Annotated in this window: 61 protein-coding genes, 1 pseudogene and 1 other annotated feature (1 of these 63 cut by a window edge); of the genes and pseudogenes, 41 read left to right on the forward strand and 21 right to left on the reverse strand. The window is 57.7% G+C overall.

Translation table 11 applies throughout. The annotated features are described in order from the left end of the window. Together KORM41_RS07100 and KORM41_RS21540 are read left to right on the forward strand one after the other, a co-directional pair. A pseudogene (locus tag KORM41_RS07100) lies at positions 1–1,028 on the forward strand (IS3 family transposase); the annotation flags it as partial. Further along, positions 81–197: a sequence feature (AL1L pseudoknot), on the forward strand. It overlaps the preceding pseudogene by 117 nt. A 103-nt stretch (positions 1,029–1,131) precedes the next feature. Continuing rightward, a complete protein-coding gene (locus KORM41_RS21540) occupies positions 1,132–1,302 on the forward strand; it encodes a DUF2312 domain-containing protein (RefSeq protein WP_269448966.1) in 171 nt (56 codons plus the stop codon). Between the two features lie 64 nt (positions 1,303–1,366). Here the strand turns inward: KORM41_RS21540 and KORM41_RS07105 are convergent, their stop codons facing one another. Next, positions 1,367–2,185 (reverse strand): arylamine N-acetyltransferase family protein, encoded by an 819-nt coding sequence (locus tag KORM41_RS07105; protein WP_068146736.1) that lies wholly within the window; start codon positions 2,183–2,185, stop codon positions 1,367–1,369. Between the two features lie 99 nt (positions 2,186–2,284). Between KORM41_RS07105 and KORM41_RS07110 the strand changes: the two genes are divergently transcribed. Both KORM41_RS07110 and KORM41_RS07115 read left to right on the forward strand, forming a co-directional pair. Further along, entirely contained in the window at positions 2,285–2,836 is a 552-nt protein-coding gene (locus KORM41_RS07110; RefSeq protein ID WP_068146738.1) for a PAS domain-containing protein, read from the forward strand. 30 nt (positions 2,837–2,866) lie between these two features. Next, entirely contained in the window at positions 2,867–3,508 is a 642-nt protein-coding gene (locus tag KORM41_RS07115) for a phosphoribosyltransferase (protein ID WP_068146740.1), read from the forward strand. Here the strand turns inward: KORM41_RS07115 and KORM41_RS07120 are convergent. Continuing rightward, positions 3,505–4,341 carry a glutamate racemase gene (locus KORM41_RS07120; RefSeq protein ID WP_068146742.1) on the reverse strand — a complete coding sequence of 279 codons (837 nt, stop codon included), beginning with the start codon at positions 4,339–4,341 and terminating at the stop codon, positions 3,505–3,507. The two genes, KORM41_RS07115 and KORM41_RS07120, sit on opposite strands and share 4 nt — an antisense overlap. Positions 4,342–4,360: 19 nt before the next feature. After that, on the reverse strand, positions 4,361–5,830 hold the full coding sequence (locus tag KORM41_RS07125) for a sigma-54-dependent transcriptional regulator (protein WP_068146745.1): 1,470 nt from the start codon (positions 5,828–5,830) through the stop codon (positions 4,361–4,363). A gap of 250 nt (positions 5,831–6,080) precedes the next feature. On the opposite strand from KORM41_RS07125, the gene KORM41_RS07130 reads away from it, so the two are divergent. The 6 genes from KORM41_RS07130 (at position 6,081) to KORM41_RS07155 (ending at position 12,524) form a co-directional block, all read left to right on the forward strand. Beyond that, complete coding sequence (locus KORM41_RS07130) at positions 6,081–7,211, forward strand: Re/Si-specific NAD(P)(+) transhydrogenase subunit alpha (protein ID WP_068146748.1); 1,131 nt, start codon at positions 6,081–6,083, stop codon at positions 7,209–7,211. Position 7,212: 1 nt separating this feature from the next. Next, entirely contained in the window at positions 7,213–7,509 is a 297-nt protein-coding gene (locus KORM41_RS07135; protein ID WP_068146751.1) for an NAD(P) transhydrogenase subunit alpha, read from the forward strand. A gap of 12 nt (positions 7,510–7,521) precedes the next feature. Further along, positions 7,522–8,940 (forward strand): NAD(P)(+) transhydrogenase (Re/Si-specific) subunit beta, encoded by a 1,419-nt coding sequence (locus KORM41_RS07140; RefSeq protein WP_197421019.1) that lies wholly within the window; start codon positions 7,522–7,524, stop codon positions 8,938–8,940. Positions 8,941–9,058: 118 nt separating this feature from the next. Next, positions 9,059–9,715 carry a hypothetical protein gene (locus KORM41_RS07145; protein WP_068146753.1) on the forward strand — a complete coding sequence of 219 codons (657 nt, stop codon included), beginning with the start codon at positions 9,059–9,061 and terminating at the stop codon, positions 9,713–9,715. A gap of 401 nt (positions 9,716–10,116) precedes the next feature. Continuing rightward, positions 10,117–11,664, forward strand: a complete 1,548-nt coding sequence (locus KORM41_RS07150; RefSeq protein ID WP_068146755.1) for a sensor histidine kinase — start codon at positions 10,117–10,119, stop codon at positions 11,662–11,664. Between the two features lie 92 nt (positions 11,665–11,756). Further along, positions 11,757–12,524 carry a substrate-binding periplasmic protein gene (locus KORM41_RS07155; RefSeq protein WP_068146758.1) on the forward strand — a complete coding sequence of 256 codons (768 nt, stop codon included), beginning with the start codon at positions 11,757–11,759 and terminating at the stop codon, positions 12,522–12,524. A gap of 6 nt (positions 12,525–12,530) precedes the next feature. Here KORM41_RS07155 and KORM41_RS07160 read toward each other — a convergent pair whose 3' ends face one another. Further along, positions 12,531–13,295, reverse strand: coding sequence for a DUF1295 domain-containing protein (locus KORM41_RS07160; RefSeq protein WP_068146761.1), 765 nt, complete (start codon positions 13,293–13,295; stop codon positions 12,531–12,533). A 108-nt stretch (positions 13,296–13,403) separates the two neighbouring features. Between KORM41_RS07160 and KORM41_RS07165 the strand changes: the two genes are divergently transcribed. From KORM41_RS07165 to KORM41_RS07205, 9 genes are all read left to right on the forward strand, one after another. Further along, entirely contained in the window at positions 13,404–13,940 is a 537-nt protein-coding gene (locus KORM41_RS07165; protein WP_068146764.1) for a hypothetical protein, read from the forward strand. Positions 13,941–14,020: 80 nt separating this feature from the next. Next, a complete protein-coding gene (locus tag KORM41_RS07170; RefSeq protein ID WP_068146767.1) occupies positions 14,021–14,461 on the forward strand; it encodes a hypothetical protein in 441 nt (146 codons plus the stop codon). Positions 14,462–14,644: 183 nt separating this feature from the next. Beyond that, positions 14,645–17,749, forward strand: a complete 3,105-nt coding sequence (locus tag KORM41_RS07175) for an efflux RND transporter permease subunit (protein WP_068146771.1) — start codon at positions 14,645–14,647, stop codon at positions 17,747–17,749. Positions 17,750–17,785: 36 nt separating this feature from the next. Next, positions 17,786–18,877: an efflux RND transporter periplasmic adaptor subunit gene (locus KORM41_RS07180; protein WP_231727197.1), complete on the forward strand. Its 1,092-nt coding sequence runs from the start codon at positions 17,786–17,788 to the stop codon at positions 18,875–18,877. Between the two features lie 216 nt (positions 18,878–19,093). Next, the gene (locus tag KORM41_RS07185; RefSeq protein ID WP_197421020.1) at positions 19,094–20,164 is read left to right on the forward strand and encodes a sensor histidine kinase; all 1,071 of its coding nucleotides are present in this window, start codon (positions 19,094–19,096) and stop codon (positions 20,162–20,164) included. Positions 20,165–20,227: 63 nt separating this feature from the next. Beyond that, entirely contained in the window at positions 20,228–21,040 is an 813-nt protein-coding gene (locus KORM41_RS07190) for a LytR/AlgR family response regulator transcription factor (protein ID WP_068146778.1), read from the forward strand. Between the two features lie 16 nt (positions 21,041–21,056). Beyond that, complete coding sequence (locus tag KORM41_RS07195) at positions 21,057–21,566, forward strand: hypothetical protein (RefSeq protein ID WP_156431928.1); 510 nt, start codon at positions 21,057–21,059, stop codon at positions 21,564–21,566. Next, positions 21,567–22,136: a hypothetical protein gene (locus tag KORM41_RS07200; protein ID WP_068146786.1), complete on the forward strand. Its 570-nt coding sequence runs from the start codon at positions 21,567–21,569 to the stop codon at positions 22,134–22,136. A gap of 102 nt (positions 22,137–22,238) precedes the next feature. Beyond that, positions 22,239–23,000, forward strand: a complete 762-nt coding sequence (locus KORM41_RS07205; protein WP_068146788.1) for an MOSC domain-containing protein — start codon at positions 22,239–22,241, stop codon at positions 22,998–23,000. A gap of 120 nt (positions 23,001–23,120) precedes the next feature. Here KORM41_RS07205 and KORM41_RS07210 read toward each other — a convergent pair whose 3' ends face one another. The 6 genes from KORM41_RS07210 to KORM41_RS07235 all read right to left on the reverse strand — a co-directional run bounded on the left by KORM41_RS07210 (position 23,121) and on the right by KORM41_RS07235 (position 26,852). Then, on the reverse strand, positions 23,121–23,756 hold the full coding sequence (locus tag KORM41_RS07210; RefSeq protein WP_068146792.1) for a GNAT family N-acetyltransferase: 636 nt from the start codon (positions 23,754–23,756) through the stop codon (positions 23,121–23,123). 82 nt (positions 23,757–23,838) lie between these two features. Then, positions 23,839–24,285, reverse strand: coding sequence for a hypothetical protein (locus KORM41_RS07215; protein ID WP_068146795.1), 447 nt, complete (start codon positions 24,283–24,285; stop codon positions 23,839–23,841). Between the two features lie 84 nt (positions 24,286–24,369). Beyond that, positions 24,370–25,185, reverse strand: a complete 816-nt coding sequence (locus tag KORM41_RS07220; protein ID WP_068146797.1) for a TIGR00282 family metallophosphoesterase — start codon at positions 25,183–25,185, stop codon at positions 24,370–24,372. A 49-nt stretch (positions 25,186–25,234) separates the two neighbouring features. After that, on the reverse strand, positions 25,235–25,816 hold the full coding sequence (locus KORM41_RS07225; RefSeq protein WP_068146798.1) for a 5-formyltetrahydrofolate cyclo-ligase: 582 nt from the start codon (positions 25,814–25,816) through the stop codon (positions 25,235–25,237). A gap of 197 nt (positions 25,817–26,013) precedes the next feature. Further along, positions 26,014–26,331 (reverse strand): cell division protein ZapA, encoded by a 318-nt coding sequence (gene zapA, locus KORM41_RS07230; protein WP_068146799.1) that lies wholly within the window; start codon positions 26,329–26,331, stop codon positions 26,014–26,016. Continuing rightward, positions 26,331–26,852, reverse strand: coding sequence for a hypothetical protein (locus KORM41_RS07235; RefSeq protein ID WP_068146801.1), 522 nt, complete (start codon positions 26,850–26,852; stop codon positions 26,331–26,333). Before KORM41_RS07235 ends, zapA begins: the two co-directional genes overlap by 1 nt. A 284-nt stretch (positions 26,853–27,136) precedes the next feature. Between KORM41_RS07235 and tkt the strand changes: the two genes are divergently transcribed. From tkt to thiE, 5 genes are all read left to right on the forward strand, one after another. Further along, the gene (gene tkt, locus KORM41_RS07240; protein WP_068146967.1) at positions 27,137–29,125 is read left to right on the forward strand and encodes a transketolase; all 1,989 of its coding nucleotides are present in this window, start codon (positions 27,137–27,139) and stop codon (positions 29,123–29,125) included. A gap of 55 nt (positions 29,126–29,180) precedes the next feature. Beyond that, the gene (gap, locus tag KORM41_RS07245; RefSeq protein WP_068146804.1) at positions 29,181–30,188 is read left to right on the forward strand and encodes a type I glyceraldehyde-3-phosphate dehydrogenase; all 1,008 of its coding nucleotides are present in this window, start codon (positions 29,181–29,183) and stop codon (positions 30,186–30,188) included. Between the two features lie 85 nt (positions 30,189–30,273). Next, complete coding sequence (locus KORM41_RS07250; RefSeq protein WP_068146806.1) at positions 30,274–31,437, forward strand: phosphoglycerate kinase; 1,164 nt, start codon at positions 30,274–30,276, stop codon at positions 31,435–31,437. A 279-nt stretch (positions 31,438–31,716) separates the two neighbouring features. Continuing rightward, on the forward strand, positions 31,717–32,781 hold the full coding sequence (gene fbaA / locus KORM41_RS07255) for a class II fructose-bisphosphate aldolase (RefSeq protein ID WP_068146809.1): 1,065 nt from the start codon (positions 31,717–31,719) through the stop codon (positions 32,779–32,781). A gap of 134 nt (positions 32,782–32,915) precedes the next feature. Further along, entirely contained in the window at positions 32,916–33,551 is a 636-nt protein-coding gene (gene thiE, locus KORM41_RS07260; protein ID WP_068146811.1) for a thiamine phosphate synthase, read from the forward strand. Between the two features lie 41 nt (positions 33,552–33,592). On the opposite strand, the gene KORM41_RS07265 is transcribed toward thiE, so the two are convergent. After that, positions 33,593–34,069: a DoxX family protein gene (locus tag KORM41_RS07265; RefSeq protein WP_068146814.1), complete on the reverse strand. Its 477-nt coding sequence runs from the start codon at positions 34,067–34,069 to the stop codon at positions 33,593–33,595. A 130-nt stretch (positions 34,070–34,199) separates the two neighbouring features. Continuing rightward, positions 34,200–34,799, reverse strand: coding sequence for a hypothetical protein (locus KORM41_RS07270; RefSeq protein WP_068146818.1), 600 nt, complete (start codon positions 34,797–34,799; stop codon positions 34,200–34,202). Between the two features lie 188 nt (positions 34,800–34,987). On the opposite strand from KORM41_RS07270, the gene efp reads away from it, so the two are divergent. The 8 genes from efp (at position 34,988) to KORM41_RS07310 (ending at position 41,818) form a co-directional block, all read left to right on the forward strand. Further along, complete coding sequence (efp, locus tag KORM41_RS07275; RefSeq protein WP_068146821.1) at positions 34,988–35,551, forward strand: elongation factor P; 564 nt, start codon at positions 34,988–34,990, stop codon at positions 35,549–35,551. A 70-nt stretch (positions 35,552–35,621) separates the two neighbouring features. Continuing rightward, positions 35,622–36,443, forward strand: a complete 822-nt coding sequence (locus tag KORM41_RS07280; protein ID WP_068146822.1) for an inositol monophosphatase family protein — start codon at positions 35,622–35,624, stop codon at positions 36,441–36,443. Positions 36,444–36,622: 179 nt separating this feature from the next. Further along, positions 36,623–37,321 carry a glutathione S-transferase family protein gene (locus tag KORM41_RS07285; RefSeq protein WP_197421022.1) on the forward strand — a complete coding sequence of 233 codons (699 nt, stop codon included), beginning with the start codon at positions 36,623–36,625 and terminating at the stop codon, positions 37,319–37,321. Between the two features lie 227 nt (positions 37,322–37,548). Continuing rightward, entirely contained in the window at positions 37,549–38,763 is a 1,215-nt protein-coding gene (locus tag KORM41_RS07290; protein ID WP_068146830.1) for a hypothetical protein, read from the forward strand. Continuing rightward, the gene (locus KORM41_RS07295) at positions 38,763–39,857 is read left to right on the forward strand and encodes a peptidoglycan -binding protein (protein ID WP_068146833.1); all 1,095 of its coding nucleotides are present in this window, start codon (positions 38,763–38,765) and stop codon (positions 39,855–39,857) included. The genes KORM41_RS07290 and KORM41_RS07295 overlap by 1 nt, the downstream gene beginning before the upstream one ends. A 68-nt stretch (positions 39,858–39,925) precedes the next feature. Beyond that, positions 39,926–40,282, forward strand: coding sequence for a hypothetical protein (locus KORM41_RS07300; RefSeq protein ID WP_156431929.1), 357 nt, complete (start codon positions 39,926–39,928; stop codon positions 40,280–40,282). Positions 40,283–40,346: 64 nt separating this feature from the next. Then, positions 40,347–40,718 carry a hypothetical protein gene (locus tag KORM41_RS07305; protein ID WP_068146838.1) on the forward strand — a complete coding sequence of 124 codons (372 nt, stop codon included), beginning with the start codon at positions 40,347–40,349 and terminating at the stop codon, positions 40,716–40,718. A gap of 98 nt (positions 40,719–40,816) precedes the next feature. Beyond that, on the forward strand, positions 40,817–41,818 hold the full coding sequence (locus tag KORM41_RS07310) for a serine hydrolase domain-containing protein (protein ID WP_068146841.1): 1,002 nt from the start codon (positions 40,817–40,819) through the stop codon (positions 41,816–41,818). Here KORM41_RS07310 and KORM41_RS07315 read toward each other — a convergent pair. Next, positions 41,815–43,599, reverse strand: coding sequence for an ABC transporter transmembrane domain-containing protein (locus KORM41_RS07315; RefSeq protein ID WP_068146845.1), 1,785 nt, complete (start codon positions 43,597–43,599; stop codon positions 41,815–41,817). The two genes, KORM41_RS07310 and KORM41_RS07315, sit on opposite strands and share 4 nt — an antisense overlap. A 233-nt stretch (positions 43,600–43,832) precedes the next feature. Here KORM41_RS07315 and rpmE point away from each other — a divergent pair, with 233 nt between their 5' ends. Together rpmE and KORM41_RS07325 are read left to right on the forward strand one after the other, a co-directional pair. Next, entirely contained in the window at positions 43,833–44,057 is a 225-nt protein-coding gene (gene rpmE, locus KORM41_RS07320) for a 50S ribosomal protein L31 (RefSeq protein WP_068146850.1), read from the forward strand. A gap of 191 nt (positions 44,058–44,248) precedes the next feature. Next, positions 44,249–44,707, forward strand: a complete 459-nt coding sequence (locus KORM41_RS07325; protein ID WP_068146853.1) for an Hsp20 family protein — start codon at positions 44,249–44,251, stop codon at positions 44,705–44,707. A gap of 379 nt (positions 44,708–45,086) precedes the next feature. Here KORM41_RS07325 and KORM41_RS07330 read toward each other — a convergent pair whose 3' ends face one another. After that, positions 45,087–45,281: a DUF1192 domain-containing protein gene (locus KORM41_RS07330; RefSeq protein ID WP_068146856.1), complete on the reverse strand. Its 195-nt coding sequence runs from the start codon at positions 45,279–45,281 to the stop codon at positions 45,087–45,089. Between the two features lie 88 nt (positions 45,282–45,369). Between KORM41_RS07330 and KORM41_RS07335 the strand changes: the two genes are divergently transcribed. Together KORM41_RS07335 and KORM41_RS07340 are read left to right on the forward strand one after the other, a co-directional pair. After that, the gene (locus tag KORM41_RS07335) at positions 45,370–46,350 is read left to right on the forward strand and encodes an NAD(P)H-quinone oxidoreductase (protein WP_068146859.1); all 981 of its coding nucleotides are present in this window, start codon (positions 45,370–45,372) and stop codon (positions 46,348–46,350) included. A gap of 212 nt (positions 46,351–46,562) precedes the next feature. After that, positions 46,563–47,240 (forward strand): DUF1013 domain-containing protein, encoded by a 678-nt coding sequence (locus tag KORM41_RS07340; RefSeq protein ID WP_068146862.1) that lies wholly within the window; start codon positions 46,563–46,565, stop codon positions 47,238–47,240. 85 nt (positions 47,241–47,325) lie between these two features. Here the strand turns inward: KORM41_RS07340 and KORM41_RS21545 are convergent, their stop codons facing one another. Beyond that, a complete protein-coding gene (locus KORM41_RS21545; protein ID WP_074519394.1) occupies positions 47,326–47,493 on the reverse strand; it encodes a YdcH family protein in 168 nt (55 codons plus the stop codon). 156 nt (positions 47,494–47,649) lie between these two features. Between KORM41_RS21545 and KORM41_RS07345 the strand changes: the two genes are divergently transcribed. Next, on the forward strand, positions 47,650–48,222 hold the full coding sequence (locus KORM41_RS07345; RefSeq protein ID WP_068146865.1) for a UbiX family flavin prenyltransferase: 573 nt from the start codon (positions 47,650–47,652) through the stop codon (positions 48,220–48,222). A gap of 6 nt (positions 48,223–48,228) precedes the next feature. On the opposite strand, the gene KORM41_RS07350 is transcribed toward KORM41_RS07345, so the two are convergent. Further along, positions 48,229–48,702, reverse strand: a complete 474-nt coding sequence (locus tag KORM41_RS07350) for a TIGR02444 family protein (RefSeq protein WP_068146868.1) — start codon at positions 48,700–48,702, stop codon at positions 48,229–48,231. A gap of 41 nt (positions 48,703–48,743) precedes the next feature. Between KORM41_RS07350 and KORM41_RS07355 the strand changes: the two genes are divergently transcribed. Then, positions 48,744–48,941 carry a YdcH family protein gene (locus tag KORM41_RS07355; RefSeq protein ID WP_068146871.1) on the forward strand — a complete coding sequence of 66 codons (198 nt, stop codon included), beginning with the start codon at positions 48,744–48,746 and terminating at the stop codon, positions 48,939–48,941. 67 nt (positions 48,942–49,008) lie between these two features. Here KORM41_RS07355 and KORM41_RS07360 read toward each other — a convergent pair whose 3' ends face one another. Next, complete coding sequence (locus KORM41_RS07360; RefSeq protein WP_068146969.1) at positions 49,009–49,749, reverse strand: GGDEF domain-containing protein; 741 nt, start codon at positions 49,747–49,749, stop codon at positions 49,009–49,011. Between the two features lie 226 nt (positions 49,750–49,975). Between KORM41_RS07360 and purE the strand changes: the two genes are divergently transcribed. Together purE and KORM41_RS07370 are read left to right on the forward strand one after the other, a co-directional pair. Beyond that, positions 49,976–50,473, forward strand: coding sequence for a 5-(carboxyamino)imidazole ribonucleotide mutase (purE, locus tag KORM41_RS07365; RefSeq protein WP_068146972.1), 498 nt, complete (start codon positions 49,976–49,978; stop codon positions 50,471–50,473). A gap of 27 nt (positions 50,474–50,500) precedes the next feature. Continuing rightward, a complete protein-coding gene (locus tag KORM41_RS07370; protein ID WP_068146873.1) occupies positions 50,501–51,577 on the forward strand; it encodes a 5-(carboxyamino)imidazole ribonucleotide synthase in 1,077 nt (358 codons plus the stop codon). Between the two features lie 56 nt (positions 51,578–51,633). Here the strand turns inward: KORM41_RS07370 and KORM41_RS07375 are convergent, their stop codons facing one another. Further along, positions 51,634–51,891 (reverse strand): YjhX family toxin, encoded by a 258-nt coding sequence (locus tag KORM41_RS07375; protein WP_068146876.1) that lies wholly within the window; start codon positions 51,889–51,891, stop codon positions 51,634–51,636. Between the two features lie 233 nt (positions 51,892–52,124). Here KORM41_RS07375 and KORM41_RS07380 point away from each other — a divergent pair, with 233 nt between their 5' ends. Continuing rightward, entirely contained in the window at positions 52,125–52,592 is a 468-nt protein-coding gene (locus KORM41_RS07380; RefSeq protein WP_068146881.1) for a hypothetical protein, read from the forward strand. Between the two features lie 6 nt (positions 52,593–52,598). Here the strand turns inward: KORM41_RS07380 and KORM41_RS07385 are convergent, their stop codons facing one another. The 3 genes from KORM41_RS07385 to KORM41_RS07395 form a co-directional block, all read right to left on the reverse strand. Further along, a complete protein-coding gene (locus tag KORM41_RS07385; RefSeq protein WP_068146884.1) occupies positions 52,599–53,258 on the reverse strand; it encodes a hypothetical protein in 660 nt (219 codons plus the stop codon). Between the two features lie 57 nt (positions 53,259–53,315). Then, positions 53,316–53,969 (reverse strand): fructose-6-phosphate aldolase, encoded by a 654-nt coding sequence (gene fsa, locus KORM41_RS07390; RefSeq protein WP_068146888.1) that lies wholly within the window; start codon positions 53,967–53,969, stop codon positions 53,316–53,318. Between the two features lie 182 nt (positions 53,970–54,151). Next, positions 54,152–54,610 carry the final stretch of a DHA2 family efflux MFS transporter permease subunit gene (locus KORM41_RS07395; RefSeq protein WP_068146889.1) on the reverse strand. 1,092 nt of this gene lie beyond the right edge of the window, so the window shows 459 of its 1,551 coding nt (coding positions 1,093–1,551); its start codon lies beyond the right edge, outside the window; its stop codon occupies positions 54,152–54,154.

The raw sequence follows: 54,610 nt of genomic DNA on the forward strand, positions 1-54,610 counted from the left end.
GAGGTTGCCGACAAGCTGAAGGCCCTTGAACGGGAGAACCGGGAACTGAGGCAAGCCAACGAGATCTTGCGCAAGGCATCGGCTTATTTTGCCCAGGCGGAGCTCGACCGCCCACTGAGACGTTGATCAGTTTTATCGACGAGCACCGGGACCTGTATGGGGTCGAGCCGATCTGTCGTTTGCTGCAGATCGCCCCATCCACATACCACCACCATCTGGCCTGTCGCCGTGACCCGTCACTTCTGTCTGCACGGGCACAGCGCGATATGGCACTGAAGCCGGAGATTGCCCGTGTCTTTGAGGAGAACTTTCTGGTCTACGGTGTCCGCAAAATATGGCGTCAACTCGGCCGTGAAGGCTTTCATGTGGCCCGCTGCACAGTCGAGCGTCTGATGCGCGAGATGGGGCTACAAGGCGCCATTCGAGGCAAGCCTGTTCGCACCACCTTTAGCGACAAGTCAGCCCCTTGTCCACTTGACCAAGTGAACCGCGAGTTCCATGCCCCGGCACCCAACATGTTGTGGGTGTCTGACTTCACTTATGTCGCCACATGGCAGGGCTTTGTTTATGTAGCTTTTGTCATTGATGTGTTTGCCAGGCGCATCGTTGGCTGGCGGGTCAGCAGGACGGCACATACGGGCTTTGTGCTGGACGCACTTGAACAGGCTCTGCATGACCGCAGGCCAGCAAGAAAAGGCGGGCTTATCCATCACAGTGACCGGGGCAGCCAGTATGTCTCGATCCGATACACCGAACGCTTGGCAGAAGATGGTATCGAACCATCGGTTGGCAGCGTCGGGGACAGTTACGACAACGCACTCGCCGAGACGATCAACGGGCTCTACAAGGCCGAAGTCATCCATCGGCGAGGGCCGTGGCGGTCATTTGAGATGGTTGAATTTGCGACGCTTGAATGGGTCGACTGGTTCAATCATCGACGCCTGCTGGAGCCAATCGGCAACATTCCACCTGCCGAGGCTGAGAGAAATTACTACGCCATGCTGGACGAACGCCCCATGGCCGCTTAACTTAAACCAACCTGCCTCCGACAATCCCGGGGCGGTTCAGCATGGCCCCTTCCAAAATAGCAATGGGCTGACTGCTAAATAATGATACAAAAAGATACAGTATATATTAGGCTTCGACACCAAGGTGATGCGCAAGGTTATCGCCATCCGCAAGATGGATCAGGCAGACCGGCAGGAGCAGGAAGCGCTTCTGGACGTTTACCTGCACGCCATTGAAGGCGGCCAGATGCCGGAAGCCGCACCAGCCGCACCAGGCGAAGGCGACGACGAATAGGCTTTGGCTTTATTGCTGAAGTGTTGAGAAGGCGCTGGTTTCAGCGCCTTTTTTCATGGCCGGGTTATCCCTGGCGGGCTTCAGCAGTCAGTTCCGCGTCGCGCGCCAGCACCTTCTGCCAGATAGGGTCGAGGCCTTCGATCTCAAGCCCGAACAGCGCCTTCAGCGTCTCCCGGTAATCATCAAGGTCCGCGATCGTGCGTTTGTGGCTTTCGTCCGCGCGGATGGTTTTCAGTACCCGCCCCCGCATGATCTCAAGCCGGTCCGGGAAGTGCCGCTGGCACACAGCGTTCAGCACGAATACTGACTCTGGCGAGCTCTGGAGGTGCTGACACTTTCTGGCGAGCAGATCGGCGTCGGCCTGTTCTTCGGTGAAATCGAACGATGGGGCCGCGCCGTCCGGGTGGTTATGCAGCCGCCACCAGCGGTCGTCCAGCTTTTCAAGGGCGAACCGCCACTGCCGCTGCTTGAAAGGGCCCTCCTTGAGCGGCGCTGGCTCGACCATGCCGTCCCCAAAGCCGACGTCGGCCAGATAGCGCACGCCTTCAAGGTCCACCAGAAGCGCAAGGTGATTGCCGACCATCTCGTCCCCCAGAAGCGCGCGCCTGACACCTGCGGCCACGCGTGTGACGGAAAAGCCAATCTGGCCCAGGGCCCAGCCCATCAGGCCGTTCATTTCATAGCACCAGCCGCCGCGCCCGCGCCCGACGATCTTTTCGAACGCATCAGGCACGTCGATCCCGATGGGCACACCGGCCTGCACATCCAGATTCTCATACGCGATGGCGTCACTGTGCAGGCGGTGGATGCGCTGGAATGTCTCAAGATCAACCTGTGGTATTCCATTGAATCCAATACGTTTTAGATAGGCATCCAGTTGCATGGGGGCATTCTCACATTGTTTGCCTTTGTGCCAAAAACGGCATGGACACGGGCCCCATAGATTGGCAATCTGAATCCTGATGGGGCAACAACTTATAAAGTGACCACCCTTATTGTGTCTCTTCCTCCGGCTCATGAAAAGCTGTTAAAATATTATCGCGGCCTGATGCAGGATGCAGGCGGCGCCATTCCGCAACGCTCGGCTGTTCATCCATCCGATATCAAGCCGATGTTGCCCTGGATTGCGATGGCGGAACGGCAGGGGCCGCGGCATCTGGTGCCTACCATTATCGGCAGCGCGGTAGACGAGGTTTTGCAGGCCAGCTTCACCGGCATAAATCTGTTCGAATATTGGGACGAAGACATGTTCGATCCCATGGACACTTTTTATTCCAACATCACCGATGTGCCCTGCGGCGGCTACAATGTTCGAACGCTGGTGGGGCAAAACGGCCTTCAGCGCCTTTATCAAAGCTCCATGTATCCGCTTAAAGGGCGCAGTGGCAAGATCGACCGGTTGATCGGCATTATCTCGGTTGCGAAATCGGAACCGCTGCTCTCACGGTTTGGCAAACCCAAAGATATTAAAACGCTGGATGTGGCCCATATCGATTATATCGACATCGGTTTCGGCGTGCCTGAGGGTATTTGAACCATCCGCTGATCCGCGGTAAAATGCGCCATGTTTCATGACAGGACAGAGGCTGGAAAACTGCTCGCCGAACGCCTTCAGGCGTTTGAAGGGCAGGATGCGCTGGTAATCGGGCTGCCGCGTGGCGGTGTGCCTGTGGCCTATGAGGTAGCACATGCGCTCAACGCGCCGCTTGATATCCTGCAGGTGCGAAAATTGGGCGCGCCGGGCCAGCCGGAATTGGCCGCCGCCGCGGTGGCGGAAGGAAATCCGCCGCACTTGGTGCGCAACCAGAAGGTCGTCACCTTCTTCAATATCTCTGACGCTTATCTGGAAAGCACGGCCGCCGACATGCTGCGGGCCATGGCAAAACGGCGGCTTGAGATGGGCGCGGGCGACGGCCCTTTGAATGTACGTGACCGCGTGGTGATTTTGGTGGATGACGGCATCGCCACAGGCGCCACCGTCAAGGCGGCGATTGAAGCCATCCGCGCGGGCGGTGCGAAACGCATTTGTCTGGCGGTTCCCGTTGCGCCGCCTGAGGTCGTGCTTGAGATGCGCCGCCTTGTGGATGATGTCATTTGCCTTGAAACGCCTGAATATTTCCGCGCCGTTGGGGCGCACTACCGGATTTTTGATCAGGTCAGCACGGCAGAGGTCGCCGACATCCTGGCCAGTTACCGCGCGAATTAGACGCTGGTGTGATCCTCAAAGTGCCGGAGTTTTTCTGGCAGGTAGGCATCCGCCATAGTGACATCCTCTGGCCTGCCGGTTGTCAAAAGCCGAACATGGCCTGATCCGCTTTTCTGGAATTCCGGATGCCGCGCCAGATAGTCCTTCAGCGATTTCGCGACGATGTCGGGCTGGGACAGAAGCTCTGTCGATGCGGGCAGGGCGTCACGGAAATAGTCCCGTACCAGCGGGAAATGGGTACAGCCCAGCACGGCAGCATCTGGCGCAGGCACTTCTGCCAGCACTTCGCCCACAAAACCGTCAATCAGGCCGCGCATGGGCGCTTGCCCGGCACCGCCTTCAATCGCGTCCACTAGGCCAGGACAGGCCTTCTGTACCAGGGCTACATGCGGGGCACGCTTGTTCACTTCATCAAGATATGAGCCGCTCTCCACCGTTTTCCGCGTGGCGAACAGAAGGATCGAACGGTCCTTTGGCTTGCCCCCGTTCGGATGCTCCTGGCTCCAGGGCACACCGGTCAGCGCCTCCACCATCGGCACAAGAACGCCAAGGATACGCTTGTTTGGGTGAGCTTGCGGCAGCCAATCCTGCTGCAGGGTCCTGAGGGCGATGGCGGCTGCCGTGTTGCAGGCCAGAATGACAAGGTCGCAGCCCGCATCAAAAAGGGTTTCGATGCAGTCCCGCGTCATGTCCACGATCTGCTCGTTCGACCGGTGCCCGTATGGCGCGTTGGCATGGTCGCCCAGATACAGGAAATCCTGGTTTGGCATGGCTTCATGCAGGGCTTCAAGGATGGTGAGCCCGCCCGAGCCGGAATCAAAAACGCCAATCATCAGCGCGTGCGCCCTTTGCTTAAGTGTCGAGACCGTATTCAGCTACTTTTCGATACAGCGTTGACCGGCCAATGCCAAGCCTTCGTGCGACTTCGGCCATCTTACCGTCGTACCTTTCAAGCGCCTTGCGGATAATCTCCGCTTCCAGCTCATCGAACCGCTTGATATGGCCGTCACCGCTTTCGAGCGCCAGCAGCATGCCATCTGCCTGTGGCGCTTGTGTGGCAGGGCCGGGCCCAGGAGCAGAACCAGGCACAGTAGCGGGCTGGGAATGAGGAAGGGTGGGCACAGCGCCTGCGTTGGGCTGCAGATGCGGGAAATCGGCTGGCGTCAGGATGTCGCTGTCCGAAAGGATCACCGCGCGGAACAGGGCATTCTGAAGTTGGCGGATGTTGCCCGGCCAATCGTAGCTTTCAAGAAGCCTCAGCGTGTCCGTTGAGACCTGCTTGCGCGCCATGTCTTCCATGGCGGCGATCTGGTCCAGGAAATGTTCGGTCAGCGCCGGGACGTCGCTTTTGCGTTCACGAAGCGGCGGCAGGTGAATGGGGTAAACATTCAGCCGGTAATAAAGGTCTTCGCGGAAGGCACCAGTGGCGACGCGCTCTGCCAGGTTTCGATTCGTTGCCGAAATAATTCTGATATCGACTTTGATCGACTGCCGCCCGCCAACGGGATCGATTTCTTTCTCCTGGATCGCGCGCAACAGCTTCACCTGCACATCCAGCGGCAGCTCGCCCACCTCATCAAGGAACAGGGTGCCGCCGTCGGCTTCCTGGAATTTACCGATGCGTTTTTCCGTGGCGCCTGTGAAAGCGCCCTTCTCATGGCCGAACAGGATGCTTTCCACCAGGTTTTCCGGGATGGCGCCACAGTTTACGGCCACAAAAGGCGTGCCCGAACGGTCGCTGGCGTCATGGATGGCGTTTGCGAACACTTCCTTACCCACGCCGCTTTCGCCTTCGATCAATACTGGAATGGCGGCCTTGGCTGCTTTTTTGGCCAGGCCCACCGCGCGCTGCATGCTCTCAGATGTGCCCACAAGGGACTGGAAACCGACGCCGGTGGCGTGCCCAGCCATCTGATCGCGCATGGGGCCGATTTCTCCCACGAGCGAGCTGGTCTTCAGCGCTGCCTCTATCGCTGTGCGGATACGTTCGGCGCTTGCGGGCTTCACGATAAAATCATTGGCGCCGGCGCGCATGGCGTCCACCACTGTGGTGATGGAGCTGTGCGCTGTCAGCATGACAACCGGGAGGGCGGGGAACTTGGGGCGGATGGCATTGAGAACCTCAATACCGTCCATGCCGGGCATGACCAAATCCAAGAGCACGACATCGACCTTAGGGGCAGCGCGGTCCATCAGCCGGTCTATGGCTTCCTGACCGCTCATGCATTTTTCAGCGCCAAAACCTGCCCGCGTCACAATGCCTTCCAGGAGTGTGATCTGGGTGATTTCGTCTTCGACTATGAGAACGCGTTCGCTTGCCACTTTATGCCCCTGCCACCGAATCAAACTGTATCATTTCAGGACACTTGTTAACAAAGTGGTAATCATAAAATTTTACCAATCACTTTCTCTTCACATCATCATCACAAGAAATAATGTTGCTCATACGCGCAATTGCGCTACCCTTCCGTTTCAAGGCTCTGGCAGCTCGAGAGGGGCAAACCAGAAATATAAGTTTCAAGTGCTGAAGTGCCTGTTTTGTTGTCTTTAAAAAGTTCAGGGAGAACTGCTTATGAAACTGGCGGTCCTTCGGGAGCGGCGAGACGCGGAAAAGCGCGTTGCGGCCAGCCCCGAAACAGTCAAGAAACTGATCGGCCTCGGGTTCGAGGTCATCATCGAGGCAGGCGCCGGAGAAGGCGCCTCCATTCCAGACAAACAGTTTGAAGAGGCTGGCGCTTCCATCGCCAAGGACCTCAAGGCTGCAGTGAAGGATGCCGACGTCATCTTTTCCGTGCAGGGGCTTGAGGCGGCGGATGCCAAGCACGTGAAAAAAGGCGCGGCCCAGCTTGCTGTGTTGAACCCGTTCGTGGAGCGCGACCGGCTTGACGCCTACGCCAAGGCGGGCCTGATGGCCTTCGCTATGGAGTTCGTGCCGCGGATCACGCGGGCACAGTCTATGGATGTGCTGTCATCCCAATCGAACCTTGCCGGCTATAAGGCCGTGCTGGACGGTGCGGCTGAATTCGGCCGGGCCTTCCCGATGATGATGACCGCCGCCGGCACGGTGCCACCCGCACGCGTTATGGTTATGGGCGCGGGTGTTGCTGGCCTTCAGGCCATTGCGACGGCCAAGCGACTGGGGGCAATCGTCAGCGCCACAGATGTGCGTCCTGCAGCCAAGGAACAGGTTGAAAGCCTGGGCGGCAAGTTCGTGATGGTGGAGGACGAAGAGACCGCAGCGGCTGAAACCGCCGGTGGCTACGCCAAGGAAATGTCTGACGAATACAAGGCCAAGCAGGCGGCGCTGATTGCTGAAACGCTGGCCAAGCAGGACATGGCCATCACAACGGCCCTGATCCCGGGCCGTCCGGCGCCGAAGCTGATCACCGAAGAGATGGTGAAAAGCATGAAGCCCGGCAGCGTGATCGTTGACCTGGCGGTCGAGATGGGCGGCAACTGCGAACTTTCTAAACCCGGTGAAGTGGTTGAAGCGCATGGTGTCAAGATCGTGGGGCACAGGAATGTGCCGTCACGCCTGGCGGCGGATGCTTCCGCACTTTATGCCCGCAACCTGGTTCATTTCATTACACCCATGGTGAAAGAAGGCGAACTTGCGTTCGACTTCGAGGATGAGATCATCCGCGAGTCGCTTGTCACCAAGGACGGTGCCGTTGTGAACGAGCGCCTCAAGGGGGAGAAATAAGATGCATGACATCATCGTAAATCCATTTATCCAGCAGTTCTCTGTTTTCCTGCTGGCGATCTTCGTTGGCTATTATGTGGTGTGGTCTGTTACGCCCGCCCTGCACACGCCGCTGATGAGCGTTACCAACGCCATCTCAAGCGTGATCATCGTGGGTGCACTCATTGCCGCTGGACCGGAAGCCATGTCGATCTCCAAGATCCTTGGGGCCATCGCCATCGGGCTTGCTGCTGTCAATATCTTTGGCGGCTTCGCGGTTACGGCGCGAATGCTGTCCATGTACAAGAAAAAGAAATAGGGGGCCTGGCATATGACACAAATGCATGTGGACCTCACAGCCGTTGCCTACCTGGTGGCAGCTGTTCTTTTTATCCTTTCCCTTCGAGGGCTGTCGTCTCCTGAAACCAGCCGCCAGGGTAATATCTTCGGCATAATCGGCATGGTAATCGCGGTGGTGACGACCATCATGAACCCCGAGATCGTCTCCTATGACTGGATCATCGGTGCGATTGTTATTGGTGGGGCCATCGGCTTCGTGATCGCGCGCAAGATCGCCATGACTCAGATGCCCCAGCTTGTGGCAGCGTTCCACAGCCTTGTGGGCCTCGCGGCCGTTCTGGTGGCGGCCAGCGCCTTCCTGCACCCCACATCCTTCGGGATCGCGGATGCCATGGGTCATATCCACACAGCCTCCAAGATTGAGATGAGCCTGGGCATTGCCATTGGCGCCATCACTTTCTCGGGCTCTGTGATCGCCTTTGCCAAGCTGAACGGCAATATGTCCGGCGCGCCGATCATGCTGCCCGCGCGGCATATCATCAACATCCTGCTGGGTGCTGGCATTGTGGGCGGTATCGCCATGTTCGTGGTGGACCAAGACCTTGAGATCGCAGGCGTGCACATCTTCTGGATCGTCACAGCCCTCAGCTTCATCATCGGCTTCCTCTTGATCATCCCGATCGGCGGCGCGGACATGCCAGTGGTGGTTTCCATGCTGAACAGCTATTCTGGCTGGGCGGCTGCGGGCATCGGCTTCACGCTGGCGAACACGGCGCTGATTGTTACCGGCGCGCTTGTGGGGTCATCCGGTGCCATCCTTTCCTACATCATGTGTAAAGGCATGAACCGGTCCTTCATCAGCGTGATCCTTGGCGGCTTCGGCGGTGACGGTGGCCTGGCTGTGGCGGGTGCTGCGGAAACGCGGCCTGTCAAGCAGGGCAGCGCGGACGACGCGGCCTTCATCATGAAGAACGCTTCCAAAGTGATCATTGTGCCGGGGTACGGCATGGCGGTGGCGCAGGCGCAGCACGCGCTCAAGGAAATGGGCGACATGCTGAAGGACGAAGGCGTTGAAGTGAAATATGCCATCCACCCTGTGGCAGGCCGGATGCCGGGGCATATGAACGTGCTTCTGGCGGAAGCCAATGTGCCGTACGACGAAGTGTTTGAGCTTGAAGACATCAACAGCGAGTTCGCGCAGGCTGATGTGGCGTTCGTGATTGGCGCAAACGATGTGACGAACCCGGCTGCCAAGACGGACCCTCAAAGCCCGATCTTCGGCATGCCTATCCTGGACGTGGAAAAGGCCAAGACGGTCCTCTTCATCAAGCGCTCCATGGGCAGTGGCTATGCCGGCGTGGAGAATGAGCTCTTCTTCCGCGATAACACCATGATGCTGTTTGCGGACGCCAAGAAGATGGTAGAAGAAATCGTCAAGGGCTTCCATTAGAGGCCACTAACGCGTTAGAAAAGAGGCCGCCCCTGGAAATGGGCGGCCTTTGTTGTTCAGGCACGGTTCAGCGATGGCGTCATAAGGTTTTGGCAAGGACAAGACGAAAGGGTTTAGCATGAAAAATCTGATGATGACGGTAGCGACAGCCGCAGCCCTGTTGATGCCCGGCTCAGCAGCGCTGGCTGACGTGGAGGTAACCTTCTCTGACCGCTTGCAAGCCAAGATGGACCGTATCAATGATATCGACACCAGGCGCGAGGAAGCCTTCCGCGAATTTCGCACGGAAGGAACGCGCGGCGGCCTGCCACCGAATGCCAAACTGAACGTCAGCCTTTATGCCGGCACCGAATGGGGCAACGAGCGCCTGTTCCCGGATATTAAGGACTATAACGTGCCTGCGCTGTTTCAGGCGATGATGGAGCGCGGTATCAAGGAAGCCGACCCGGCTTTTGACGGCACGGTGAAGGTCAGGATCAAGAAACTTCAGATTCAGTCGTTTTCGCTGGCGGCGCTTCGGTCCAGGAACACGCAGGCAGGCGGTGATGTGACCGTGCTGGACAAGGACGGCAATGTGGTGGCTGAACATTATATCTGGGTCTCACCAGTGCCCGAATATACCGCCAGTCGCAGCTATACGGGGCCGGACTATGCTTACCGCAAGGCGGCGGTGACCACGCGGGTTGGCCCCATTGCGGCTGAATTTACCGAAAAGGCGCTGAAGAAGCTGTACCCGGACTATGACGCACCTGGCCTGGTGATCGTTGACCGCTAGGCAGCAGGCCAGATCGCTTCCGATAGTAATGAGAGAGCCGCCCCGGGGCTGGGGCGGCTTTTTCGTGACTGGTCAGAAGAAAGTCTCTCGGGAAGTTAGGGGCGGGCAGCCGCAGGAGAAGTTAGGGCCAATCATGGGCCGCCCGCCAAGGAAAGCGCCGCTGTCAGGACCGACGCAGACAAGGCGGGGCATCCGGTTCCGCCTTGCTGATGATCTTATCCCATAAATAATATTAATAATCAATTGCAAAAATGAAATAATGCAGCATATGGCCGACATGGGGTGTTGCCGCAGTTTCATTGAAAAAACTCTTAATGGTTGTGTATTGCAAACCCAAACGTTGATATCCATGACGCAGCTTCTGCGCTATCCTTAAAGATGGGGGCAGAAGGGAAGCATTCATGGATGTTCGGCAATTCGTTCGGCCGATCTTCATTGCCATGTTCTTATGTATGTCGGGGTATGTCGCACTCGCCGGCTTCCTTGCCTATCAACAGGACAAGACCTCCATTGCTGGTGAACGCCAGAAATTTCATTCCGTTATGAACCAATATCTCCGTCGGCTGGAGCTGCTCGCAGAAGATAATGCCTGGTGGGACGATGCCGTTCAAAATGTCGTTCTGGAATACGACGAGAGATGGGTGAAGGAGTCCATCGCAGAAACCACCTATACCTACAGCTTTGTGGTTGGTGTTCTTGTTATGGCGCCTGACGGATCGGTCATCTTCAGCCAGGTCCAGAACGGGCTCCCGCCCGCTGGCGAGCTGCTGGGGGCCGGGCTTGCGGATGCCGTCCGGTCACTGGAGCTTCCTGAAATTGATACACCTGCCAGCGTTAGTGGCTTTGTCGTTGCGAATGAACGCCTGTTCGCTTTCGGGGCCAGCATGGTTACCACCGGCCTTGGATTCCGGTCTGACGTTGGTAAGGACTTCTTCGAAGAGGCTCGACCGTCGCTTGTTTTCGTTTCCGAGATAACGCCAAACATTATAGCCGAGCTAGAGAGCGAATATTCCCTCAAGGGAATCGAGTTCCATACCGAACAGCCGACCGACAAGGAATTTATCCCACTGGCTTTGGCCTCCTCTGAAGGGCAGGCTGCTTACCTTTCGTGGGCCGCCACGCACGCCGGGCGCAACATGCTGATCACCCTGGTTTGGCCCACGCTGTTGATGCTGGCCATTGTCGCAGTCCTGGTGCGCATTTTCCTCAGGCGCGTGCGTATTGTCGTGGAGCGTGTGGCGGCGGCGGACAAAGCCAAGTCGGATTTTCTGGCTTCCACCAGCCATGAAATCCGCACACCCCTGAATGCCATTATCGGCTTTGCCGAAATGCTGCAGCTGGAGATTTTTGGCAAGGTGGAGGGTGAGAAGAACAAGCAATATGTTCAATTGATCCGGGAAAGCGGCGCGCACCTTCTTGCCGTCATCAATGACATCCTTGATATGTCGAAGCTTGAAGCAGGCAAGTATGACATCTTCATGGAAGATGTTGATATCCGAGACCTTGTGAATACCAGCTGTGAACTGGTGCGCGCGCTGGCGGATGAAAAAGACATCAAGGTCAATTGCGATGTCCCTGAAATCAATGTCTATACAGACAAGCGGATCGCCCGCCAGGTGCTTTTGAATGTCCTTTCGAACGCCGTGAAGTTTTCCCCTGAAGGCAGTGTGGTTGAGCTCTCAAGCTCGTCGAACGGGGACTGGTGTGCTCTCACGGTGAAGGATAACGGCATTGGTATGACGGAAGACCAACTGACGAAGGCGCTGGAGCTCTTCGGGCAAGTGCGCGGCGGCGTCCACACCAAACACGCGGGCACTGGCCTTGGCTTGCCGCTTGTGGTGCGTTTTATGGCGCTGGTTGGTGGTGGTTTTGATATTGCGTCGGAAAAAGGTGTGGGTACGGAAATCACGCTAACCTTTCCCACGCACTCTGTCTCCGTGCCGGACTGACGGGCTTTCTGGGCTCCCTGGAGGCTATAAACCTTTTGGCAAGAACCGGGACTTAGACTGATGTGGGGTCCTGATTTGGGTGGGAATGAATATTGGATTTTCTTACCAGACTGTTTGCACCGGCTGTCCTGCTGTGTGCTGTGACGCTAAATGCTGGCACTGCGCATGCCGGGGATAACAAGCTGACTCTTCTTTATGCCGACCTAGCACCCTATGTGACAGCCTCATCCGATGGGGCGCAGGGCTATCTGGCTGATCACCTTGAAGCGGTGGCGAAGGGCGCTGATGTCGAATTGGAATGGAGCTATATGCCCTGGTATAACCAGATGGCGCTTCTGAAGCGTGCGCCTGGCAATGTCTGTGCAGCGGCTTTGTTCGCCACCGAGGCCCGGCGCGAATTTCTTGTATTCACCGAAGCCATCGGCAAGGATTATGGCATGGTCGTGGTGGTCAGGAAATCCGATAAAAGGATCGGGGGCCACCGGTCTCTTGTGAGCCTTCTGGATGATGCCCGCCTTAAGGGAATCGTGCAGGTGGATACATCCTACGGGCCTTATGTTGATCCGCTTCTCAAAGGCCGGGACCTTATGGTCGCCTCCACTTCCACGCCGCGGACTCTCAGGAATCTCGCTGCCGGTGTTGGTGATTTTTTGATCGTGACCAAGCCGACTGTTGAACATCTGATCGTGCAATATAACCTTGGGGATCAGCTCGCTATCATCGCGGACCTTACGGATATGCAGGACGATATCTTTTTCTATATCGGGTGCACCAAGTCAACGGATGGGGAAGCCCTGGCCCGCCTGAACCGGGAACTATTGCGCATGGGGCCGGTCTGCCCCGACGGGCCTTGCCGCTGACGCCTGTCAGCCTTTAGGCGGCTTTGGAAAAAAGGCGCTGGTGCGCTTGATGTAATCCGCGTAATCGGGCCGGCGCTTCTTCAGCGATTTTTCCAGAAGCGGTACGCCCGACCATTTCATCAGGAGGAAGGTCATAAGCGCAGGCGTGAACACTAGCGTCAGGTCATGGCCGATCAGCCATAGGCCCCACCAGACGCAGGCATCGCCGAAATAGTTCGGGTGCCGCGTCCAGGCCCAAAGGCCAGTGTCCAGCACCTTGCCTTCACTCAAAGGGTCTGCCTTGAAGCGTGAAAGCTGCCAGTCGCCCACCCATTCAAAGAAGGCACCGAGGGCCCAAAGAGCCGCTCCCGCGTAGGCCCAGCCGTCAAGGCCGCGCGCGGGTTCTGCCAATAGCCCTATAACCGGTGCTGCGATGACCAGAATAAGCGCGCCCTGCATGCCGAAGACAAACCAGGCCGTGAATATATGGCGGCTGACGCCTGTGCGGGCGCCGATGATTTTCACATAGCGCGGGTCTTCGCCATGGGCCAGATAGCGCCTGAACAGATAGACGGAAAGCCGCACAGACCAGGCCGCCAGCAGAGCTAGTACCAGCGTTTGCGCGGGGCCAAGGGCGGGAAGTGTTGTCGCGCCCGCGCCCGCTGCGATCAGGAATCCCGTACCCCAGAAGGCATCGATGAAGCTCACGTGCCCGCGCAAGATGCTGATGATCCAAAGGGCCAGAAGGCTGGCGGCAAGAGCGGTTGCGCCTGTTAAATAGATGTCGGTCATTCGTGCTCCCCAGGGTGTGTTCGGACAGTGTACGAAATTCTATGTCAAATCGATCAAAAATCCGAAGTTTGTTGGCGCGGGCGGCTGCACCATGTATAGGAAAACGGGTTGGAACAAGGATCAGATGTGACAGAACAGGCAACCATTATCGATTTTTTGGGTGCCAGCCTACGGGGGCTGGAAGCCTCCGGCCGTGCTATTTTGAGCCCCAACCAGCAGAAGCTGGCGGATGATATTGCAGACGCGCTTGATCGCGAGCTCGAGGACATGGTCAGCCAGCTTGAAGCTGTCGCCTCCTGCCAGCAGGAAGAAGACCTGGAAGACGATACGCCGGAAGAAGAGCTGCCCCCTTTCGCTGCTTTCTGTGCTGGTCTTCGCCGTATTGGCACCACGCTTCTGCCGCATCTAGTGCATGAATTTGTGAGGTTATGCGAAAGTCGCGATGTCCCAACCGGGCCATTCCGCTGGATTATCCAGGCACGCGCCGACGCCTTTGTTGCCTACTTGCTGCAACTGGCGCAGGTGCATGGTCTGGCGTTTGATGACACGCTCACAAAGGTGGGGCGGACAGAGCAGATCGCGCTTGCAAATCTGGGGGCGGACCTTCGGGTGGCCATGCAGAGAGAGCTTGAAGGGCTTGACTAAAGCCCTAAAAATTGTTCAGCAATTGTTCAGACAGCCCTTGGTAGGGTAGCCGTGAAATGAGACGAAAGGTGAGACAGAAAATGAAACAAAAATCCCTGTTCTCCGCGGCATTAGTAGCAGTACTCGCGATTTCTTTCGGCACGACGTCTGCGGACGATGACGGTGAAAAAGAAAAGACGCGGGGCGAAAAACGCCTTGAGCGCATTCTTGAAAAATATGAGCCAACGGGCGAAACGCGTCACTGCGTGCCGCTCCGGTACCTGCGGGATTCGCAGATTATCGACGATCAGACCATCTTTTTCCATGGGCTCGGCAAAAAGGCCTATATGAACAGGATGCCGCATCGCTGCATCAGTCTGGCGCGGGAAGAGCGCTTTATGTACAGCACCTCGATTTCCCAACTGTGTAAGTCGGAGATCATCACAGTACTCGACAGTTTTGGGCGTCAGTGGGGCAGCTGTGGTCTTGGCGAGTTCGAGGAATGGCAGAAGAAACCAAAGTCGGACAAGAATGACGAGTAACTGAGTCTCTCATCCAGTGCTTATTTAAGCGAAAGTTTAGGAAATCCGGGGGCTTCAGGCCCCCTTTTTGCGTTTTGTCGCAGGCGAATGGCGTCCCGTCGCATTCACATTCCGCATTATAATATAACAGGTCATACCGTGTCGTAACGATATAAATGGATACGACGCGAGGAAACCCGTTCCATGAAACTTACAGAAAAAAGCCTGAAGAATCCGGCGGCTGTCATCGTGGTGGCTGCCATGGCGCTTGTACTGGGTGCCGTGATGCTGACCAAACTGCCTGTGCAGCTGTTCCCGGCAATTGAGCGCCCGCAATTGGCCGTGCAAGTGTTCTGGCGCGGCGCCAGCCCGTCTGAGATCGAATCAGAGATCATCGAGCCCGTTGAAGAGGTGATGCAAGGCATCCCGGGCCTTGAGGAGATGCGCACCTTCTCGAACAACAGCTTCGGCTTTGTATCGCTGGAGTTCGCGCTTGAATCAGACATGGACCGCACGCTGATCGACGTGATCAGCCGTATCAACCGCTTGCCGCCCCTACCGGCAGATGCGGATCGGCCACGTATCCTGATGAACGGCGGCAACCCGACGGGTGAGACGCTGATCTATCTGTTCACACAGTTCCGCGACGGCAGCTCGCTGCCGCAGGACCAGTATGTCAATTTCATCCAGGACGAGGTGGTGCCACAGCTTGAAAGCGTTGAAGGCGTGGCCGATATTTCCGTGGAAGCAGGCGCGGGGTTTGGCGAAGAACTGCGCATCGAATTTGATGCCATCCGGGCTGCCGAACTGGGCATTAATGTTAATGCCATCGCGCGTCTTGTGGGCCGCACGGTCGACAGCTCAGGCGGCTTTCTTGAGGTGGGCCGTCGGCGCTATATGCTGAATTTCCAGGGCCGGTACGAGCCCGAGGAACTGCGCGCCCAGATCCTGGATTGGCGCGATGGGCGTCCGATCACCCTTGGCGATATCGCCACCGTTGAAGTGGCGCCACCAGACGCGCGCCAAGTGGTGTACCAGAACGGCAACCCGGCCGTGGGTATGCGCGTGATCCGCGAAAGTGGCGCCAACGTGCTTGCCACCATTGATCGCCTGACCGAAAAGCTGGATGAGATGAACAGCGGCATGCTGGCCGAAAAAGGCATCGCGATTGAAAAATCCTTCGATCCGTCGGTCTTTATCAAGCGTGCGATCAACCTGCTGTCCACCAACCTGGTGATCGGCATCCTGCTGGCGGTGGGTGTGCTGTGGTGGTTCTTGCGCCAGATGCGCGCCACGCTTCTGATCGCACTTACGATCCCTGTGTGCCTTTTGACCACAATCATCGTGCTGGCAATGTTCGGGCGCACGGTGAATGTGATCTCGCTTGCGGGCCTCGCCTTTGCTACAGGGATGGTGCTTGATGCTGCCATCGTGGTTCTGGAGAACATCGTGCGACTTCGCGAGCGCGGCGAAAAACCACGCATCGCATCCCTGCTGGGGGCCGGGCAGGTGTGGGGTGCGCTTTTGGCTTCCACCACCACAACCGTGGCTATCTTTGTGCCGATCCTGTTCCTGAAGGACGTGGAAGGCCAGCTGTTCGCCGACTTGGCACTGACGATCGCCATTGGTGTTGGCCTGTCGCTCATCGTGGCGGTTACTGTGCTGCCTGTGGCGGCAGAAGCCTGGCTCAAGAAGCTTCCGGCCAACGAGGCCGCTGGCGCGCGAGCCAAGCGTTTCTCGGGCAAGCTGATGCGTCTCACGGGCACACCCATGCGCCGCGTGGGTCTGATCGTGGGCCTGATGGCGGGTGCGGTTGGCCTCAGCTACAGCCTGTTGCCCAACATGAACTATCTGCCGCCGGTGAAACGGGACGCAGTTGACGCCTTCGTCTCCTTCCCGTCTGGCGCCAACACAGAAACCATCGAACGCGAGATTGTCAGCGTCATCGTTGACCGGTTGAAGCCCTATATGTCGGGTGAAAAGGAACCGGCGCTGAGGAACTATTATTTCATCACCTTCCCGAATGGACAGGGTGGGTCACTGGGCATTCGCGCGAAGGACCAGAACAAGGTCAAAGAGCTTGAGAAGCTGGTGAATGAGGAAATCCTCGTGGGCTTCCCGGATGTGTTTGCTTTCGGCCAGCAGGGCAACCTGTTCGGCGGCTTCGGTGGCAATGGCTCTGTGCAGCTGCACCTGCAGTCGCGTGATCTGGACGGCCTCAGGGACGCGACCATGACAGCCATGCAGCTGGTGCAGGAAAACCTGCCGGGTGCCCGCGCACAACCGAACCCGGATCCGAATGTGGTGTCGCCTGAGCTGAAAGTGGTGCCCAACGACCGCCGCCTGGCTGAAGTCGGCTATACCCGTGGTGACGTTGCGCGCATCATCCGGGCGCTTGGTGACGGCCTGTGGCTTGGCGAACATTTCGACGGCGAACGCCGTGTGGACATGATCCTGAAGTCGCAGGACTGGGCGGAGCCCGAAGCGCTTGAAAGTGTGCCTTTGGCCACGCCGCGTGGTGGCACGGTGCTGCTGGGTGACCTTGTATCGATCGAACGCAGCGTGGGCCCAAGCTTTGTCCAGCGCGTGGACCGCAAGCGGACCGTGACGCTCAATATCAACCAACCCGAAGGCATGGCGCTTGAAGACATGATCGCAGTGCTGAAGGACAAGGTTGAGCCTGAGCTTCGCCCCCTTATGCCGACTGACGGCACCATCAGCTATGGCGGCAGCGCAGATTCGCTTGAGCGGGCCGTTAGCTCGCTGGCTCTCAACTTCGTGCTGGCCCTGGGCCTGCTGTTCATGATCCTTGCGGCGCTCTTCAAGTCCGCCAAGGACGCCATCTTTGTGGTGATCACCATTCCGCTGGCTACAGTTGGCGGTGTGCTGGCGCTGCGCCTCCTGAACCTGGTGTCCTTTGCGCCGCTTGATCTCCTGACCATGATCGGCTTCATCATCCTGCTGGGCCTGGTGGTCAATAATGCCATCCTGCTGGTGGCCCAGACCCGGGCGGGCGAAGCCGAAGGGCTGACCCGTGACGAAGCGGTAGAGCGGTCTCTGGCGCTTCGCCTGCGGCCGATCTTCATGAGCACGCTGACATCCATCATGGGCATGCTGCCGCTGGTGCTGTTCCCCGGTGCGGGTAGCGACATCTACCGCGGCATGGCCACCACAATCGTGGGCGGCATGGCCGTTTCCACCATCTTTACCCTGGTTCTGCTGCCGTGTCTGTTGCGGTTCAAGGAACTGGGCATGATCGGGGCCCTGTTCGCCCGCCTGCGCGGCCGCACATTGCACCCTGCTGAATAAAATAAAAACGCGAGGAACTGAGAGATGACTATGACAATGGCAAAAGCCAAAATCCCCCTGAAAGGAACCCTTGTGGCGGTTCTTGCCGCCGCAAGCCTGTTCACCGGTGCCGCCAGCGCCCAGCAGCGCCAGATGCCGCCAGCGCTTGTGGAAGTGGCGGAAGCCAGCAATGAGATGATGGCGCCGCAAACCTACCTGCCGGGCACGGTGGTCAGCCTGAACGACAGCCGTATCTCTGCCGAAATCGCAGGCCGCGTTGTCTGGATCGCCAGCGAAGGCACGCTGCTTAAGGAAGGCGATGTGATCGCCGAGATTGACGACAGGAACCAGACGCTGGCTCTCGCGCGCAACAAAAGCCAGGTGTCGCGTCTGGAAGCTCGCATCCAGTATCTGGAAAGCGACCTGAAGCGCCTCAAGGAACTGGCGGCCAACAACAATATTCCGTCCAGCCGCCTTGAGGAGGCTGAAAGCACCCTTGCCATGACCCGCGAGGAGCTTTCCCAGGCCCGCGTAGCGGTGGAACAGGCGAAGATTGATCTGGACCGCACCAAAGTGCGCGCGCCGTTCCCGGGCCGCGTGGTGGAGCGCCTCGCGCAGATTGGTGAATATTCTTCCCCCGGTCGCCAGATTGTGCGTCTGGTTGATACCGAGCATCTGGAAGTATCCGCTCAGGCGCCGGTAACGCTTGCCCGCGTGCTGAATGACGGCCAGAAGGTGGTGATCCGTGAGGATCAGCTTGTGGCGGACACGAAAATCCGGGCCCTGGTGCCTGTGGGTGATGCGCTGAGCCGCAGCATGGAACTTCGCGTCAGTCTGCCTGCAAGCGGCCACTATGTGGTAGGTGCGGCATTGCAGGTTGGCGTGCCTGCGAACACGCCCGAGCAGGTGGTGGCGGTGCCGCGCGACGCGCTGGTACTTCGCCGCGAAGGCACTTATGTGTTCCGTGTGAAGGAAGATAATACGGCTGAGCGCCTGATGGTGACCACAGGTGCTGCCACAGGCCGCTTTGTCGCTGTAACCGGTGGCATCGAAAGCGGGGACCGCGTGGTGGTGCGCGGCGGTGAACGCCTGCGCGAAGGCCAGGCGGTTGAACTGCGCGGCGGTGTGAACCTCGCAAGTGGGCGCTAAGGGCGCCCACCTGTTCCGAGTAGCCATATGGACAAAAAGCCAAAAAACAGTGTTGGCCCCAAAAAGCCTGTTGGCGAAGCCCCTAACGGGTCCCATAATGCCCCTGCACAATCAGCGGATGACCGGAGAACCGGTCCCGTTGAGGTGCCGGGGCTTCTTGATTTAGTCCTCGAAGAAGAAAAACGCCAAAAGGCAAATCAGGGGGCTGCCGCCGACATGGATCGTTTCTTTGGGACCAAAGAACGCACGTTCTGGACTTTCCAGATATTGGGCTGGACAGGCTACGGCCTTGTTCGTTCCTTCACTGCATTTGCGATCGGGTTTGACCTGCGCTTCTATTCCATTCTGATTCTGGTGGCGATCCTGATTGGCCTGACCATGACAACAGGGCTGCGCTATCTATACCGGTTCGCCAAGGACTGGTCGTTGCCGCTGCTGCTGCCGCTTGTGGTCATAACCTGTGCCACACTTGGGCTCATGTATTCCTATATCGAGGTGTCACTCGGGCCGATCCTGATCCCATATTTTTCGCAGGCTTCCGGGCTTGGGCTATTCTCAAATGCCATGTTTGAAGCCACGACGCTCTTTGCCTGGTCGGCCATCTATTTCGGCTACCATTTCTATACAGGCATGCAGGAACAGAAGGAGCAGGCGCTGAAGGCAACGGCCATGGCGCACCAGGCACAGCTGAAGATGCTGCGCTACCAGCTGAACCCGCACTTCCTGTTCAACACCCTGAATGCCATCTCCACCCTCGTGCTTGAGAAGTCCGAAGAGGACGCCAACAAGATGCTGACGAAGCTCTCAAGCTTCCTGCGCTTCACGCTGGTGAACCAGCCAACGCAGCGTATCCCGCTGGATCAGGAACTGCACGCGCTGGGGCTTTACCTGGAGATTGAAAAGGTCCGCTTTTCAGACCGGCTGAATGTGGAGTTTGATATCGATGAACAGGCGCGGTCCGCACTGATCCCAAGTCTTCTGCTGCAGCCGCTTATTGAAAACGCCATCAAATATGCCATCGCACCGGAAATCGATGGCGGCACCATCAAGGTGGAAGCGCGTGTGGAAAACGGCTGGCTGAAGATCGGGCTGAAGGACAGCGGGCCGGGAATAGACGACCTCAACAATATCGTCAGTCAGTCGGGTTCGGGCGTGGGCATTACCAACACCAAGGAACGCCTGCACCAGATTTACGGGCCAGACCACCTGATCATGCTGGAAAACCTGGAGCCGAAAGGCCTTGGTATCTTTATCGAAATTCCTTGCGAACGAAAGAAACAAACTTAAACTTCAAAGCGGGCCGGATTTTCCAACCACAGAGCTCGCAGCAAAACTGACCGGGGTAGGAACATGGGGAAAATACGCACTATTCTTGTGGATGATGAGCCACTGGCACTGCGCGGCCTGAAGATCAGGCTTGAGAAATTCGACGATATCGAGATCATCGGCACCTGCTCGAACGGGCGGGAAGCGGTGAAATCCATCAAGGAAATGAAGCCGGATCTGGTTTTCCTGGATATCCAGATGCCGGGCTTTGACGGCTTTTCGGTCCTGCGCTCGCTGGTGGGCGAGGCGGAAATCCCGCTTGTTGTGTTCGTCACCGCCTATGACCAATATGCGCTCGATGCGTTTGAGGCCCACGCGCTTGATTACCTTCTGAAGCCGGTTGAGGAAGACCGTCTGGCGGAAGCCATCACCCGCGTGCGCGAGGCTATCAGCCAGCGTATGGCGATTGAACAGAACGCCAAACTGGTGGAACTGATCGAAGGCATGGACGAGCCGTCGAAGGAGGCGCTGACCGCTATTCTGGAACAGCCGGTGGAAAGCCATGATGACCGCTTCGATCCGCACCTGCGCATCAAAGACCGCGGCCATATCACCATCGTTAGTGTCTCTGACGTGGAATATATCGACGCGGCGGGGGACTATATGTGCATCCATGTAGGCGAGAAAACGCATATCTTGCGCGAGACCATGAAGACCATGGAAAAGCGGCTCGATCCCAAGATTTTCCAGCGTATTCACCGTTCCACCATCGTGAACCTTGATAAGGTGCGAGAAGTGAAACCCCATTCGAACGGCGAATGCTTCCTGACGCTTGAGGGTGGCACCGAACTGAAGGTCAGCCGGTCCTACAAGGATGTGGTTGGACGTTTTTTATAGGGATAGGTTTCTAGTCATGGAAACTGAGGTATTGGCATTGGTCGTTTCTGGTGCTTCGGCTGTAATAGCAGGGGTGTCTGCATTCTATTCCTATAGGTCTGACGTTAGGTCCAAGCGCGCCATCCAAGAAGCATCGGCGGGTGTCGATTTATACCTTGAGGAATATTTTAAGAAGTATGAGGGAGGGAAGGAGTGCTTTTTCTTTGATCTTTCTATTTCAAACCCCGCTACGCGATCATTTTCAATTAGCGACATTGAGCTCAGAATACTGATAATGCGCTATTCAGAAAGTATTCGAACTGTGATCCTTAAGCCGGATAAGGTTGATTGGCAGGAAGGCGAAAATGAAGGCAGTGGCGATATCTTTTATCTGGAGGCAGGTCAAAAAAAGAGCTTTAAAGTTGAATTTTCTGCTTCAAAATTGAATGATATTGAGAAGGACGAGACCAAATCCTACGAGTTGCTAGTGAGGGATACACGAGGTCAGATTTCTTCTTTGGGCTTTAAATTAATTAGGACCAAGTGATTGCTTAGGTATGCTCTATCTGGCTACCGATCCAGAGTTTTTGATGGTGTGCCGGTCAAAATAACGAACTTTGGGTTGGTGGGGCACCCTGGTTGGGGTGATAGTGCTCTAGTACCATTCGTAACTGTTGATACAACTGATTGTCCGCAACTGCATGACCTGATCGAACACCATAGACGGGAAGCTGTTTCAGGCGATGTTCGTACAACTTGGGGGTTTCTAAAACGCAAACGCGATACAAAGCTGTTTTTACAGTTTCTACAGCCTGTTGAGTTGTCGATAGTCCTTTCGTTTGATTTACAAAACGAGTATCAACAGATAGATCATATTGTGGCATCTGGCGGCTTTTTCATACAGTCCTCATTGGTGGCGACAAAGCCCTCTGAAGGAATCGAGGCGTCCTATATCACCGTTGATGTGAATGCTGATTTTCCTGAATGGCCGAAACTTTTCGAAAAATATGCGGCCAAAAAACTTCGAGCTCAAGGACTAGGCAAGAAAGAAGCAGCCGAAGCAGCTAAGAAAGAACGTTTTGAGTTGGCTAGGTTTCGAGTTGGGTTTCGCCGCTAAAAGCCCCCTTTACGTGCAGATAGTAGTGCGCTGCTAGAAACAAATAATTCGAGTGCTTTTAGTGAAGTGAGGCTGCTGAATAGGTCGTCGAAGGGAAATCACATGACCACAATCGCAGAAATTTGGCGGTATCCGGTGAAGGGCCTGACGGGCCAGCGGCTTGAGACAGCCCAGCTGGAACCAGGCGGAGCGATTGCGGGTGACCGCGCCTTTGCCATCCGCCACGGCAATACCGAGTTTGACCCGGGTGCCCCAAAGCATCTGCCGAAAACCAAATTCCTTGCGCTGATGACCCACGCGGAGCTCGCGGCCCTTGAGGTCAGCTTCAGCGGCGAAGGCGACGTGATGACCGTCTCGAAGGACGGCGAGCTGCTGTTCCACGGCAGCTTGCGCGACCCGGACGAAGTGCACCGGCTGGATATCATGATGGCAACCTATATGGGTGACCGCGCAAAGGGTGCGCCGCACCTTGAAAGCGCGGAAGGCCACATGTTTTCAGACGTGCCGGAAAAGGTGCTGTCTGTTGTGAACCTCGCGAGCGTGAAGGCGCTCGGTACCCACGTCGGCGAGGCGCTTGATCCGCTTCGCTTCCGCGCGAACCTCTATCTGGACGGCTTGCCCGCCTGGGCGGAGCGCGACTGGGAGAAGGGCAGGCTGTTCACCGCGGGCGATGTAACGCTCAGGCTGATGAAACCCATCGTGCGCTGTAACGCCACCAACGTGAACCTGAAGACCGCGGAAGTGGACCAAAACCTGCCCAAGGTGCTGCAGCAGGAGTTTGGCGCCAATCTGATGGGCATCTACTGCACGGTGGAAAGAGCCGGTGTTATCAAGCTTGGCGACCCGTTCATGCCTGTGGATTGATGCTTATGGGTTGCTCCTGATGTCACCCTGAACTTGTTTGGCGTGCCGCCCGCTTCGCGAACAGGGTCTATCTTTCTTCCTCGCCTGCTACCGGATGTGTTCCTGGATGCTGAAACAAGTTCAGCATGACGAATTCTGGTGCTTCGCGGCCCATTCTTCTTTTGTGATTTCCCACACCAGTGACGCTCGGGTGCTGCCGTCAGGCCGGGTGCTGGTGATTTCGCCTTTGCGCACAAACCCAAGATAATCCAGAAGCTTTGCGGTGCGGATATTATCAAGCGCGGCGGTTTCCACGATCAGGTCCAGCCCAAGGGCGTCGAACATCCAACCGAAGCTCATCGCCGCGCCCATCTGCCCGCGCCCCTTGCTTTGCATGTCGGGGTGCACGGCACCGCCCAGCTCCCCCGCCGCCCACTGCGGCCAGAAGCTGAAATCGCTGTAGCCGACAATACGGCCCGTGGCGTCCAGGTTCAGGAACATCAGCCCCACACCTTTCTCGCGCTCGCGCTCGTGCGCTTCGATGAAGGCGCGCACGCTCTCCACCGTAAGCGGCCGGGGCAGGGTGTAGATGGGGGCGTAAACCTTGGGGTCGGAAAGGAAGGCGTGGAAGGCTTCAGCGTCATCCGGGGTGGCGAGCCGCGCCGCCCGGTCTGGCGTTGGCATGCTGGTGGCTGCGCGCACCGCGCTGCGGATGGCATCAGCCCGCGCGTCTGAAACCTTGTTGCGTGTGATTGGCGTGCCGCTGTCTTCTGCCATCTGTCTGCCCCCAAGTTTGTCTTAACCGTGAAATGGGGCAGGGCGCAGTGGTTTCAATGGCGGCGGCCATTGCGGGCCGTGGTCAGTTATAGGGCCGCGTGAAGTGATACTGGGCAGAACAGCGCCGACCGTTCACCATGCTGTCGAATGTACCGAAATAGGTGACATACTGGCCATATAGGCTGGTGGACATGGTGCTTGGATATCCCTGGCCCGCATTGGCCCACACGGGGCAAGGCCGGATGGTTGGGATGGGCGTGAAACGCTGGCCTGCCGGGATGGTGGGGCGGGTGTCCGCATGGCGACTTGACCGCCCGCGATGCCTGTGGCCGATGTCATCGTCCTGATAGCGGCGAATTATGGCGCGTTTACGCTCCAGGCATTCGTTGCTGTAGCCAACAAAATCGCCATCCGCGTCATAAACGCTGCATTCTTCATAGTCGCCGTCTGAAAGATATTGCGCCGATGCCGGCGCGGCCCAGAAAGCGCCGCCAGCAGCAAGCACAAAAATGGAAAACAAGCGGGTCATCGACTGTCTCCTTTCACGCCCCCAAGCGCATGAAAGGGTACAATAGTTTAGCCAAAGGGCCAAATTGTGGCGGAATGCCTGGGCCTAGACCTCGGGCATATGCTCCATCAGGCGGGGGCCAAGGCGCACGGGCTCAATGCGTTTCGCCAGCCCCGTGCGGTCGTCGGTTTCCACAAAGGTGCCGCACACGGTGGCTTCGCCGCCCGCAGGGGTGAAACGTTCCTTGTTCATGCGGGAAACGAACCGGTTGATCGGCTCAGCCTTGTCCATGCCGATCACGCTATTATAGTCCCCGCACATGCCGGCGTCGGTCTGGTAGGCCGTGCCTTTATCGAAAATTTGGCAGTCCGCCGTGGGGATATGGCTGTGGGTGCCAACAACAAAGCTCACGCGGCCATCCAGATACTGGCCCAAGGCCATTTTCTCGGACGTTGCTTCGCCGTGGAAATCCACGATGATGGCATTCACCGTCACGCCCAGGCGGTATTTGGTCAGCACCTTATCGATGGCGCGGAACGGGCATTCAAGCGCGTTCATGAACACGCGGCCCATGGCGTTGATCACCAGCACCTTCTTGCCCCGTGGCGCATCATAAACGGCATAGCCGCGGCCGGGCGTGCCTTCGGGGTAGTTGATGGGCCTCAGGATGCGGTTGTCGTTATCGATAACGGAAAGGATGTCTTTCTGGTCAAACGTGTGGTTGCCGCCGGAGATCACATCAGCGCCTGACTGGATGACCGCGCCGGCGATCTTGCTGGTGGTGCCAAAGCCCGAGGCCGCGTTTTCTGCGTTCACCACAACAAAATCCAGCTTCAGCTTTTCGCGAAGATCGGGAAGGGCGTCGATGGCGGCGGTCCGTCCAGCACGGCCCATCAGATCGCCAAGGAATAATAGTCGCATAGGTACCTGTTTTTCTTTTTTGTTAACCGCACAGGGCGAATAGCGGGCGCTATACGCTCATTTTGCGGGGCAGGATCACGCCTTCTTCCGTAATCACGCCCTGCAGCGGCCAATCGTGCGCTTCTCGGGGAACATGATCAACGATTTGGGCGCCAAAGGCAAAGCCAAATGCTTTAATTTCTGTGTGGGCGGCCAGCGTTCGGTCGTAAAACCCGCCGCCCCAGCCCAGGCGGTAGCAGTCTTCGTCGTAGGCAAGCAGCGGCACGATCAGCGCGTTGGGCACCACCTCAGGCGCGTCTGTGCAAGGATGCTGGGTGCCGAAGCTGCCAGCCTCCAGCGGGTCGCCCACGCCCCACAGACGGAATGTCAGCGGCTGGTCTTTCCCAGTCACGACCGGCAGGGCTGTGCGATATCCCGCGCGTTCAAGCGCGCTCATCAAAAAGCGGGGGTCAAGCTCGTCCCCCATGGGCCAATAGGCGCCGATGATGGCGTGCTTCTCAAAGCTTGAAAAAAGCCCCATGCCGTGCGTCGCGGCCTTCTCGGCTGCCTCAAGCGCATACATCTGATGTGCGCCCATGCGGATGCGCTTGGCATTTTCACGCATGGTCGATTTGTCTTGGCTGATTGTCATGACTGACCCTGGAAAAGAGAAGGGTGCGGGACCGCCTCTGCCGCGTTGACGTATGTATCCTCCGTAGCCTGATAAATCAGGTGGGTGCCGTTAATAGTAAGGACCACGGTCCGAACCAGGGACAGCTCCCTAGGAGAATTTATAGCCCCGGGGATTACTGCATATCGTGCGCACAGCGCAGAACCCGCGCCGTGTATTTAGGCGTTCGCGAGCTTTTCTGCAATAGCTTCCACGTCTGAGGACACCTCATTAAGCACGCTGGCGAGGTCTTCTTCACTGAGCGCGCCCATGATCCCTGCGCCGCCCTGGCCTTCAAGGGCTTCATGCAGTTCATCCGCAATCAGGATGGCGGCCATCAAAAGCAGTTTGTTTTCAGCTACATGGCCCAATTTGCCTGAAAGGTCCTTGGCTTTGGTGTCTACATAGCCCGCCAGTTTGCGCAGGCGCTCCTCGCCGCCTTCACCGCAGGCAAGCGGGTAGGATTTTCCGGCAACATCAACATTGATCTGGGCCATCAGGCGTCTCCCACAATGGTTTCAAGCTGTCCGATGGCGCCGTCAAGCTCACTGCGAATCTCATCGCGTTCGGCTTTCAGGGCCATAACAGCCTTCTTCAGTTCTGCATTCTCGGCCGCCATTGCACTGTCAGCGTCCCCGCCATCGCTGCTTGCAGCAGCCTGGGCCGCGAGCCGGTCTTCAAGGCCTTCCATCTCGTCCTGCAGCGTGGCGTACTGGCGCTTCAGGAGGCCGTAATTCTGCTCAATCGCGGCTTTTTCTTCCGCAAGCGTCGCCATCGCGGCGTCTGTGTCTGCGCCGTTGTCCTGAAGTGACAAGGTCGCCACCTGCTCATGCAGCTTGAGGTTTTCCTGTTCAAGCGCGCCCACGCGGCTCTCAAGTGTGGCTTTTTCCGCCCGCATCTTCTCAGCTGTGATTTTGGCGGCGCGTGCCGTGGCGACTTCCTGCGCCAGATGCGACATGGCGGCTTCGAGTCGCGACCGTGCGGCCTCAAGGACGTCGTTTTTTCTGCTTTCACTCATTATCGGTAGTCCCCCTGCGGCAGTGCCTGTTCAGCAACATGCAAAACACCGGATTCGGCTGGTTTCTGCCAAAGATAGGGGCGATGCCCCCCTGTCGTCAATCGCGCAGAAGGAGGCATTGTGCAATCAAACCGCCCAAAGGCCGCATCAAAAAGCGCTAGATGGTTGACTAAAGCGCGCTTCCTCGCCATTTTGGCCCCAATTTTTGGCCCCACTCAGCACGGGACAGGCCGCCGGTCCCGGGCTCAACATATAAGATGCTTTTGACCATGCCCGATTCAGAAATGCTGCAAGACGACATTCTCAACCAAAAAATGGCGAACGCGATCCGCGCTCTGTCGATGGACGCGATCCAGAAAGCCAACAGTGGCCACCCGGGCATGCCAATGGGTATGGCTGATGTGGCGACCGTGCTTTTCTCCAAATTCATGCGTTTCGACCCGAAGTGGCCGACCTGGCCAAACCGCGACCGCTTCGTGCTGTCTGCCGGTCACGGCTCGATGCTGATTTACTCGCTTCTGCACCTGACGGGCTATGAGCGCCCAACCATGGAAGACATCAAGAACTTCCGCCAGCTGCACAGCCCAACCGCCGGTCACCCTGAATTCGGTGAGTGCCCAGGCGTTGAGACCACGACTGGTCCGCTGGGCCAAGGCCTTGCGACATCCGTTGGCATGGCGATCGCTGAGCGTCTGTCAAACAAGGAATACGGCGACGATATCACCGACCACTTCACTTATGTGCTGGCCGGTGACGGCTGCCTGATGGAAGGTGTTTCCCAGGAAGCCATCTCGCTGGCGGGTCACCTGAAGCTCTCAAAAATGATCGTGCTGTGGGACGACAACTCCATCTCCATCGACGGTTCGACTGATCTGTCCACCAGCGAAGACCAGGCCATGCGCTTTGAAGCTGCGGGCTGGCACGTACAGGCTGTTGACGGCCACGACATGGAAGCCATTGAAGCCGCGATTGCCGAAGCGCAGCGCGCTGACCAGCCTTCTCTGATCGCCTGCCGCACCACCATCGGTTACGGGGCACCGAACAAGCAAGGCACGTCCGCAACCCACGGCGCACCACTGGGTGACGACGAGATTGCAGCAGCCCGCGACTTCCTGGGCTGGGACGCCGCCCCATTTGAAATTCCTGCCGACGTACTGGAAGCATGGCGCGCGGTTGGCGCGAAAGGCGCTTCGCTGTCCGCAGACTGGAAAGCCAAGTTCGAGACACTGGACGGCTTCGTGAAAGAAGATTTCGAGCGTCGCCTCAACAAAGACCTGCCAAAGGGCTTCACCGCTGCGATCAATGACTATAAAGCCAAGCTGGCGGCTGAGCCTGTGAAGGTTGCCACCCGCAAGGCAAGCCAGATGGCGCTTGAGGTAATCAACGGCGTGGTGCCTGAAACCATCGGTGGCTCTGCTGACCTGACGGGTTCGAACCTGACGAAAACCAGCCAGACTGATCCGATCCAGGCTGACGACTTCGGCGGCCGCTATATGTATTATGGCATCCGCGAGTTTGAAATGTGCGCCGCCATGAACGGTATCGCGCTTTATAACCAGCACATCCCGTACGGCGGCACCTTCATGGTGTTCACAGATTACGCTCGTCCGGCGATCCGCCTCGCGGCCCTGATGAAACAGCGCGCCATCTATGTGATGACGCACGACAGCATCGGCCTTGGCGAAGACGGCCCGACCCACCAGCCGGTGGAGCATCTGGCAAGCTTGCGCGCCATGCCGAACCTGAATGTGTTCCGCCCTTGTGACGCGGTTGAAACGGCTGAATGTTGGGCACTTTCACTTGAAAGCAAGGAAACGCCATCCATTCTGTCGCTGACGCGCCAGGGTACGATCCAGCAGCGCCTTGAGCACACAGAAGAGAACCTGTGTGCCAAGGGTGGTTACATCCTGCATGAAGCGTCGAACGGTGCGCCGAAGGTTGTGCTGATCGCATCCGGTTCCGAAGTTGAGCTGGCAGCAGCCGCGCGCGAGACGCTTGAAGCAGACGGCGTTCCAACCCGCGTTGTTTCCATGCCGTGCACGGAACTGTTTGACGCGCAGGACGCGGCTTACAAGGCTTCGGTTCTGCCGGAAGGCACTGTGCGTGCGTCCATCGAAGCAGGCTCGACCTACGGCTGGGCCAAATACACTGGTCTGGACGGCGTGAACATCGGCATGGACAGCTTCGGTGCGTCAGCGCCAGCTGAAGAGCTTTACAAATATTTTGGCATCACGTCGGACGCGCTGGTTGCAGCGGTTCGCGAGAAGCTTTAAACAGAGGCAAATTTTAGCCCACCCGATCTTTTGACCCTACTGGAGGACCCCGCGGATGACTGTTCGTGTTTCCATTAATGGCTTTGGCCGCATCGGCCGTAACGTACTGCGCGCTATCTATGAAAGCGGCCGCACCGACATTAAAGTAGTCGCAATCAACGACCTCGGCGACGTTGAGATGAATGCCTACCTTCTCAAGCGCGACAGCGTGCACGGCCCATTCCCGGGCGATGTTGCCGTTGACGGCGACAGCATTGTGGTAAACGGTGACCGTATCCGCGTGACCGCGATCCGCAACCCTGAGGAACTGCCATGGGGTGAGCTGGACGTGGACGTTGCCATGGAATGCACCGGCATCTTCACCGCGCGCGAAAAAGCTGCGATGCACCTGACGGCTGGCGCGAAGAAGGTTCTGATCTCCGCACCTGGCGCGAACGCTGACAAAACCATAGTATATGGTGTGAACCACCAGACGCTGACAGCTGACGACAAGATCGTTTCGAACGCATCCTGCACCACCAACTGCCTGTCGCCTGTTGCGAAGGTCCTCAATGACCTCGTGGGCATCGAGCGCGGTTACATGACCACAGTTCACGCCTACACTGGCGACCAGCCAGTTCTGGACACGCTGCACTCTGACCCACGCCGCGCCCGCGCCGCTGCCCTTTCCATGATCCCGACTTCCACGGGCGCTGCGAAAGCTGTTGGTCTGGTGCTGCCAGAGCTTGACGGCAAACTTGACGGTTCCGCTGTTCGCGTTCCAACGCCGAACGTATCCATGGTTGACCTGAAGTTTGATGCCGGCCGCGACACCACGGCCGAAGAAATCAACGCTGCGATCAAAGCGGCGGCTGAAGGCGAACTGAAGGGCGTTCTTGGCTATGAGGACATGCCTGCAGTTTCCATCGACTTCAACCACAACCCGAACAGCTCCACGTTCGACAGCAGCCAGACCAAGGTTATCGACGGCAAGTTCGTTCGTATCCTGACTTGGTACGACAATGAGTGGGGCTTCTCCAACCGCATGTCCGACACTGCGGTTGCGATGGCGAAGCTGGGCTAAGGCCCCGCACGGTTAATCAAATAGAGGGCGGCCCTTTCGGTCGCCCTTTTTTGTCTTAAGTGATTTGCATTCGGAGCATTTGAAAATGGCTTTCAAACGTATTTCTGACCTGGGTGACCTGACCGGCAAAACCGCCGTTGTGCGCGTGGACTTAAACGTCCCGATGGCCGACGGCAAGGTGACAGACGACACCCGCCTGCAGGCCGTAAAACCAACCGTTGACGCAATCGCCGCCCAGGGTGGCCGGTCTGTGTTGCTTGCGCACTTTGGTCGCCCCAAGGGGCAGGTGGTGCCTGAGATGTCCCTGAGGCCAGTTGTGCCTGCGCTGGCCGCAGTCCTCGGGCGCAGTGTTGGCTTTGCTGAACTCGGTGACGCGCTGCCGTCTGACGAGGTGGTGGTGATGGAAAACACCCGCTTTTTCCCGGGCGAGGAAAAGAACGACCCAGAGCTTGCGGCCAAATTCGCGGCCCTGGGCGACGTCTATGTAAATGATGCTTTCTCCGCGGCGCACCGCGCGCACGCGTCCACTGAAGCCATCGCACGCCTGCTCCCCAATGCAGCGGGTGAGACCATGGGCGCGGAACTGGAAGCCCTTGAAGCCGCGCTGGGTAAGCCTGAGCGCCCGGTTGTGGCTGTTGTGGGTGGTGCCAAGGTATCATCCAAGCTGGCGGTTCTTGAGAACCTCGTGGCCAAGGTGGATCACCTGATCATCGGTGGCGGCATGGCCAACACTTTCCTGTTCGCGCAAGGCTTCGACATTGGCTCCAGCCTGTGTGAGAAAGACCTCAAGGACACGGCGCTCAAGATCCTGGCGAACGCCGACAAGGCGGGCTGCAAGGTGCACCTGCCATCTGACGTTGTCGTGGCGCGCGAGTTCAAGGCCCATGCTGCCAATGAAGTGAAACCAGCCGACGCGGTTGTGGACGGCGAGATGATCCTGGATGCGGGCCCAGCGACAGTCGCGGGCCTCGCGGACGTTCTGGCGGAATGCAAGACGCTGGTGTGGAACGGCCCGATGGGCGCCTTTGAGATGGAACCGTTCGACATGGCGACAGTGGCGCTCGCAAAAGCGGCTGGCAAGCTGACGGATGAGGGCAAGATTCTGACCGTCGCGGGCGGCGGTGACACCGTGGCCGCGCTCGCGCACGCAGGTGTGAAGGACAGCTTCACCCATATCTCCACCGCAGGCGGCGCGTTCCTTGAGTGGATGGAAGGCAAGGCGCTTCCGGGTGTGGTCGCACTCGGGTAAACCAGCGCGTCTGCAACAACCGAATCACCAAAGCCCCCGGTCACCGATCGGGGGCTTTTTTGTGCCCGCTGCGTGCCCCGAGTCGGAGGGCGTGAAAATTGGCAGCGCTGTCAATTTTGACCGGAAGGCAATCAGGCCCTAAACCCGCACAAAAAGTGGCTTTTTGGGCCCCGATCCGCGTTGCGAAGGTAGTCCCGTTTGTGTATCAAGGGGCCACTGAATTTGCGCCGACAGACGCGCGAAACTGAGGCCCCAATAAGCTGCGAAACAGGATTAATCATGAAACCAGGTGTTGTCTTCGGCGAAGAGTATGCGGCTCTCGTCCAGAATTGTAAGGATAAGGGTTTTGCTCTCCCTGCTGTCAATGTAACCAGCACGAACACAATCAATGCTGTGATGGAAGCTGCGGCAAAAAACCGCTCTGACGTGATCATCCAATTCTCCAACAGCGGCGCGCAATTCTATGCCGGTAAAGGCATGCCTGACGAATTCGGCGCGAAAGTGCTGGGCGCTGTATCGGCTGCCCGCCATGTACACCTGCTGGCAGAGCATTACGGCATCTGTGCCATCCTGCACACTGACCACGCTAACCGCAAACTGGTGCCTTGGGTTGAGGCGCTGGTGGAAGAAAGCCGCAAGAACATCAAGCGCGAAGGCGTGCCTCTTTACACAAGCCACATGCTGGACCTGTCGGAAGAAGTCATCGATGACAACCTTGAGACCTGCGCACGCGTGCTGAAGGAAATGGCGCCGCTGGGCATGAGCCTGGAGATCGAACTGGGCGTCACGGGCGGTGAAGAAGACGGTGTTGGTTCCGACGTGGACGACGATTTCGAGAACCCGGCGCTCTATACCCAGCCTGAGGACGTTCTGAAGGCCTATGACCTCCTTGACCCGCTTGGGCATTTCTCTGTGGCGGCATCGTTCGGTAACGTGCACGGCGTCTATAAGCCAGGCAACGTGAAGCTGCGCCCTGAAATCCTGAAAAACAGCCAGGAGCTTCTGATGGCCGAGCGCGGTCTTTCCGGTAATCCGCTCAACTTCGTGTTCCACGGCGGTTCGGGGTCCGAGAAAGCCAAGATCGAAGAAGCTGTATCCTACGGCGTGTTCAAGATGAACATCGATACCGATACCCAGTTCGCTTTCTCCAAAGCTGTGGGTGAGTATGTGAATGCCAACCAGGATGCTTTCAAGTGGCAGGTTCACCCTGAAACAGGCGCGCCATACAAGAAACAGTATGACCCACGCGCGTGGCTTCGGAAGTGCGAGCAGTCGATGGTTGAACGCCTCGATGAAGCCTTCGCAGACCTGGGTGCCCAGGGCAAGACGATGGCTGACAGCTAGGACTGCCGCAAAGATATCTGATTAGGGGGGCATCTGCCCCCTTCTTCATTTTTTGAACCCTTTCCCTTTTCGTGCGCGCCAAAATAGGGCATACGCGGGGAGAGGGATTTTCATTTATCAAGAGGGTGACTGCGGTGTCTGAAACAACGGAAGGCTGCCTGCTTTATCTGATCACGCCGGACCGGATCGACGATCTGGACGATTTCGCCACCAAGCTGGATGAATCGCTTGGGGCGGGCGACGTGGCGTGCGTGCAACTCCGCCTCAAGGGCGTGGACGACGACACGATTGTGCGTGCCGCTGAAAAGCTGATGCCTATCGCCCACAGCCATGATGCCATTTTCCTGATCAATGACCGTGCCGACCTTGCGGCCAAAGTGGACGCGGACGGTGTGCACCTTGGCCAGCAAGACGGCGATGTGCCTTCCGCGCGCACGCTGCTTGGCCACGGCAAGGACATTGGCGTTACCTGTCATGACAGCATGCACCTGGCTTACAAGGCGGGTGAAGAGGGCGCGAACTATGTGGCCTTCGGCGCCTTTTTTCCAAGCGACACCAAAGACACGGAATACCGGCCAGAGCTGGATATCCTGACCGTGTGGGATGAGGTAACGGAGCTTCCATGCGTGGCCATCGGCGGCATCACGCCAGAGAACTGCCGCGAGCTTGCAGATGCCGGCGCGCACTTTGTGGCCGCTTGCTCCAGCGTGTGGAACCACCCGGACGGGCCAGCCGCCGCCGTACGCGCCTTCAATGAGGCGCTGGCGTAAAAAAAAAAGGGGCCGCTTTCGCGGCCCTTCGTTTATCAGGTTCAGTATTTAATGTTGAGGGCACGGTCCAGGCTATAGCGCCCGCCGCCTTTGACGGCGAAAGATGCAGCCAGGATGGCCCACAGGATTGGGTATTCCCAGCCGCCACCGGTCCAGAAGAAACCGGCGCTAAAGTGTACGGTGCTGGCGACCAGAAGCATGACAGTGATGGCGATGGCGGCGGACCGGGTGAAAAGCCCAAGTGCGAGGGCGAGGCCCGCGAAAAACTCCACCGAGCCCGCACCAAGCGCCGCCAGGTATCCGTTCGAGAAACCAAGCTGGGCCTCAAAAAACTGGCCGGTGGCATCCAGGCCGTATCCGCCGAACCAGCCGAAAAGCTTCTGTGCGCCGTGGGGCACAAGGAAGGCGCCGGTGACCACGCGGGCGACCGTGTCGCCGATGTCCGAGAAGCGGCCCAGAAGGCCTTCAAGGGTTGGCAGGCCAAAGGGGCCGGTTGTTGTATCTGTTGCACTTGTCATTAGGTGTCTCCTGATCATTTTGCGGGCCGCGCCTTGCGGCCCTGCGTCTTGCGTTGATCAGAAGGTAATGTTCGCCTGAACGCTTGAAAATATCGAAATATCGTATCCTGCGTTCGTTTTTAGGCAACACTTATTCCGAATGCTGTGATTGCTGGCCGGCATCCGTGCGCACAAGGTGAAGCTTCGCGGCCTGGTGATAATAGACTTCGGAAAGATCGACACTGCCATCGTCGTTCACGATCATTTTGTCGCGCATCACCTGGCGGGCAATCAGCATGATGTCGCCCTCGATATCCGGCAGTTTTACTTTCGCGCGGAAAGGCTCATCGGCTGGTGCGCCGGTGGTGCAGCCAACACTGTTGCTGCAGGGAGCCGCTGCCTGCAACAGCACGTTGGTGTGCGGGATTGGTGTTTTGATGCTGGCGATCTCATAGACCGGATAGGCATCCTCGCCCGTCAGGTCGCGGGTGTAGGAAATCACAATCTCGCCTGGATGCAGCTTGTAGACATTGACCTCCACATCAATGACAGATCCTGCCTCAACCGTATGGGAGGGTGCGGTCATTCCGTCAACATCGGGGGCACCGAAGGGGGCAGCCTTGAGCGCATTGCCGTCATAGGCGTGTCCGTCCTGCAGCGGCGTGGGGGATATCAGATCAATATGGGCGCTTGCTGCGGGGGCTGCCAGCGGTGCAGCCATGGCGGCGGCAAGAAAATAGTGTGGTTTCATTGTCGGGTTGTCTCTCGCTTAGGGAAATAAAGGCGACCATATGCCGGATGCGGGCACGCTTCCTGTCACGGTAGATCACGCTTGTGTGAAGCAGCCCTATGCTTGTCGTTGCATCGCTCGGGCTACTCTGCTATATCGCGCTCCAACTTGTTCTTTGACACATTGATAGTTCTTGAAAGAGGTATGCCATGAAGATCGATGGTAACGCGATCCGTCCGGGTAATGTAATTGAGCACAAAGGCGGCCTGTGGCGCGCTGTTAAAATCGCCCACACCCAGCCAGGTAAAGGCGGCGCATATCTGCAGGTTGAATTGAAAAACCTGCGTGACGGCACCAAGCTGAACGAGCGTTTCCGCTCTTCGGAAAAAGTTGAAAAAGTCAGCCTCGAGCAAAAAGACTATCAGTTCCTGTTCCAGGATGGTGACATGTTCAACTTCATGGACCAGGAAACCTACGAACAGATCGCAATTTCCGCTGAAGACATCGGTGATGACGCAGTCTTCCTGCAAGACGGCATGACTGTTGTTATCGAAATGTATGAAGAGAGCCCGCTGGGCGTAAGCCTGCCGGACAAGGTGACTTTGGAAGTAACCGAGACCGAGCCTGTGGTTAAAGGCCAGACGGCGTCTTCTTCCTACAAGCCAGCTATTCTTGAAAACGGCCTGAAGGTTGGCGTGCCACCTTTCGTCAATGCCGGTGACAAGATCATCGTCTCTACAGCAGAGCGTGAATACGCCGGTCGCGCTGACTAAAGCGCGCCGGTAAAGCCCGACTTTTAATTCTGTATTGTCCTGAGTAAATCCCGAAAGATTGGAGAGCCCCATGGCCCGTCGTTCGCCCCTGATTAACGTGATGGTTGGTGCTGTCATGAAAGCAGCCCGTAACCTTCGCCGCGATTTTGGTGAAGTTGAACAGCTTCAGGTTTCCAAAAAAGGCCCGGCCGATTTCGTGTCAGCCGCCGACAAGCGCGCCGAGCGCACCATCTATGAAGAACTGAGCCATGCTCGCCCCGATTTTGGCTTCCTGATGGAAGAAGCCGGTGAAATCCCGGGCAAGCGCGGCGACATCCGCTTCATCGTTGACCCGCTGGACGGCACCACCAACTTCCTGCACGGCCTGCCGCATTTTGCGCTGACTGTGGCGGTGGAAGAGCGCGGCGAGATCACGGCTGCTGTTACATACGCGCCGCTGACAGACGAGCTGTTCTGGGCCGAAAAGGGCCAGGGCGCTTACCTGAACGACAGCCGCCTGCGTGTTTCCGGCCGCGACAAGATGGAAACCGCGCTTCTGGCGACCGGCATTCCGTTCAAGGGCTGTGAAGGCCACATGGATTTCATGGCAGAGCTTGCTGAGTTTATGCCGTCTGTCGCGGGTGTTCGCCGCTTTGGCGCGGCGTCGCTTGATCTGGCCTATGTGGCAGCTGGCCGCTATGACGGTTTCTGGGAATCGAACCTGAAGCCGTGGGACATTGCAGCAGGCATCCTGTTGGTGAAGGAAGCCGGCGGCTATGTGACTGACATGGACGGCAAGCCGGACATGCTGAAGACCGGCGGCATCATCGCCGCGAACGACCGCCTGCATGCGCCAATCGAGCGTGTGATCAAGCGCGCACGTCGCAAGCTGGCGCAAAACACAGCTGGCTAAAAGGCCTGTCAAAACCGAATCCGAGAAGGGCTGTGGGCGTTTGTCTGCAGCCCTTTTTCTGTGTCCAGGTTCGCATGGCTTTCACAAATGTATGGGAGGCATTCGAAGATGTTGGCCGAAATTCAGGGACACGTCCCTACATTTAAGGTCTTCCCACAAGCAGCGTGAAGGGTATCGCCGTGACAGACAAACTGACCATCATTGGTACACCAGTCTCCCCATATGTCCGCAAGGTTCTGGCTGTGCTGGACATGAAGGCGGTGCCCTTCCGCTGTATCCCGCAGGTGCCGTTTCTGGGGGATGAGAATTTCACGCGCATCAGCCCGCTCAGACGTGTGCCGGTGATGCAGATCGGGGATTTCACCCTGCCGGACAGCACGGCGATTGTGCAGTATCTGGATGAAGCACACCCCGAGACGATGGCCTATCCCGGTGATATCCGCGACCGGGCCCGCGCCCGCTGGTTCGAAGAATATGCCGATGACCACCTGGGGCGGAACGTGCTTTTCAAACTGTTTTTCCAGCGCGTGGTGCGCCCGCGCATCTTCAAGGAAGAGCCGGACGAGGCGATTGTCGCCGAAGCGCTGGAGGGCGACTTGCCGAGGGCGCTTGATTACCTTGAAGGCGAAGTGCCGGATGAAGGCTTCCTCGCGGGCGACCTGAGTGCCGGGGATATCATCATCGCGACGCTCATGAAAAACGCCCTGTGGGCGGGTTGGCAGCTGGACGCAGACCGTTGGCCGCGTTTTGCAGCCTGGCTCGCGCGGGTAAACGCCACCCCGTCTGTTTCAAAGGTCAACGCCCTGGCTGACGAGGTTGTGAACGCAAACCCAAAAGAACAGATGGTTATCCTGCGCCGCTATTTCGGAAAAGCCTGAACCTGCGGCAAAGCCTGAAGCGGGATGTGGAAATGGATTTCTGTCCCGTTGATGCAGGGCCGCAATTTTCCTTGAAAAGCTTATATTCCCGCTGGCCCATGTGCTCGCGGACGATAAATCATTCTATTTGACCCATTTACAGCCACAATTCTGCCCTTAAACTAGGACGTCATTAATGCCATAACTGTTTGTGGTTATTTGATTTCCTGATGGGAGAGGCAGGCGAGATGCAGAAACCAACCAAGTTCCTGACAAGAATGACACTGTTTGTCGGTGTGGTGATCGTGCTTGGGGTGCTCCTTAAGGACTCGCTCATCGATGCCTTTCTCGCCAACGTGGCGCTCAACGGCGTTATCATCGGCACGCTTATCGTGGGCGCCGTGTTCGCCTACCGCCGCGTGTTTGACCTGAAGCCGGAGATCGACTGGATCACCGCCTTCAAGCGGAATGAAAGCGCCAGCTCAAGCGTAACGCCCCGCCTGATGGCACCTGCGGCGTCGCTCCTTTCCGCGCAGGAAGAGGGCGGCATGCGCCTCTCCACGCTTTCGATGCGCTCAGTGCTGGACGGTATCATCTCCCGCCTTGAGGAAAGTCGCGAGATCAGCCGGTATTTCACCGGGCTTCTGATTTTCCTGGGGCTTCTGGGTACCTTCTGGGGCCTTCTGGGCACCATTGGCGCCATCGGCCAGACTATCAAGAGCCTGACAGTGGACGGCGGCGACATGGCGCTGATGTTTGACGAGCTTAAGGCAGGCCTTGAAGCGCCCCTCTCGGGCATGGGCACGGCCTTTTCCAGCTCGCTGTTTGGTCTGGGTGGCAGCCTTGTGCTTGGCTTCCTGGACCTGCAGGCCAGCCAGGCGCAGACGCGTTTTTATAACAGTGTTGAAGACTGGCTCGCCTCCGTCACGCACCTGTCGCGGAGCGAGATGAGCGAGGGCATGGCCAGCCCGAACGCCTATATGACCGCGCTGATGGAGCAAACCGCAGACGGCATCGACCGGCTGCAGCGCACGCTCAAGAGCAGTGAAGACGCCCGCGCGCAAGGCCAGCACACCATGACGGCCATCGCCGAATCGCTCGCGACCCTGGGCGACAGGCTCGCGGCGGCAGACCAGCGCCGGGGTGAAAGCGACAATACGGTCAAGGAACTTGCCACCGCGATTGAGAAGCTGGCGGCCAGCCACAAGCCGGTGGAAATTCCGCCCATGCCGCCCGCCATGGATGACGCCACCAAAGGCCATATCCGCAACCTGGATGTGGGCATCAAGCGTTTGATCGACGAGCAGGCGCGCCAGTCTGACAATCTGGTGGACGAGCTGCGCGCCGAACTCAAGCTGCTGTCGCGCACCATTGCCGTTGCGTTTGACGCAACGAAAACCGGCCCGGCTGCGACGCCCCCCAAAAGCGTGACGGCCACCAAGTCAGATGAGGGCCAGGGCTGATGATAGGCGCACGCAGGCGCATCGGGGGCGGCGGCCAGGATAATAGCTGGCCCGGTTTTGTGGACGCGCTGTCCACGCTTCTGATGGTTATCATCTTCCTGCTTTCAATGTTTGTGCTGGCGCAGTTCTTTCTGGGGCAGGCGCTCTCCGGGCGCGATCAGGCGCTGGCGGAGCTGAGGGGGCAGGTGGCCCAGCTGGGTGACCTGCTGAAGATGGAAAAGCAATCCAACCAGGCGCTTCGGGACAGCATGGCTGAGCTTTCCGCCTCGCTCACCGCCGCGAACAAAGACCGTGACAGGCTAAGCGCAGACCTGGAAGCCACCCGCACGGCGCTTGAAGCTAGCGATGCGCGGCTTGCGGACATGACAGCCGCGCGGGAGAGGTTTGAAAGTGATGCCAAGGATTTGGCTGAGCGCTTCAAGTTGGCGGACGATGCACTTTCGGAAGAAAAGATCATCTCCCGCCGCGCGCAGGCACAGGTGGCGCAGTTGCAGCGCAATATCACAGCCCTTCAGGAACAGCTTGGGCGGCTTGAGGCCGCCCTTCAGGCCAGCGAGGAACGCGACCGCCGCAATCAGGCCGTGATCGTGGATATGGGCCGCAGGCTGAACCGCGCGCTTGCTTCCAAGGTTGAAGAACTGGCGGGCTACCGCAGCGAATTCTTCGGTCGGCTGAAAGAGGTTCTCAGCACGCGCCCTGAAATCCGCGTGGAAGGGGACCGCTTCGTGTTCGCAAGCGAACTGTTGTTCGCTTCCGGCAGCGCGGATTTGGGCCCAGAAGGCCGCGCCGAAATGCGCAAGTTCGCCGAAACGCTGATCAAAATTTCGCAGGAAATCCCGTCTGAGCTTGAGTGGATCCTGCGCGTGGACGGCCACACGGACAAGCGCCCAATTTCGAACGCGCAGTTCCGCAGCAACTGGGAGCTTTCAAGCGCGCGGGCGATCAGCGTGGTCAGGTTTCTGATCTCGGTCGGCGTACCGGCAGAGCGCCTCGCCGCCACCGGTTTCGGCGAGTTTCAGCCCATTGATCCGGCCGATAACGTCTTCGCCTACAGCCGCAATCGCCGCATCGAAATGCGCCTGACGCAGAGGTAGGGGTGCGGAATCAGTCTTTCGAGAGAGCTCATCGTATGCTTCAAGGTCAGACCTTGAGACCTGACGACGTGGAATTTCACGACGCGGTTATCCTCGCCATAGAGCAGCAGGGGAACGACAGGATTCTGCTTGTCGAATATGCTTATGTAAGTTCACTGGCGAGAACCGTTGAGTGCAATGTGAAGCTTCTTGGCATAGGGCCGGTGCAATGCTCCGACGAAGGTTCTGTTGAGTTAAAGATGCTGGGGGATGATGCCGCAATTCTCGATTTTGACGTTGATAGTAGAGGGCAATGCAACTTGCTGGTCATTTGGGACAATTATGAAAATCGCGATGAGAAAACTGGGCATCATGAGCAGATTACACGCCGTTATTTGTTTTCATGCCAGAAGATGGAAATTGTATTTCTGAGGTACTCTGAATAGGGCATATTTGCTGCGATAGTAACCGCCGTATTGAGATGCGCCTGACGCAGCGGTAGGGGAAGAGATGCCCATCCTTGAATTTCAACACTATTGCGTCCTGTTGTTGGCGGCTTCCATTTCCTGCGCTTTGATGTCTATGATGCGCTCCATTCCGAAAGCCGTCAGGTATGCACTGGCAACACTAGCAGCTGTTGCAGCAATGCCTTTCGTTGCATCCAAGTTTTCAGGTGGGACCGACCCCTGGTTGCTTGTTGGGGCGATGATGTGGTTCCCATTTCCACTGGCCGTTTCTGTGTTGACAGATATGACTTTGGACAGGGTTTTGAAAAGACCGCGTGAGTTTGGCGATTACCTGAAAGGTGGAATTGTTGCTGGCGCTTTGGTGATAGCTGCCCTCATGGGTTTGGTGGTTTCCACCTCGGCAACAACGGCCTAATAGCGGAAGAAAACTGGGACTTAAAACTAACCTAATGGTCTATTCGCGTGTGCGGCGAGGGGTGATAGGCTCCCTCTAGGCAAGCGGAGAGGATTTTCATGATCACGCGACTATTGAGCCTTGTGCTTTTCCTTGCTGTCGCGCCTGCGGCGGCGGCGCAGATTGACGATATCGCCGCGAAGATGCAGGCAGGGGAGTACAAAGGCATCACCGGCATGATGGTCAGCCGCGATGGTGAGATACTGGCGGAGGCCTACGCGCCCGGCAATAGCCCGGACAAGCGCCACGACATCCGCTCTGCGACCAAAAGCATCACGGCGCTTCTGGTGGGGGAGCTGATCGAGGACGGCAGCCTCAAGTCCGTCAAGGTCAAGCTTTCGAAAATCCTGCCTGACGATTTCAAGCATATGCCGAAGGACGACCCCCGCCGCGATATCACGGTTGAGGATGCGCTGACCATGCGCACGGGCCTTGCCTGCAATGACTGGATACCAGCCAGCGTGGGGCAGGAAGACAAAATGTACAAAACCCGCGACTGGGGCGCGTTCCTGTGGGCCTTGCCGATGGCCTATGAGCGGGGTGAGCATTTCAGCTATTGCACCGGCGGCGTGGTGTATTTGGGCCGCGTCATTGAAAAGCTCGCGGGCAAGCCCGTGCCAGACTATGCAGAAGAATGCCTGTTCGGCCCCATGGGGATCGAGGGCGCCAAGTGGGAGAAAACCCCCACGGGCCATACCGACACCGGCGGGCATCTGCGGCTGACGCTCCCTGACCTGCACCGCATTGGCGCGTTGGTTAGAAACGGCGGGGAAGGGCTGGTGGACCCCAAGTGGCTGAAGGAAGCCACATCAGAGAAGACCCACGTGTATGAGCGGAACGAGCGGTACGGTTACTTGTGGTGGCTCAATAGCGGCATCGTCAAGGAACAGCCCATCAGCCTCGTGTACGCGCACGGCAACGGCGGCAATTTCATTTTTTATGTGCCTGAGCTGAATCTGGTCGCTGCCTTCACCGGCAAGAATTACGGCGACCGCAGCCAGTTCATCCCGATGCAGCTGCTGACCCGCGAGATCATCCCAAGCCTGATTGAAGCTGACTAGGCTGCATCACCGAACTGCAGGTCCGCGAGGCGTTTATAGAGGCCGCCTTTGGCCACCAGCTCATCATGCGTGCCTTCGGCAACAATCTTGCCGTCCTCTAACACGATGATGCGGTCCACTTTCTTGACCGTCGCAAGGCGGTGGGCGATCACCAGCGTGGTGCGGCCTTCCATCAGGTGCTCAAGCGCTTCCTGAACCTTCAGTTCCGATTCGGCGTCCAAAGCGCTTGTGGCTTCATCGAGGAGGAGGATCGGTGCATCACGGAGGATTGCGCGGGCGATGGCGATGCGCTGGCGCTGTCCGCCAGAAAGCCGTGTGCCGCGTTCGCCCAGGAAAGTATCGAAGCCGTTCGTGGCGCGCTCGACGAACTCGGTCGCCGCTGCCGCTTCAACTGCCTGCCGGACTTCCTCGTCCGTTGCATCCTGCCGGCCATAGCGCACGTTCTCAGCAATCGTGTCAGCGAAGATGATGGTCTCCTGCGGCACGAATGCCAGATGTTCGCGGAAGGCTTTCGGGTCTGTCTGGGCGATATCAATGCCGTCCATCTTCACAGCTCCCGACTGCGGGTCGTAGAAACGAAGCAGCAGCTGCAGCACGGTGGACTTGCCCGCACCAGACGGGCCCACAAGCGCCACAGTCTCGCCCGCCTTCACATGCAGGTTGAAATTCTCCAGCGCTGCCACGTCCGGCTTGGTCGGATAATGGAATGTTACGTTATCGAAATGAATGTCACCTTCCACCTTGGCAGGCAGGGCCAAGGGCTGGTCTGGCGCCTTGATCTTGGCTTCGGCAGACAGCAGCTCCGCCAGACGCCCAGCCGCACCGGCGGCGCGCTGCAGCTCGCTATAGACCTCGGATAACGCCCCGAAGGCACCGGCCACAAACACAGCCCGCATGATGAAATCAAGCATCTGGCCGCCAGACATGGTGCCGGTCATCACATCCTGCGCGCCTTCATAAAGCACCAGCGCGATGGCGGAAAAGATCATGAAGATCATGATGAAGGTTAGGCCCGCGCGCACCTGGATGCGGCGTTTGGCAGCCCCGAAAGCGTCGTCTACCTGATCGCCAAACCTTCGGGCTTCCGTGCCTTCCTGCGTGAAGGCCTGCACGATGTTGAGGGCCGCGAGCGACTCGCCAGCCCGCGCGCCCACATCAGCCACCTTGTCCTGGCTGGTGCGCGACAGGGTGCGTACGCGCCGCCCCACAACGATGATGATGCCGAGAAGCAGTGGAATCACCAGCGCGATATAGCTCATCAGCTTGGGCGACATGACAAAAAGCCACACTGTGCCGATGACAGCGATCAGGAAATTCCTGATCCAGACCGAGACGGATGAGCCCACAATGGTTTGCACCAGCGTGGTGTCGGCCGTGAGGCGGGAGACGATCTCGCCGGGGCGGTTTTCCTCAAAGAATTCTGGCGACAGGGTGATCAGCCGCTCATAGACCGCCTTCCGTATGTCTGCGACAACCCGTTCGCCGATCCAGGTGACGAAGTAGAATCGGCAGGCGGTGGCGACAGCCATCACCACCACAATGGCAACGAAAATAAGGAAATAATCGTTTACTTTCTTGGCGTTGTCGCTTGAGAAGCCTTTGTCGACAATGTCGCCAAGGGCGGTTGGTACCACCAGGACCGTGCCTGCGGCGACCAGAAGAAAGAAACCAGCCAGTACCAGTTGCAGTTTGTAGGGGCGCACGAAAGACCAGAGCGTCCTCAGGTTCGCGAGCTTGCCTTTTGGCGGTTCGTGCTCGCTGCGGATGGTACTGTCTGACATGGGTGCTCCCTTGGGTGCTTCTGTGGTGCTTCTGTGGCTTTTGGTTTTGCTGATATAGGGACTGGTGCGCCATAATCCAATCAACGAATTTGGCACTCTTATAATGCGGTCATGGGGGAAGATGAAAGGAAAGCGATCATTATTTTTGCGCCCTGAGCCAAAAAGAGCAGAAACAGCCTTGCATTCCCTGAAATATTGACCTATACGGACGCCTCGTTTTCGGAGGTATGACCATGAAACAAGAAATTCATCCCGACTACCACACTATCAAAGTGGTAATGACTGACGGGACGACTTTTGAGACCCGCTCTACTTGGGGCTCGGAAGGCGACACTATGACGCTTGAGATTGATCCTAAGTCGCACCCAGCATGGACTGGCGGCGCACGTCAGGTTCTTGAAGGCGGCCGCGTGGCTAAATTCAACAAGCGCTTCGGTGGCCTGTCGCTCAAGAAGTAAGTCGTTCTCGACATTCAAGTTTTTCGGAAAAGGCGTCCAAATCGGGCGCCTTTTTCATTTTCTCCCCTTGAAGGCCTGAAACTGCTCCCCACATATGAATTGTCCGGTCGCCGAATGCGGGGCCAGACGTGGAACCGACCCGGCAGATTTGCGGGTCACATATATCAGTCGCTTCAACTGGAGGACATGAAATGAGAAGTTTTGACCTTTCCCCCCTTATGCGCAGCACCGTCGGCTTCGATCATCTGAGCCGTTTGCTCGATTCGACCCTGAACACAGAAGGCGCCAGCGCATATCCGCCATACAATATCGAAAAGCTGAGCGAAGATGACTACCGAATCACCATGGCAGTCGCCGGTTTTTCGCCTGAAGAATTGAATGTCACCGTTCAGGAAGGCACGCTCTATATCTCTGGCAAGGGCCAGGAAGATGAAGAAGAGCGCCGGTTCTTGCACAAGGGCATCGCAAAGCGCGCCTTCGAGCGCCGCTTCGAGCTCGCGGAAACCATCCGCGTTGGTGACGCCAAGTTTGAAAACGGTCTTCTTGAAATTGAACTGAAGCGCGTGATCCCTGATCACAAGAAACCGCGTCAGGTCGAAATCCGCTCGACGGAAGCGAAGATGAAGACCATCGAGGCTGACGCCGCCTAAGGGCAGGCAAGCCTTGGCGCCCTGACCCCTTTCGGGGCGCCGTTTACCACAGTTTCCTCCACGACTCCTCGCTGTCGTGTACCTAACGTGAGAGCCGGACTTTTCCTCCCCCCCCCTAATCCCCCTGGCTCTCACGTTCTTTTATGTGCCTTGAAGAAAAGTCCTTCGCTGGCGCTCAGTGTACTTTCCTTCAGTTTCCATAATGAGAAAACAAGCCTCGAGGCGGCTCTTCGCCTTGTTTTCGCTTGCCTTTGAAAAATCCGTCGTTCGACGGATTTCAAGATCAACACAGCAAAACTGAAACGAAAACCGCTTTGAGGTTCAGTTTTTCAAATGGCTAGCGGGGAAAAGTACACCGAGGCGAAGCCGAGGGACTTTTTCACGATTTAAAAAATGCTTCTGCAGCCGCCTTGCTGGAGCCCTTGGCGTCGAGCTCGCGCTTGGTGCGGGTGATCTCATGTTCAAGCCGGCTGATGCGCTCTTCAAGTTCATGGGCGCTCAGGGTCGAGAGGTCTTCCTTCTCCACAGCGGTCAGTGGGCTGTCTTTCTTGATGGGGAGATCGTCAAAATCCATGGCGCATGCCTCCTGCCTTTTTTCACCTTTTACCTTGTATTCCTGCCTATCGCCCACAGATTAATTAGGCAAGCAGGGAGATGAATTCATGAAAGCCGTAGAGATTACAACACCGGGTGGCCCGGACGTTTTGAAGCCATGTGAGCGCGAGACACCAGTGGCAGGAGAGGGCGAAATCCTGATTCGCGTGGAAGCCGCAGGTGTGAACCGGCCTGACGTGGTGCAGCGGCTTGGCCGCTATCCGGCCCCGCCGGGCGCAAGCGATATACCCGGCCTTGAAGTGGCGGGCGAAGTAGTGGCGTTGGGTGCTGGCACTGAGGGCTTCAAAGTGGGCGACAAGGTCTGCGCGCTGGTGCCGGGCGGCGGATACGCGGAATTTTGCACGGCAAACGCCGCCTGCGCGATGCATGTTCCGAAGGGCTTTTCCATGGTGCAAGCTGCGGCGATCCCGGAAACCTATTTTACCGTCTGGTCCAACCTGTTTGACCGCGCGGGCCTGACAGAGGGCGAAACGCTTCTGGTGCATGGTGGGTCATCGGGCATTGGTTCCACGGCCATTCAGTTGGCGAAGGCGTTCGGTGCGAAGGTGATTACGACCGTGGGCAATGCTGAAAAAGCTGACTTCTGCACGAAGTTGGGCGCGGATGTGTTGGTGAATTACCGCGAGGATGATTTTGTCGAAGCCGTGAAAGACTTCACGGGCGGGGTGGGCGTGAATGTGGTGCTCGATATGGTGGGCGGCGATTATATCGCCAAAAACATCGAGTGCCTGGCCGTAGAAGGCCGCCATGTGTCCATTGCCTTTCTGCAGGGGCCGCAGGTTGACGTGAATATGCTGCCGGTGATGCTGAAGCGCCTGGTGCTGACTGGCAGCACGCTTCGGGCGCGCGACAATAGCTTCAAGGGTGCGATCGCTCGGGCATTGCAGGCACAGGTCTGGCCGCTGATGGAAGCGGGCAAAGTGGCGCCTGTGATTGATTCGGTTTACCCGCTGGAGCAGGCATCTGAGGCCCACGCACGCATGGAGACCAGCCAGCATATGGGCAAAATCATGCTTGAGGTGGCCTAAGGCGTATCCAGTAGGCCGAAAGCTGCCTGAAAGGGGATAAAATCTGGCCTTTTGACCATGTTTCGCCATGACAGAGGCCTTTCTACCTGTTACACATGGCGTGGGAGGAATTTCTCTCCCCCCTTTCAGGAAAAACATGGATCCAGAGAGGGCAGGTAGGCGGCACCGCTTATCTGGGCGAAGAGGAATTTCCGTAAACAAGGGATAACGGGATGACACAACCTTTGATGCCGATGGCCACCGCTGTATGGCTGGTGGATAACACGGCGCTTACATTCAAGCAGATTGCCGAATTCTGCCAGTTGCACGAACTTGAAGTTCAGGGCGTTGCAGACGGCACTGTTGGCATGAACATTGTGGGGCAGGATCCAACGGCCAGCGGCCAGCTGACGTGGGACGAGATCAACCGCTGCCAGGCAGATGCGAAAGCATCGCTGGTGCTCAGTGAAGATGATGTGAAAGCGGTTCCGCGCACAAAGGGCCCGCGCTATACGCCGGTGTCCAAGCGTCAGGACAAGCCAGACGCGATCGCTTGGCTCGTGCGCAATCACCCAGAGCTTTCAGACCTGCAGATCAGCCGCCTGGTGGGTACCACCAAGCCGACAATCAGCGCGATCCGTGAACGCAGCCACTGGAACATCCAGAATATCAAGCCGCAGGACCCGGTTGGCCTGGGCCTTTGCAAGCAGATTGAGCTTGATGAAGCTGTGCGCCAGGCTGCTGCCCGCCGCGACAAGGCTGCTGCAAAGTCCGGTGAAGCCCCGGCTGAAGCTGCAGAAGCGCCAGTCGAGGCTCCAGTTGAAGCGCCGGTGGAAGCCGCTCCGGAAAAAGAGCTGACGGCAGCTGACGTATTTGGTGAAGCGCCTGCTGAGGACGCTGACAAAGAATAAAACCTGACATTCGGGTGAAAGCCATCAGGGCAAACAAAAAGCGCGAGGACCTGCCTCGCGCTTTTTTTGTTCTATCTATTTGCCGTTAGTGCCTGACCAGGCGGGTCATTTCTTCTTTCAGGCGGAGTTTCTGCTTCTTAAGCTGTGCTATTCGTATCGTATCGGGGCACGGCCTGTGTTCTTCCCGGGTGATGATCTCTTCAATTTCAGCATGTTTCGCGTTCAAGGTATTCACATGCGACTGTAGGTTCATTCCCGCACTCCTTTTGTTACGATTTTAAGACACTTCCATGAGACCAAAAGGTGGGGCTTTTGTCACGGAAAACATTTGCGCCTGACCACTTGTCCTGTATCTTCGGGCACTTAGCAAATCGCCGGAAAACCGCCAATTGAAGGATTATTGCGCCAAATGGCAGAGACTCGAAAGAAAAGGTTGATTGTTGCCATCACAGGCGCCAGTGGTGTGGCCTACGGCGTGCGGGCGCTTGAGCTTCTGGCGGACCTGGATGTGGAACGCCATCTGGTGATGTCCAAGGCGGGTGAACGTACCCTTCTTGAGGAAACGGACTATAGCGTGCGTGAGGTGCAAGCTATGGCGGATGTGCTCTATCCGGCGAAGGATATTGGTGCAGCGATCGCCAGCGGGTCTTTCCGCACCATGGGCATGCTGATTGCGCCGTGTTCCATTAAGACCATGGGGGAAATACGCACCGGGATTACCTCCAGCCTGGTCAGCCGTGCGGCGGACGTGATTCTGAAGGAGCGCAAGCGCCTTGTGCTGATGGTGCGGGAAACGCCTTTGCATACCGGGCATCTGCGCACCATGACCGCGCTGAGCGAGATGGGCGCGATAATCGCCCCGCCTGTGCCAAGCCTTTACGCCAAACCGGCGAGCATCGACGAGATGGTGACCTACACGGCCGCCCGCGCGCTTGACCTGTTTGACCTGGAAGTGGAAGGCCTTAACCGCTGGGGCCAATAGCTGGCTTTACTTAGGCGTTTTCGGTGCCTTGAGCTTGCCGCCGCAAATCTGCAGATAGCTGCTGACGCAGGGCCATACGTCGCGGGCGTGGCCTGATTTTACAGGCGGGCGTATGAGGCACTTCAGAAGCGCGCGTTGCTCGGCCTGTTCCATCGCCAGTTCTTCTGCCTTGGCGTCTTCGTAGCCGTCCTGCCCCCTAAGGGCCTTCCGTGCCATGCGCAGCGGGGCCAGGCGCTCGCGCTGCCACCAGTCTGCGGCTTCCAAGAGCATATCCCAGTTATCTGCCGCCGGGCGTACGCCGTGATCGTCCATCCATAGGCACAGCAGCAGTAGGTTTACGTCCGCGCCAAGGCTGTCCTGGGCCTCAAGGCAGGCTTCCTGCATCGGGGCGTGGGCATAGGTCCCGCAGGCGAAATTCCAAAAATCGTCCGGCGTGGGCCACGCGGTTGCTGCCTTTGCTTCTATGTCGGCGTCTGCCATGCTATAACCACCCCAGTTCAAATGAGTTTTGGGGCCAGTATATGGATGAGGATGCCATCAGGGAGCAGATTTCCGCCCTTATGGAGGAACACCGCGACCTGGATGATGCTATTACCGCGCTGCAGCGCGCCGGCACGTTTGATCTGTTGCAGGTGCAGCGGATGAAGAAACGCAAGCTTCTTTTGAAGGACGAGATTTCCAAACTGCGCAATATTCTGGTGCCTGACATTATCGCTTAAGACATCCTCGTTTGAGGAACCATTTTCTGACTAATGGGGCTGACGGTCTTGTCTCCCGGTTTGGCCCCTAGCGTGGCTCGCTGTCGCCCTTCATGTCCCGCTTGTGCTCATACATGGCCCTGTCGGCCTTGTCGATTGCCTCGTCTGGCTTGTCGCCCTGACGGAAGGTATAGGTGCCGAAGGCCATGCTCATCTTGATGGTCTCACCGCCGATCACCAGCGGGTTCTCAGCAATGGTCTGCGCAAGCGAGGCGGCCTTGTCGTGGCCAACCTGTTCATCGGCCTGTGCCAGAATCACCCCAAACTCGTCACCGCCCAGGCGGCCGATCACATCGGTGCCGCGGACATTGTCAACCAGCGTCCGGGCCACGTGGAAGAGCGCCTTGTCGCCTGCCTCATGGCCGTATTTGTCGTTGATCAACTTCATGTCGTTGAGGTCAATGAACATCAGCGTCGACGGCGTGCCGTACCGTTCAGCGAAGCTGATCATGCGGTTCAGCTCGCGCACAAAGGCGCGCCGGTTCGGGATCGGGAGCAGGGCGTCTGTATCCGCCATGTCTTCCATTTCCCGCAGCCGCCTGTTGGTGGCGTCCAGTTCACGCCTGAGCTTGTCCACTTCTTCCATCAGCGACATGATCGCCTGCTGGACGCGTGGGGTCATTTCCTCAGGGGGAATGGTCGTAACCTGCACGGTGTCGTTTATTTCGCGCGCGCCGGACGTTTCAGTCGCGCTACCGGTCGCCCCGGTTTTGCGCACGGGGCGCGTCGGGGCGGTACGCATGACGCCGGGTGTATTGGTTATTTTCATACAAAACCCTGTACCGGTTACTTTTGACTGCACATAACCCATTATGGCGTCTTTGTGAATCGACTTGCAAGTTTCCTGATAAAATTGGCGCGAATTAGGCGGATTTCGGGGCTTTCCGGCAAAGCTTGCATTAAGGAGGCGCATGCCTATAATGCGCGCTCCGCCGGGCGGCAGATGGGTTGCCGTGCCTACGGATATCGTCATGGAAACGAGGATGGAAGCGACCATGAGCATAGAGACGCCCGAAATCGGAATCATTATGGGTAGCCAGTCTGACTGGCCGACAATGAAGCACGCAGCCGATGTGCTTGATGAACTTGGCGTGTCTTATGAGACCCGCATCGTTTCCGCCCACCGTACCCCTGACCGCCTGTATGACTATGCCAAGACCGCGCGTGACCGCGGGTTCAAGTGCATTATCGCGGGTGCGGGCGGTGCGGCGCACCTGCCGGGGATGGCCGCAGCCATGACCCCGCTGCCGGTCTTCGGGGTGCCTGTTAAATCCAGCATGCTTTCGGGCAAGGACAGCCTGCTGTCGATCGTGCAGATGCCGGGCGGTGTGCCTGTTGGTACGCTCGCAATCGGCAAGGCAGGGGCCAAGAATGCCGGCCTTCTGGCGGCAGCCGTGATCGCCCTGATGGATGAAGAAGTTGCTGCCAAGCTCGATGCCTGGCGCGCCGCGCAAACTGAAAGCGTGGCTGAAATTCCTGTAGACGACGCTTAACCGCTAACTGCAAAGGCAGGACCCCGCATGACACAGATCGCACCAGGTGGAAAAATTGGAATTCTAGGCGGTGGCCAGCTTGGCCGCATGCTCGCCTTGGCAGCTGCCCGCCTTGGCTATCGGTGCCATATCTTTTGCCCCGATGTTCGCAGCCCGGCCTTTCATGTGGCCAGCGATTTCACCATCGCTGAATATGAAAATGAAGACGCGCTCGCAGAATTTGCCTCCAGCGTCGATGTAGCGACCTACGAATTTGAAAACGTCCCGGCCCGCACGGCTGAGATCGTGGCAAAGGAAACGCTGCTGCGCCCTGGCGCGCGTGCGCTCGAAGTGTCGCAGGACCGTCTGGTCGAGAAGAAATTCCTTAATGAGTGCGGTGTGAAAACCGCGCCCTTCATGCCTTTCCAGACCCAGGAAGAGCTGGATGAGGCCTTCAAGGAAATTGGCCGCCCGTCTGTCGCCAAGACCCGCCGGTTTGGCTATGACGGCAAGGGCCAGTTGATGATCAAGGCCCGCAAGGACGTGGACCTTGTCATGGATGTCACCAAGGGTGCGCCTGCCATCCTTGAAGGGTTCGTGACATTCGACCGCGAGATCAGCGTTGTTGTGGCGCGCTCGGCATCGGGCGATGTGGCGGCTTTCCCCGTGGCGGAAAACGTGCACACCAACCATATTCTGGACACCAGCACGGTGCCGGCGCAAATCTCTGAAGTGGTCGAGGCCAAGGCCAAGGTAATGGCAACCCGTATCGCCAATGCGCTTGAATATATCGGCGTGATGACCGTTGAGATGTTCGTGAGCGACGGCACAGGCGAGATTGTGGTCAACGAGATCGCCCCGCGCGTGCACAACAGCGGCCATTGGACCATTGAAGGTGCTGTCACCAGCCAGTTCGAACAGCATATCCGCGCCATCTGTGACCTGCCGCTTGGGGGCACCGATGCCAAGGGCAAGGTATTGATGAAAAACCTTCTGGGCGAAGATATCCTGGATTGGGAGAAATACCTCTCTGACCCTAAGGCTCACTTCCACCACTATGGCAAGCTGGAGCCGCGCGAAGGCCGCAAGATGGGCCACGTGACCTGGGTTAACCCAGACGAATAGACGCTGGCGAATAAACGCAGGAAGCGAGAGGGAGGCCGCAGCCTCCCTTTTTTGTTTTATTTGTTGTCCAGCTGGGCGCGGACACTGGCCAGCCCATGCATGGTGATGCGGTAAGGCCCGCCGCCACGGCTGGCGATGAAGCCGCGCCGCTTCATTTTTCGGAACAGGCCAACGCTGAAGCCCGCAAGGCGCCAGCCTTCGCGGTTCACACAATTGGCTTCAATAATTTTCCTGCGCTCGTCGCGTTCAATAAGAATAGCGCCGCCCTGCGCCAAAGCATGCAGCGCGCGCTGTTCGGATTTCGAAATATTCAATGGGGAAACTCCGCCACATAGAAAAGGGCTCCGCCCACGCGGGTGGGGGAGGGTTTCTATTTCCCTGCCGCCTCAAGTGGGGCAGGGCCTAGCGGGTCTCTGACAGTAGTTTCACAAACGCTCCGTATCTGGAACGCTATTCATAGCGGAAGCGGGCGGGGCCTGTCTAGTTCCAGAAAGTTGTAATGATATAACTTTTGGTATAAGGTTGCCACATCAGGTGGGGAGGCCTTATGCGACATTGGATATTTGGCATTTCAGCCATGCTGCTTGCGGGGTGCGCTTCAGCGCCGACGGCGGGTGAGTGGCCGGAAATGAAAATCGACCGGTCAGAGCTTGAGCGCGTCTCGCTGAAGGGCCGGATTGTTATCATTGAACAGGTGCCGCGTTTCCTGCAGTTCGGCAGCGCGCGCATCGTCAGCCCCAGTCTTGACCATTATCTGTTTTGGGATTTCTGCCGCGGCTCCGGCCTTGTGTGGCAGATGGTTGCGCTCAGGCCGGATGACCGCGCCAGTTCCGGCTGGTCTTTCACGCGCACCAGAGCCATACCTGCCACACAGAATCACGCGGCAGAAACACAGGTCACCGAAGGCTTTGTGGAAAGACGCATCGTCGGGTATGCGGATCTCAAGAAGGCTGGTCTTGCCTTCTTCAAGCCCGGCGCCATCAAGTGCGATGCTACTTATGGCGACCCGATTTGAAGCGGCCTAGCGCTCCAGAATCCAGGTGGCGTGTTCGGCGTGGACCTTGAAACCGTATTTATCGGCGAAGGCATAGACGATATCGCGCATGGGGAAGCCTTTTGACCGGCTCCAGTGCCAGTCGTCGCCGGTGATCTGGGCGTCGGGCCACAGCTCATGGCACACTTCAAGGTCAATGGCCTGCTTGTTGGCGTCGATATACACCAGCTCAGGCTCGAAGCCCTTTTCCTTCAGTTCATAAAGCGCGTCAGGTGACAGACCGCGGTAAGGCACGAAGCGGCCCTCAAACCCGCGCAGATTCGCAAGCGCCGTGGGGAAAGGGCCCTGGCGCTCAACGTCTGCAGCGAAGCGCTTCTGGTCTGCCATATCAGGGTATTCACGCGTCAGCTTCGGGCGGCCCACATAACGCTGGACCTGCTCGATCAGATGATCGCTCCAGGGGTCCACGCCCACGAGTTTCAGCTCAGGGTCCAGGCTCAGCCAGCGCTTCGCACTTGAGCACAGGAAACAGCCGATCTCCAGCATATAGCGGGGCTTACGCTTGCGGATGATCTCATCCACCATGTCCCGGCCATAGCCCCCCAGCGTATAGTCCCACGCCACGAGGCCTTCGGTCTCAGGCCATGGGTTTTCCGCCAGCAGCTTTTCAAATGCAGTATCGGTCATGCTATGCCCCGGATACAAAAAGGGCGCGGGGTTGCCGCGCCCTGATCGCTTGAATGCTTAAAGGATCGAGAAGCCGGTGGCTGCCCAGTCCTTGTCGAAGCCCGCGAGGCCGTTGGTGGTCAGCGGGTGGTTGAACAGTTTCCGCAGCACGTCGATCGGGAAAGTGGCAACGTCGGCACCGATGCGCGCGCTTTCCAGGATGTGCGTGGGGTGGCGAACGGAAGCCACCAGGATTTCTGTGTCGAAGTTATAGTTGTCATAGATGTTGCGGATGTCTTCAATCAGCTCCATGCCGTTGAAGCCAACATCGTCATGACGGCCCACGAACGGGGAAATGAAGCTCGCGCCTGCCTTGGCAGCCAGCAGCGCCTGGTTGGCAGAGAAACACAGCGTCACGTTCACCATGATGCCTTCAGCGCGCAGCGCCTTACAGGTTTTGAGGCCTTCGATTGTCAGTGGAACCTTGACCGCGATATTGTCTGCGATCTTGGCGCACTTGAGGCCTTCCTTCAGCATGGTCTCATGGTCGTGGGCAACGGTTTCGGCGGATACCGGGCCGTCCACTTCCTTGGCGATCTCGGTGATCACTTCAAAGAATTCGCGGCCAGCTTTCTTGATCAGCGACGGGTTGGTGGTTACGCCGTCCAGAAGGCCCGTGGCATTGGCTTCACGGATTTCATCGATGTTGGCGGTATCCAGGAAAAATTTCATTGTTAGCTCCTTCGGCACTCCGGCGCGCGGAGTGGGTCCCAATATTCAGTGGCGGTTGCTGTTCTATATATCGGCAAATCGCGCCAGATGCACTCACTATGCATTCACGGCGCTCTTACGTCCGCCTTTTCGCCGCTTCCCTAATCAAGTTTGGCGGGATTGGCAAGTGTCCTGTGCGGGAATCAGGCCTCGACCGGGTGGCCGCTGCCTTCCTCAGTTTCTGCCTCATCGGGCATTTTGACAAAGAAGGATGTGATGATCACGAAAAGGGCCGCGGCAAACAGCGCCATGTAGGCGTTATTATAGGCCATCATGGCCGCCTCGCGCTGCACCAGCATTTCGCTTATCGCCAGTTGCTGCAATGCTTCCGGGCTGCCGGACATTGAAATCGCCTTGGGCGTGAAAGCGCGCAGGGGGCTGATGCGCTCCACAAGCTCAGCGTGGTTGATCTGGCTATAACGGCTCACGAGCGCCACGACGACCGAAATGGCCGCCGCCTGCCCAAGCCCGCGCACTAATGAGAAGACAGACGAAGCCTCCACCTGCATTTCATGGCTGATGGACGCGTAGGCGACGGTGGAGGCGATCACGAACAGGATGCCGATGCCGAAGCCGTGCAGAATGGGCGGCACCGCCAGAAT

Source organism: Kordiimonas lipolytica, assembly GCF_001550065.1.

Excerpts from the sequence above, each read along its gene's own strand:
- KORM41_RS07185 (WP_197421020.1), top strand. The coding sequence starts at position 19,094 with ATGGATCGTTTCTTTGGGACCAAAGAACGCACGTTCTGGACTTTCCAG.
- fsa (WP_068146888.1), bottom strand. The coding sequence starts at position 53,969 with ATGAAATTTTTCCTGGATACCGCCAACATCGATGAAATCCGTGAAGCC.
- KORM41_RS07385 (WP_068146884.1), bottom strand. The coding sequence starts at position 53,258 with ATGACCGATACTGCATTTGAAAAGCTGCTGGCGGAAAACCCATGGCCT.
- rpmE (WP_068146850.1), top strand. The coding sequence starts at position 43,833 with ATGAAACAAGAAATTCATCCCGACTACCACACTATCAAAGTGGTAATG.
- purE (WP_068146972.1), top strand. The coding sequence starts at position 49,976 with ATGAGCATAGAGACGCCCGAAATCGGAATCATTATGGGTAGCCAGTCT.
- KORM41_RS07205 (WP_068146788.1), top strand. The coding sequence starts at position 22,239 with ATGACCACAATCGCAGAAATTTGGCGGTATCCGGTGAAGGGCCTGACG.
- KORM41_RS07330 (WP_068146856.1), bottom strand. The coding sequence starts at position 45,281 with ATGGATTTTGACGATCTCCCCATCAAGAAAGACAGCCCACTGACCGCT.
- KORM41_RS07145 (WP_068146753.1), top strand. The coding sequence starts at position 9,059 with ATGAAAAATCTGATGATGACGGTAGCGACAGCCGCAGCCCTGTTGATG.
- KORM41_RS07180 (WP_231727197.1), top strand. The coding sequence starts at position 17,786 with ATGGCAAAAGCCAAAATCCCCCTGAAAGGAACCCTTGTGGCGGTTCTT.
- KORM41_RS07160 (WP_068146761.1), bottom strand. The coding sequence starts at position 13,295 with ATGACCGACATCTATTTAACAGGCGCAACCGCTCTTGCCGCCAGCCTT.
- KORM41_RS07120 (WP_068146742.1), bottom strand. The coding sequence starts at position 4,341 with ATGATTGGCGTTTTTGATTCCGGCTCGGGCGGGCTCACCATCCTTGAA.
- KORM41_RS07290 (WP_068146830.1), top strand. The coding sequence starts at position 37,549 with ATGCAGAAACCAACCAAGTTCCTGACAAGAATGACACTGTTTGTCGGT.
- KORM41_RS07225 (WP_068146798.1), bottom strand. The coding sequence starts at position 25,816 with ATGACAATCAGCCAAGACAAATCGACCATGCGTGAAAATGCCAAGCGC.
- tkt (WP_068146967.1), top strand. The coding sequence starts at position 27,137 with ATGCTGCAAGACGACATTCTCAACCAAAAAATGGCGAACGCGATCCGC.
- KORM41_RS07355 (WP_068146871.1), top strand. The coding sequence starts at position 48,744 with ATGGATGAGGATGCCATCAGGGAGCAGATTTCCGCCCTTATGGAGGAA.
- KORM41_RS07350 (WP_068146868.1), bottom strand. The coding sequence starts at position 48,702 with ATGGCAGACGCCGACATAGAAGCAAAGGCAGCAACCGCGTGGCCCACG.
- KORM41_RS07175 (WP_068146771.1), top strand. The coding sequence starts at position 14,645 with ATGAAACTTACAGAAAAAAGCCTGAAGAATCCGGCGGCTGTCATCGTG.
- gap (WP_068146804.1), top strand. The coding sequence starts at position 29,181 with ATGACTGTTCGTGTTTCCATTAATGGCTTTGGCCGCATCGGCCGTAAC.
- KORM41_RS07280 (WP_068146822.1), top strand. The coding sequence starts at position 35,622 with ATGGCCCGTCGTTCGCCCCTGATTAACGTGATGGTTGGTGCTGTCATG.
- efp (WP_068146821.1), top strand. The coding sequence starts at position 34,988 with ATGAAGATCGATGGTAACGCGATCCGTCCGGGTAATGTAATTGAGCAC.
- KORM41_RS07220 (WP_068146797.1), bottom strand. The coding sequence starts at position 25,185 with ATGCGACTATTATTCCTTGGCGATCTGATGGGCCGTGCTGGACGGACC.
- KORM41_RS07210 (WP_068146792.1), bottom strand. The coding sequence starts at position 23,756 with ATGGCAGAAGACAGCGGCACGCCAATCACACGCAACAAGGTTTCAGAC.
- KORM41_RS07170 (WP_068146767.1), top strand. The coding sequence starts at position 14,021 with ATGAAACAAAAATCCCTGTTCTCCGCGGCATTAGTAGCAGTACTCGCG.
- KORM41_RS07105 (WP_068146736.1), bottom strand. The coding sequence starts at position 2,185 with ATGCAACTGGATGCCTATCTAAAACGTATTGGATTCAATGGAATACCA.
- KORM41_RS07190 (WP_068146778.1), top strand. The coding sequence starts at position 20,228 with ATGGGGAAAATACGCACTATTCTTGTGGATGATGAGCCACTGGCACTG.
- KORM41_RS07150 (WP_068146755.1), top strand. The coding sequence starts at position 10,117 with ATGGATGTTCGGCAATTCGTTCGGCCGATCTTCATTGCCATGTTCTTA.
- KORM41_RS07295 (WP_068146833.1), top strand. The coding sequence starts at position 38,763 with ATGATAGGCGCACGCAGGCGCATCGGGGGCGGCGGCCAGGATAATAGC.
- KORM41_RS07370 (WP_068146873.1), top strand. The coding sequence starts at position 50,501 with ATGACACAGATCGCACCAGGTGGAAAAATTGGAATTCTAGGCGGTGGC.
- KORM41_RS07360 (WP_068146969.1), bottom strand. The coding sequence starts at position 49,749 with ATGAAAATAACCAATACACCCGGCGTCATGCGTACCGCCCCGACGCGC.
- KORM41_RS07215 (WP_068146795.1), bottom strand. The coding sequence starts at position 24,285 with ATGACCCGCTTGTTTTCCATTTTTGTGCTTGCTGCTGGCGGCGCTTTC.
- KORM41_RS07345 (WP_068146865.1), top strand. The coding sequence starts at position 47,650 with ATGGCAGAGACTCGAAAGAAAAGGTTGATTGTTGCCATCACAGGCGCC.
- KORM41_RS07335 (WP_068146859.1), top strand. The coding sequence starts at position 45,370 with ATGAAAGCCGTAGAGATTACAACACCGGGTGGCCCGGACGTTTTGAAG.
- KORM41_RS07235 (WP_068146801.1), bottom strand. The coding sequence starts at position 26,852 with ATGAGTGAAAGCAGAAAAAACGACGTCCTTGAGGCCGCACGGTCGCGA.
- KORM41_RS21545 (WP_074519394.1), bottom strand. The coding sequence starts at position 47,493 with ATGAACCTACAGTCGCATGTGAATACCTTGAACGCGAAACATGCTGAA.
- KORM41_RS07195 (WP_156431928.1), top strand. The coding sequence starts at position 21,057 with ATGGAAACTGAGGTATTGGCATTGGTCGTTTCTGGTGCTTCGGCTGTA.
- KORM41_RS07310 (WP_068146841.1), top strand. The coding sequence starts at position 40,817 with ATGATCACGCGACTATTGAGCCTTGTGCTTTTCCTTGCTGTCGCGCCT.
- KORM41_RS07305 (WP_068146838.1), top strand. The coding sequence starts at position 40,347 with ATGCCCATCCTTGAATTTCAACACTATTGCGTCCTGTTGTTGGCGGCT.
- KORM41_RS07115 (WP_068146740.1), top strand. The coding sequence starts at position 2,867 with ATGTTTCATGACAGGACAGAGGCTGGAAAACTGCTCGCCGAACGCCTT.
- KORM41_RS07130 (WP_068146748.1), top strand. The coding sequence starts at position 6,081 with ATGAAACTGGCGGTCCTTCGGGAGCGGCGAGACGCGGAAAAGCGCGTT.
- KORM41_RS07140 (WP_197421019.1), top strand. The coding sequence starts at position 7,522 with ATGACACAAATGCATGTGGACCTCACAGCCGTTGCCTACCTGGTGGCA.
- KORM41_RS07250 (WP_068146806.1), top strand. The coding sequence starts at position 30,274 with ATGGCTTTCAAACGTATTTCTGACCTGGGTGACCTGACCGGCAAAACC.
- KORM41_RS07270 (WP_068146818.1), bottom strand. The coding sequence starts at position 34,799 with ATGAAACCACACTATTTTCTTGCCGCCGCCATGGCTGCACCGCTGGCA.
- KORM41_RS07265 (WP_068146814.1), bottom strand. The coding sequence starts at position 34,069 with ATGACAAGTGCAACAGATACAACAACCGGCCCCTTTGGCCTGCCAACC.
- KORM41_RS07340 (WP_068146862.1), top strand. The coding sequence starts at position 46,563 with ATGACACAACCTTTGATGCCGATGGCCACCGCTGTATGGCTGGTGGAT.
- KORM41_RS07325 (WP_068146853.1), top strand. The coding sequence starts at position 44,249 with ATGAGAAGTTTTGACCTTTCCCCCCTTATGCGCAGCACCGTCGGCTTC.
- fbaA (WP_068146809.1), top strand. The coding sequence starts at position 31,717 with ATGAAACCAGGTGTTGTCTTCGGCGAAGAGTATGCGGCTCTCGTCCAG.
- KORM41_RS07135 (WP_068146751.1), top strand. The coding sequence starts at position 7,213 with ATGCATGACATCATCGTAAATCCATTTATCCAGCAGTTCTCTGTTTTC.
- KORM41_RS07315 (WP_068146845.1), bottom strand. The coding sequence starts at position 43,599 with ATGTCAGACAGTACCATCCGCAGCGAGCACGAACCGCCAAAAGGCAAG.
- zapA (WP_068146799.1), bottom strand. The coding sequence starts at position 26,331 with ATGGCCCAGATCAATGTTGATGTTGCCGGAAAATCCTACCCGCTTGCC.
- KORM41_RS07380 (WP_068146881.1), top strand. The coding sequence starts at position 52,125 with ATGCGACATTGGATATTTGGCATTTCAGCCATGCTGCTTGCGGGGTGC.